The 55094-nt window shown below is 60.8% G+C and carries 58 protein-coding genes, 1 tRNA gene, 2 pseudogenes and 1 riboswitch (2 of these 62 cut by a window edge); of the genes and pseudogenes, 38 read left to right on the top strand and 23 right to left on the bottom strand.

Features of this window, described 5'->3' with window-relative positions; all coding sequences use genetic code 11:
* A protein-coding gene (locus BT125_RS21135) for a putative urea ABC transporter substrate-binding protein (RefSeq protein ID WP_072409942.1) crosses the window boundary here: on the bottom strand, window positions 1-949 show its 5' portion. Its footprint begins 119 nt before the window's first position; 949 of the gene's 1068 nt are visible here — the first part of the coding sequence; the start codon lies at window positions 947-949; the stop codon falls past the left edge of the window.
* Between the two features lie 60 nt (window positions 950-1009).
* Window positions 1010-1111, bottom strand: a riboswitch (guanidine-I (ykkC/yxkD leader).
* 304 nt (window positions 1112-1415) lie between these two features.
* Here BT125_RS21135 and BT125_RS21130 point away from each other — a divergent pair.
* A complete protein-coding gene (locus tag BT125_RS21130) occupies window positions 1416-1805 on the top strand; it encodes a hypothetical protein (protein ID WP_072409940.1) in 390 nt (129 codons plus the stop codon).
* A 180-nt stretch (window positions 1806-1985) separates the two neighbouring features.
* Here BT125_RS21130 and BT125_RS21125 read toward each other — a convergent pair whose 3' ends face one another.
* Window positions 1986-3098 carry an enoyl-CoA hydratase/isomerase family protein gene (locus BT125_RS21125; RefSeq protein ID WP_072409938.1) on the bottom strand — a complete coding sequence of 371 codons (1113 nt, stop codon included), beginning with the start codon at window positions 3096-3098 and terminating at the stop codon, window positions 1986-1988.
* A gap of 131 nt (window positions 3099-3229) precedes the next feature.
* Between BT125_RS21125 and ung the strand changes: the two genes are divergently transcribed.
* A complete protein-coding gene (gene ung / locus BT125_RS21120; protein WP_072409936.1) occupies window positions 3230-3922 on the top strand; it encodes a uracil-DNA glycosylase in 693 nt (230 codons plus the stop codon).
* Window positions 3923-4031: 109 nt separating this feature from the next.
* On the opposite strand, the gene BT125_RS21115 is transcribed toward ung, so the two are convergent.
* Genes BT125_RS21115 through BT125_RS21100 form a run of 4 tightly spaced genes read right to left on the bottom strand, consistent with a single transcriptional unit; the run spans window position 4032 to window position 8093 of the window.
* On the bottom strand, window positions 4032-5069 hold the full coding sequence (locus BT125_RS21115) for an AbrB family transcriptional regulator (protein ID WP_072409927.1): 1038 nt from the start codon (window positions 5067-5069) through the stop codon (window positions 4032-4034).
* The gene (locus tag BT125_RS21110) at window positions 5062-6576 is read right to left on the bottom strand and encodes a tripartite tricarboxylate transporter permease (RefSeq protein ID WP_072409925.1); all 1515 of its coding nucleotides are present in this window, start codon (window positions 6574-6576) and stop codon (window positions 5062-5064) included. The genes BT125_RS21115 and BT125_RS21110 overlap by 8 nt, the downstream gene beginning before the upstream one ends.
* Window position 6577: 1 nt before the next feature.
* Window positions 6578-7039, bottom strand: a complete 462-nt coding sequence (locus BT125_RS21105; RefSeq protein ID WP_060738771.1) for a tripartite tricarboxylate transporter TctB family protein — start codon at window positions 7037-7039, stop codon at window positions 6578-6580.
* 55 nt (window positions 7040-7094) lie between these two features.
* Entirely contained in the window at window positions 7095-8093 is a 999-nt protein-coding gene (locus BT125_RS21100) for a Bug family tripartite tricarboxylate transporter substrate binding protein (RefSeq protein WP_170866860.1), read from the bottom strand.
* A 445-nt stretch (window positions 8094-8538) separates the two neighbouring features.
* Here BT125_RS21100 and BT125_RS21095 point away from each other — a divergent pair, with 445 nt between their 5' ends.
* Window positions 8539-9210: a response regulator gene (locus BT125_RS21095; protein WP_003198779.1), complete on the top strand. Its 672-nt coding sequence runs from the start codon at window positions 8539-8541 to the stop codon at window positions 9208-9210.
* Window positions 9203-10594, top strand: a complete 1392-nt coding sequence (locus BT125_RS21090) for a sensor histidine kinase (protein WP_072409921.1) — start codon at window positions 9203-9205, stop codon at window positions 10592-10594. Before BT125_RS21095 ends, BT125_RS21090 begins: the two co-directional genes overlap by 8 nt.
* A 26-nt stretch (window positions 10595-10620) precedes the next feature.
* Here the strand turns inward: BT125_RS21090 and BT125_RS21085 are convergent, their stop codons facing one another.
* Together BT125_RS21085 and BT125_RS21080 are read right to left on the bottom strand one after the other, a co-directional pair.
* Window positions 10621-11442, bottom strand: coding sequence for an HDOD domain-containing protein (locus BT125_RS21085; protein WP_072409919.1), 822 nt, complete (start codon window positions 11440-11442; stop codon window positions 10621-10623).
* Between the two features lie 35 nt (window positions 11443-11477).
* Window positions 11478-12419: a CAF17-like 4Fe-4S cluster assembly/insertion protein YgfZ gene (locus BT125_RS21080; RefSeq protein WP_072409917.1), complete on the bottom strand. Its 942-nt coding sequence runs from the start codon at window positions 12417-12419 to the stop codon at window positions 11478-11480.
* Window positions 12420-12568: 149 nt separating this feature from the next.
* On the opposite strand from BT125_RS21080, the gene BT125_RS21075 reads away from it, so the two are divergent.
* Together BT125_RS21075 and BT125_RS21070 are read left to right on the top strand one after the other, a co-directional pair.
* Window positions 12569-12823 carry an FAD assembly factor SdhE gene (locus BT125_RS21075; protein ID WP_003184348.1) on the top strand — a complete coding sequence of 85 codons (255 nt, stop codon included), beginning with the start codon at window positions 12569-12571 and terminating at the stop codon, window positions 12821-12823.
* Window positions 12807-13259: a protein YgfX gene (locus tag BT125_RS21070; protein ID WP_072409915.1), complete on the top strand. Its 453-nt coding sequence runs from the start codon at window positions 12807-12809 to the stop codon at window positions 13257-13259. Before BT125_RS21075 ends, BT125_RS21070 begins: the two co-directional genes overlap by 17 nt.
* Here the strand turns inward: BT125_RS21070 and nadB are convergent.
* Window positions 13228-14844, bottom strand: a complete 1617-nt coding sequence (gene nadB / locus BT125_RS21065; RefSeq protein WP_072409913.1) for an L-aspartate oxidase — start codon at window positions 14842-14844, stop codon at window positions 13228-13230. The two genes, BT125_RS21070 and nadB, sit on opposite strands and share 32 nt — an antisense overlap.
* 559 nt (window positions 14845-15403) lie before the next feature.
* Here nadB and rpoE point away from each other — a divergent pair.
* The 4 genes and pseudogenes from rpoE to BT125_RS21045 all read left to right on the top strand — a co-directional run bounded on the left by rpoE (window position 15404) and on the right by BT125_RS21045 (window position 19222).
* Window positions 15404-15978: pseudogene (rpoE, locus tag BT125_RS21060) on the top strand (RNA polymerase sigma factor RpoE).
* A 31-nt stretch (window positions 15979-16009) separates the two neighbouring features.
* Entirely contained in the window at window positions 16010-16597 is a 588-nt protein-coding gene (locus tag BT125_RS21055; RefSeq protein WP_014337028.1) for a sigma-E factor negative regulatory protein, read from the top strand.
* Window positions 16598-16609: 12 nt separating this feature from the next.
* Complete coding sequence (locus BT125_RS21050) at window positions 16610-17557, top strand: MucB/RseB C-terminal domain-containing protein (protein WP_072409911.1); 948 nt, start codon at window positions 16610-16612, stop codon at window positions 17555-17557.
* Between the two features lie 234 nt (window positions 17558-17791).
* Window positions 17792-19222 carry a DegQ family serine endoprotease gene (locus tag BT125_RS21045; RefSeq protein ID WP_072409909.1) on the top strand — a complete coding sequence of 477 codons (1431 nt, stop codon included), beginning with the start codon at window positions 17792-17794 and terminating at the stop codon, window positions 19220-19222.
* A 62-nt stretch (window positions 19223-19284) separates the two neighbouring features.
* On the opposite strand, the gene BT125_RS21040 is transcribed toward BT125_RS21045, so the two are convergent.
* Window positions 19285-20718, bottom strand: a complete 1434-nt coding sequence (locus BT125_RS21040; protein WP_072409907.1) for a M48 family metalloprotease — start codon at window positions 20716-20718, stop codon at window positions 19285-19287.
* A 98-nt stretch (window positions 20719-20816) separates the two neighbouring features.
* Here BT125_RS21040 and BT125_RS21035 point away from each other — a divergent pair, with 98 nt between their 5' ends.
* Together BT125_RS21035 and BT125_RS21030 are read left to right on the top strand one after the other, a co-directional pair.
* A complete protein-coding gene (locus BT125_RS21035) occupies window positions 20817-21056 on the top strand; it encodes a sulfurtransferase TusA family protein (protein WP_053120054.1) in 240 nt (79 codons plus the stop codon).
* Window positions 21057-21087: 31 nt separating this feature from the next.
* The gene (locus BT125_RS21030) at window positions 21088-22158 is read left to right on the top strand and encodes an AI-2E family transporter (RefSeq protein ID WP_060738761.1); all 1071 of its coding nucleotides are present in this window, start codon (window positions 21088-21090) and stop codon (window positions 22156-22158) included.
* A gap of 131 nt (window positions 22159-22289) precedes the next feature.
* Here BT125_RS21030 and BT125_RS21025 read toward each other — a convergent pair whose 3' ends face one another.
* Together BT125_RS21025 and BT125_RS21020 are read right to left on the bottom strand one after the other, a co-directional pair.
* On the bottom strand, window positions 22290-22763 hold the full coding sequence (locus BT125_RS21025; RefSeq protein WP_072409905.1) for a peroxiredoxin: 474 nt from the start codon (window positions 22761-22763) through the stop codon (window positions 22290-22292).
* 10 nt (window positions 22764-22773) lie between these two features.
* On the bottom strand, window positions 22774-23334 hold the full coding sequence (locus BT125_RS21020; protein ID WP_003184325.1) for a glycine cleavage system transcriptional repressor: 561 nt from the start codon (window positions 23332-23334) through the stop codon (window positions 22774-22776).
* 315 nt (window positions 23335-23649) lie between these two features.
* On the opposite strand from BT125_RS21020, the gene dapA reads away from it, so the two are divergent.
* From dapA to BT125_RS20965, 11 genes and pseudogenes are all read left to right on the top strand, one after another.
* The gene (gene dapA / locus BT125_RS21015) at window positions 23650-24528 is read left to right on the top strand and encodes a 4-hydroxy-tetrahydrodipicolinate synthase (RefSeq protein WP_072409903.1); all 879 of its coding nucleotides are present in this window, start codon (window positions 23650-23652) and stop codon (window positions 24526-24528) included.
* Window positions 24529-24545: 17 nt separating this feature from the next.
* On the top strand, window positions 24546-25661 hold the full coding sequence (gene bamC, locus BT125_RS21010) for an outer membrane protein assembly factor BamC (protein ID WP_072409901.1): 1116 nt from the start codon (window positions 24546-24548) through the stop codon (window positions 25659-25661).
* A gap of 4 nt (window positions 25662-25665) precedes the next feature.
* Entirely contained in the window at window positions 25666-26424 is a 759-nt protein-coding gene (locus BT125_RS21005) for an MBL fold metallo-hydrolase (RefSeq protein ID WP_072409899.1), read from the top strand.
* Between the two features lie 27 nt (window positions 26425-26451).
* Window positions 26452-27165, top strand: coding sequence for a phosphoribosylaminoimidazolesuccinocarboxamide synthase (gene purC / locus BT125_RS21000; protein ID WP_072409897.1), 714 nt, complete (start codon window positions 26452-26454; stop codon window positions 27163-27165).
* Window positions 27166-27248: 83 nt separating this feature from the next.
* A tRNA-Ser gene (locus BT125_RS20995) sits at window positions 27249-27338 on the top strand.
* A 315-nt stretch (window positions 27339-27653) separates the two neighbouring features.
* Complete coding sequence (locus BT125_RS20985) at window positions 27654-27947, top strand: type II toxin-antitoxin system RelE/ParE family toxin (RefSeq protein WP_072409894.1); 294 nt, start codon at window positions 27654-27656, stop codon at window positions 27945-27947.
* 2 nt (window positions 27948-27949) lie between these two features.
* Window positions 27950-28258, top strand: coding sequence for an addiction module antidote protein (locus BT125_RS20980; protein WP_072409893.1), 309 nt, complete (start codon window positions 27950-27952; stop codon window positions 28256-28258).
* A 713-nt stretch (window positions 28259-28971) separates the two neighbouring features.
* Entirely contained in the window at window positions 28972-30036 is a 1065-nt protein-coding gene (locus BT125_RS20975; RefSeq protein WP_072409891.1) for a hypothetical protein, read from the top strand.
* A gap of 194 nt (window positions 30037-30230) precedes the next feature.
* Window positions 30231-31007, top strand: a pseudogene (locus tag BT125_RS30065) (MCP four helix bundle domain-containing protein); the annotation flags it as partial.
* Window positions 31008-31076: 69 nt separating this feature from the next.
* Window positions 31077-31865 carry a methyl-accepting chemotaxis protein gene (locus tag BT125_RS30060; protein ID WP_371857820.1) on the top strand — a complete coding sequence of 263 codons (789 nt, stop codon included), beginning with the start codon at window positions 31077-31079 and terminating at the stop codon, window positions 31863-31865.
* 13 nt (window positions 31866-31878) lie between these two features.
* On the top strand, window positions 31879-32625 hold the full coding sequence (locus BT125_RS20965; protein WP_072409887.1) for a phytanoyl-CoA dioxygenase family protein: 747 nt from the start codon (window positions 31879-31881) through the stop codon (window positions 32623-32625).
* Between the two features lie 11 nt (window positions 32626-32636).
* Here BT125_RS20965 and BT125_RS20960 read toward each other — a convergent pair whose 3' ends face one another.
* The 3 genes from BT125_RS20960 to BT125_RS20950 all read right to left on the bottom strand — a co-directional run bounded on the left by BT125_RS20960 (window position 32637) and on the right by BT125_RS20950 (window position 34301).
* Window positions 32637-33005, bottom strand: a complete 369-nt coding sequence (locus tag BT125_RS20960) for a cupin domain-containing protein (protein ID WP_072409885.1) — start codon at window positions 33003-33005, stop codon at window positions 32637-32639.
* Between the two features lie 100 nt (window positions 33006-33105).
* Window positions 33106-33912 (bottom strand): AraC family transcriptional regulator, encoded by an 807-nt coding sequence (locus BT125_RS20955; RefSeq protein ID WP_072409883.1) that lies wholly within the window; start codon window positions 33910-33912, stop codon window positions 33106-33108.
* A 197-nt stretch (window positions 33913-34109) separates the two neighbouring features.
* The gene (locus tag BT125_RS20950; RefSeq protein WP_072409881.1) at window positions 34110-34301 is read right to left on the bottom strand and encodes a YegP family protein; all 192 of its coding nucleotides are present in this window, start codon (window positions 34299-34301) and stop codon (window positions 34110-34112) included.
* A gap of 302 nt (window positions 34302-34603) precedes the next feature.
* Between BT125_RS20950 and BT125_RS20945 the strand changes: the two genes are divergently transcribed.
* The 6 genes from BT125_RS20945 (at window position 34604) to BT125_RS20920 (ending at window position 40396) form a co-directional block, all read left to right on the top strand.
* Window positions 34604-35572, top strand: a complete 969-nt coding sequence (locus tag BT125_RS20945) for a glycosyltransferase family 2 protein (RefSeq protein ID WP_072409879.1) — start codon at window positions 34604-34606, stop codon at window positions 35570-35572.
* Between the two features lie 2 nt (window positions 35573-35574).
* Window positions 35575-36285 carry a class I SAM-dependent methyltransferase gene (locus BT125_RS20940; protein ID WP_072409877.1) on the top strand — a complete coding sequence of 237 codons (711 nt, stop codon included), beginning with the start codon at window positions 35575-35577 and terminating at the stop codon, window positions 36283-36285.
* Window positions 36286-36329: 44 nt separating this feature from the next.
* The gene (locus BT125_RS20935; protein WP_072409984.1) at window positions 36330-36665 is read left to right on the top strand and encodes a GtrA family protein; all 336 of its coding nucleotides are present in this window, start codon (window positions 36330-36332) and stop codon (window positions 36663-36665) included.
* A complete protein-coding gene (locus tag BT125_RS20930) occupies window positions 36662-38746 on the top strand; it encodes a DUF6311 domain-containing protein (RefSeq protein ID WP_072409875.1) in 2085 nt (694 codons plus the stop codon). The genes BT125_RS20935 and BT125_RS20930 overlap by 4 nt, the downstream gene beginning before the upstream one ends.
* Window positions 38747-39003: 257 nt before the next feature.
* Window positions 39004-39927: a LysR family transcriptional regulator gene (locus tag BT125_RS20925; protein ID WP_072409873.1), complete on the top strand. Its 924-nt coding sequence runs from the start codon at window positions 39004-39006 to the stop codon at window positions 39925-39927.
* A gap of 103 nt (window positions 39928-40030) precedes the next feature.
* Complete coding sequence (locus tag BT125_RS20920) at window positions 40031-40396, top strand: 5-carboxymethyl-2-hydroxymuconate Delta-isomerase (RefSeq protein ID WP_072409871.1); 366 nt, start codon at window positions 40031-40033, stop codon at window positions 40394-40396.
* Here BT125_RS20920 and BT125_RS20915 read toward each other — a convergent pair.
* Complete coding sequence (locus BT125_RS20915) at window positions 40390-41331, bottom strand: LysR family transcriptional regulator (RefSeq protein ID WP_072409869.1); 942 nt, start codon at window positions 41329-41331, stop codon at window positions 40390-40392. The genes BT125_RS20920 and BT125_RS20915 overlap by 7 nt on opposite strands.
* A 534-nt stretch (window positions 41332-41865) precedes the next feature.
* On the opposite strand from BT125_RS20915, the gene BT125_RS20910 reads away from it, so the two are divergent.
* The 6 genes from BT125_RS20910 to BT125_RS20885 all read left to right on the top strand — a co-directional run bounded on the left by BT125_RS20910 (window position 41866) and on the right by BT125_RS20885 (window position 48362).
* Complete coding sequence (locus tag BT125_RS20910) at window positions 41866-43233, top strand: glutamine synthetase family protein (protein ID WP_170866859.1); 1368 nt, start codon at window positions 41866-41868, stop codon at window positions 43231-43233.
* Window positions 43234-43399: 166 nt separating this feature from the next.
* The gene (locus BT125_RS20905; protein ID WP_072409865.1) at window positions 43400-45049 is read left to right on the top strand and encodes a phosphoethanolamine transferase; all 1650 of its coding nucleotides are present in this window, start codon (window positions 43400-43402) and stop codon (window positions 45047-45049) included.
* A 69-nt stretch (window positions 45050-45118) separates the two neighbouring features.
* Entirely contained in the window at window positions 45119-45760 is a 642-nt protein-coding gene (locus BT125_RS20900) for a class I SAM-dependent methyltransferase (RefSeq protein WP_072409864.1), read from the top strand.
* A gap of 121 nt (window positions 45761-45881) precedes the next feature.
* Window positions 45882-47015 (top strand): ribonuclease D, encoded by a 1134-nt coding sequence (gene rnd / locus BT125_RS20895; protein WP_060738742.1) that lies wholly within the window; start codon window positions 45882-45884, stop codon window positions 47013-47015.
* On the top strand, window positions 47012-47305 hold the full coding sequence (locus tag BT125_RS20890; RefSeq protein WP_053120094.1) for a YcgL domain-containing protein: 294 nt from the start codon (window positions 47012-47014) through the stop codon (window positions 47303-47305). Before rnd ends, BT125_RS20890 begins: the two co-directional genes overlap by 4 nt.
* Before the next feature lie 124 nt (window positions 47306-47429).
* Window positions 47430-48362: a D-2-hydroxyacid dehydrogenase gene (locus BT125_RS20885; RefSeq protein ID WP_072409861.1), complete on the top strand. Its 933-nt coding sequence runs from the start codon at window positions 47430-47432 to the stop codon at window positions 48360-48362.
* A 159-nt stretch (window positions 48363-48521) separates the two neighbouring features.
* Here BT125_RS20885 and BT125_RS20880 read toward each other — a convergent pair whose 3' ends face one another.
* A complete protein-coding gene (locus BT125_RS20880) occupies window positions 48522-49115 on the bottom strand; it encodes a nitroreductase family protein (protein ID WP_072409859.1) in 594 nt (197 codons plus the stop codon).
* Between the two features lie 159 nt (window positions 49116-49274).
* Between BT125_RS20880 and BT125_RS20875 the strand changes: the two genes are divergently transcribed.
* Both BT125_RS20875 and BT125_RS20870 read left to right on the top strand, forming a co-directional pair.
* Entirely contained in the window at window positions 49275-49724 is a 450-nt protein-coding gene (locus tag BT125_RS20875) for a YcgN family cysteine cluster protein (RefSeq protein ID WP_072409857.1), read from the top strand.
* A 32-nt stretch (window positions 49725-49756) separates the two neighbouring features.
* Window positions 49757-50986, top strand: coding sequence for a M61 family metallopeptidase (locus BT125_RS20870; protein WP_072409855.1), 1230 nt, complete (start codon window positions 49757-49759; stop codon window positions 50984-50986).
* Between the two features lie 104 nt (window positions 50987-51090).
* On the opposite strand, the gene BT125_RS20865 is transcribed toward BT125_RS20870, so the two are convergent.
* The 4 genes from BT125_RS20865 to BT125_RS20850 form a co-directional block, all read right to left on the bottom strand.
* Entirely contained in the window at window positions 51091-51468 is a 378-nt protein-coding gene (locus tag BT125_RS20865; protein WP_072409854.1) for a YgaP family membrane protein, read from the bottom strand.
* Between the two features lie 76 nt (window positions 51469-51544).
* Entirely contained in the window at window positions 51545-52015 is a 471-nt protein-coding gene (locus BT125_RS20860; RefSeq protein WP_003198862.1) for an RNA methyltransferase, read from the bottom strand.
* A gap of 183 nt (window positions 52016-52198) precedes the next feature.
* Window positions 52199-52573, bottom strand: coding sequence for a YajD family HNH nuclease (locus BT125_RS20855; RefSeq protein WP_003184246.1), 375 nt, complete (start codon window positions 52571-52573; stop codon window positions 52199-52201).
* 48 nt (window positions 52574-52621) lie between these two features.
* Entirely contained in the window at window positions 52622-53308 is a 687-nt protein-coding gene (locus tag BT125_RS20850; protein ID WP_072409852.1) for a spermidine synthase, read from the bottom strand.
* Window positions 53309-53380: 72 nt separating this feature from the next.
* Here BT125_RS20850 and BT125_RS20845 point away from each other — a divergent pair, with 72 nt between their 5' ends.
* Window positions 53381-53668, top strand: a complete 288-nt coding sequence (locus BT125_RS20845) for a hypothetical protein (RefSeq protein WP_046062927.1) — start codon at window positions 53381-53383, stop codon at window positions 53666-53668.
* Between the two features lie 131 nt (window positions 53669-53799).
* On the opposite strand, the gene BT125_RS20840 is transcribed toward BT125_RS20845, so the two are convergent.
* Both BT125_RS20840 and BT125_RS20835 read right to left on the bottom strand, forming a co-directional pair.
* Window positions 53800-54273, bottom strand: coding sequence for a cyclic nucleotide-binding domain-containing protein (locus BT125_RS20840; RefSeq protein WP_072409850.1), 474 nt, complete (start codon window positions 54271-54273; stop codon window positions 53800-53802).
* A 205-nt stretch (window positions 54274-54478) separates the two neighbouring features.
* Window positions 54479-55094, bottom strand: partial view of a S9 family peptidase gene (locus BT125_RS20835; protein WP_072409848.1) — the 3' end only. Its footprint extends 1439 nt past the window's final position; only the last 616 of its 2055 coding nucleotides appear in the window; the start codon falls outside the window, past its right edge; the stop codon is at window positions 54479-54481.

Here is a 55094-nt window from a genome sequence, read left to right as displayed (position 1 = left end):
TGGCGCCTTCGCCCAGCAAGCCGTGCCGGAACGAGAACTCGGCGACTTTGCCCATGGTGCTGGGCAGTTGCTCGCTGGTGGCGAAACCCAGGGCTTCCTTGGGCGTGGCGAACAGCTTGGTGGTGTCCAGTTGCGACTGGAACCCGGCCAGGTCGGTGCCTGAGGCCTTGGCCATGTGTTCCAGCGCGGTCTTGCTCGCGGTGTTTTTCGCATTCATCAACGCCACCACTTCAAACCAAGCGCCGGTCAACGCTTTGCCCAGGGCCGGGTTGTCCTGCAGGGTCTGGGTGTTGACCACCATCATGTCCATGATCTCGCCGGGAACCTGGCTGGAGTTGAACACTTCGCTCACGCCGGGTTGGGCTTTGATGTCCGAGAGCATCGGGTTCCAGGTGGTGACGGCCTTGACCTGATCGGTGTTGAAAGCGGCGGAGATGTCGGCGTCGGAGGTGTTGACGACCTTCAGGTCCTTTTCGGCGAGGCCCACGGAATCCAGGGCGCGGGCCAGCAGGTAATGGGACACCGACAGTTCCACCAGATTGACGTCCATGCCCTTGAGGTCGGCCACTTTCTTGCCTTCGCCCTTGAGGACGATGCCGTCGTTGCCGTTGGAGAAATCGCTGACGATCAGCGCGGTGCTGTCCACGCCGCCAGCGGCGGGAATGGTCAGGGCGTCCATGTTGGTCATGGTGCAGCCGTCGAACTGACCGGCGGTGTACTGATTGATGGATTCAACGTAATCGTTGAGCTGCACGACATCGATCTTGATGCCGTATTTTTTCGCCCATTTATCGACGATGCCTTGGCTGCCGGCGTATTCCCAGGGCATCCAGCCGGCGTAAATGGTCCAGCAGACGCTGAAGTGGTCTTTTTGTGCGGCGGCGGATGAAAAGCTCACGAGGGCCGAGAGGGCGGCGAGGAGCAGGGCGGACAGACGAAGCTTGAGCATGGTGGTTCTCCAGTTGATCAAGGGCGGACAGGAGCAACGCGGCACCGCGAACGGTGGCTTGTCTCCCGGGCTTTTGTCCCGCCGTGTAACCTCAACTGGAGGTCGCCAACTCTCGGACCAGCCACTCGCCAGAAGCGAGCCGGAACCCTAGTCAGCCATTGCAAATTGTGGTGCCGCGAACCTGTGATGACTCCTGCACGGGGTTTGGTAAAGCGAGAGCCGTGCCAATTCCGGCAAAGGCCCGGGCCAGAGAGGGCAGGTGTCGGGGAAGGAGGATTTAGGGCGGATTTGTGCTTGCTTGTGGTGCTATCGCGCACCGGAAGAGGGCGACGAGCGACATGTTTCTAGTTGTTGCCAGGTCGCACCAGATTCCGATTTTGCTGTCTGAATATGCGTCAGTCACACAAAGTTGGCTGCCGCCCATCAGCGTCGCTGATGTGGCTCATTCGCGGTCCAGGAGGCCGCCATGTATCGACGACTGCTCCTCATTGCGTTTCTCGGTTTGACTCTTTCGGCCTGCGTGCCTTACTACGACGGAGACTCGAGCTACTACCGTTCCGAGGTCTACACCTCACCGGCACCGGTCTATTACGGTGGCGGGAGCTACTATTCGGCACCGCGTGGCTACTACGCACCGCGGTATTACCAACCGGCGCCACGCTACTACTCGCCGCCGCGCTACTACCAACAAGGCCCACGCTATTATTCGCCACCGCGCGCGGCGTATCGGTCTTATCCACATCGGGGCGGCTGGGACGGCCGTGACCGGGGCGGTTGGAATGACGACCGACGGGGTCGAGGTGGGCGTGATCATCGAGGACGCGGTGGTCATGACGGACGGGGCGGTCACCGCTGATTCCAGGCAACAGAAAGCGGCGCATAAAGCGCCGCTTTTTTGTGCCTGCCATAAACCCGATGGGATAACCCTTGTGGGAGCGAGCTTGCTCGCGATGACGTCGAGTCAGCCGATATTGAGGTATCTGATATACCGCTATCGCGAGCAAGCTCGCTCCCACAGGGAACTCTTTCTGGCTCGTTACTCGTTGGACAAGTCCGCCAATGGATGTCGACCTTCCCACGCTTTGTGGAAATGCGCTTCGACTGCCGCTTCGGGAACGTGATTGATATCCGGCCAATGCCAGCGCGGTTTATGGTCCTTGTCGATCAATCGCGCCCGCACGCCTTCGCTGAATTCCGGATGACGGCAGCAGTTGAGGCTCAGGGTGTACTCCATCCGGAACACACCGGCCAAGGACAAATGCCGCGCCCGGGCGATCTGCTCCCAGACCAGATGAGCGGTCAGCGGCGAGCCTTCGGTCATAGTCTTGGCCGCGCGGGCGATCAGCGGATCAGGATGGTCCACCAACAGGCTGAGGGCTTTCCAGGCGCAGCGCACATCGCTGACATCCAACCACTCGTCGATTTTCGGCCGTCGCGGCAGCCATTGGGCCTCGGGCAGTTGGGCGATGGCTTCCTGTTGCAAGGCCTTGAGCAGGCTGTTGAGCTGCATCTCCGTCTGCTCCTGCCAGTTGAGTTGCAGCAGGCCTTCAATCAGATCGTCTTGTTGTTCATCCAGCAAGAAGCGGTCGGCCAGGCCCAGGTCGATGGCGTCCCGGGCATTCATGTGAGCGCCGGTCAGGCCGAGAAACAGCCCGAGCTTGCCGGGCAAGCGTGACAAGAACCAACTGGCGCCGACATCCGGGTACAGGCCGATGCTGATTTCCGGCATGGCCAGGCGGCTGCTTGGTGTGACGATGCGGGTACTGGCGCCTTGCAGCAGCCCCATGCCGCCACCCAGTACATAACCGTGGCCCCAGCACAGCAAGGGTTTTGGGTAGGTGTGCAGGTTGAAGTCCAAGCGGTATTCCGCCGCGAAGAATTGTGCCGCCAACGGCGGTACTTCGCCGGGATGAGCGCGGCAGGCCTCCACCAGGCTGCGCACTTCACCGCCGGCGCAGAAGGCCTTGGCGCCATTGCCGCGCAACAGCACACAAACGACCTGCGGTTCCCGAGCCCAGGCATCGAGGCGATCACGCAAGGCGTTGATCATGGGCAGGGACAGGGCGTTCAGGGATTTTTCGGCATCCAGGGTGGCGATACCGATACGGGCACCGTCGATGCCGGTGAGTTCTTCGAAGTGCAGATTCATCGTGACCTCGATCAGAAATTTGAATGTTCAGTATGACCGCTGTGTAGGAAAGTGCCGGTTCTGCGTCAGATCAATTGACAAGCCCCGTAGGCTTTCCTAGGGTGCGCCCATTGTTTTTACCGGATGCCACCATGACTGCTGACGACCGTATCAAACTCGAACCGAGCTGGAAGCAGGCGCTGCGTGCCGAGTTCGACCAGCCCTACATGGCGGAGTTGCGTGAGTTTCTACGCAGTGAATACGCCGCTGGCAAGGAGATCTATCCGCCGGCTCCACTGATTTTCAACGCTCTCAATTCCACGCCGCTGGATAAGGTCAAGGTGGTGATTCTCGGTCAGGATCCTTACCACGGTCCAGGCCAGGCACATGGCTTGTGCTTCTCGGTACAGCCGGGCGTGCCGACACCGCCGTCCCTGGTGAACATCTACAAGGAATTGAAGCGCGATCTGAACATCGACATCCCCAATCACGGCTACCTGCAAAGCTGGGCCGACCAGGGCGTGTTGCTGCTCAACACGACCCTGACCGTGGAGCGCGCCAATGCCAACGCCCACGCCAAAAAAGGCTGGCAGCACTTTACCGACAGGATCATTGAAGTCGTCAGCGAACACCAGCCGCACTTGGTGTTCCTGTTGTGGGGGGCCCATGCCCAGAGCAAGCAGAAGCTGATCGATGCGACCAAGCATTTGGTGCTGACTTCGGTCCACCCGTCACCGCTGTCGGCCCACCGAGGTTTCATCGGCTGCGGGCATTTCAGCCGGACCAACAAGTTTCTCCAGCAGCAGGGCGAGACGCCGATCGATTGGCGGTTGCCGCCAGTTTGAACGGTCGGCAATGAGGGCTCCATCGCGAGCAAGCTCGCTCCCACAGGGTTAAGGGCAACACAAATCCCTGTGGGAGCGAGCTTGCTCGCGATGAAGGCGCCGCGGACGATCAGGCCGAATTCGGCTGGCGCGTCCAATACCTGAACAACGGCTCCGCCAGAAACAGCACGAACAGCAACCGCATCACCTGCAACGCCGTCACCAATGGCACCGACAGTTGCAGCGTCTCCGCCGTCAGGCTCATTTCCGCGATGCCGCCGGGCATCATGCCCAGCGTCAACGAGCGCAGATCCAGATGGGTCAAGGTGCTCAAGCCTAGGGCCGCAAGCGTGGCGATCAGCATCGTCAACACCGTGCCAACCAACGTGCGGCCCATGAACGACGGTGCCCGACGAAAGAACTGCCGGTTGAAATGACAACCCAGCCCACTGCCGATCAGCCATTGGCCGACCTGGCTGGCGCCGTTGGGCAGGCCGATGTGCAGGTCCCAGCCGACGCTCACCGCCGCGCTCACCAGCAACGGCCCGAACAACCAGGGATTGGGTTGGCGCAAGCGCTCCCAGACCCACGCGAGCAGGGCACCCGCCGGAAACAGGAGCGCCAGCCAAAGCCAGTCCACCGTGGTGGCGTGTTGCACCGGCGCACCGTCGCCCAACAGGTATTTGAAGGCCGCCGGCACGCACAGCACCACCACCAGCACCCGCAGGCTCTGGCCCGCCGCGACACGGCTGAGGTCCGCGCCGTTGCGGGCACCGAGGTTGACCATTTCGCCGGAGCCGCCGGGCATGCTCGAGAAAAACGCGGTAGCACGGTCCTCGCCGGTGCGGCGCATCAGCCAGACACTTACCACGCTGGACACGCTGGTGATCAGCGCGCCGAAAAAGATCAAGCCGAAGTGGCTCAGGACTTGTTCCATGACCACGGGGGTGAAGTGCAGGCCGATACCGATGCCCACCACCCATTGGCCGCATTTACGGCCACCGGGGATTTCCATCAGTTGCCACGGCGTCAGGCAGCGCACCAGGATGATCGCCAGCAACGAGCCGACCATCCAGGGCAAAGGCCAGCCGATCAGGCTGGCCAGGTAACCGCCGGCCAGACCGACCAGCGGTGTTCCCCACCATTGTTTGAAAGTCGCTTCAGACATTGGCCAGGGCGCGACGTTGTGCGACGCGGCGACGCCAGATCCGTAGCAATGGCATGAACAGCATGATCGCCGTCAGGATCCAGCAACCGAAGGTGATCGGGCTCGACCAGAGGATTTCCAGCGCACCGTTGGAGATCGACAGCGCACGACGCAGGTTCTGTTCCATCAGGCCGCCGAGGATGAAACCCAGCAGGACCGGCGACAGTGGGAAATCCAGCTTGCGCAGGATGTAGCCGAAGATGCCAATGCCGATCATCAGGAACAGGTCGAACGTGGTGGCATGCACGGCGTAGACGCCGATCCCGGTGATGATCGCGATGACCGGCACCAATGCCCAGTTCGGCACCGCCAGGATGCGGGTGAAGACGCGGATCATCGGGATGTTGAGGATCACCAGCATGACGTTGGCGATGAACAACGACGCGATCAGGCCCCAGACGATGTCCGGCTGTTGCTGGAACAGCAGGGGGCCGGGGGTGATGTTGTACAGCGACAGCGCGCCGATCATCACCGCCGTGGTGCCCGAGCCGGGTACGCCGAGGGTCAGCATCGGCACCAGCGCACCGCAGGCTGCGCCGCCGATGGCGGTTTCCGGAGCGGCGAGGCCACGCTTGTCGCCCTGACCGAACTTGCCACTGGCTCCGGCCATGCGTTTTTCAGTCATATAGGCCACGGCACTGGCCAGGGTCGCGCCCGCGCCAGGCAATACGCCCATGATGAAACCGAGCACGCCGCAGCGGATGTTCACCCAGAACACCGAGGCCGCTTCCTTGAGGTTGAACATCATCCGCCCGGTGGCTTCCACCGCTTCCTGGCCGCGATGGGTTTTCTCCAGCAGCAACAGGATTTCACTGATGGAGAACAAACCCAGCACCAGCACGACGAACTGAATGCCATCGGTCAGGTGGATGTTGTCACCGGTGAAGCGGTAGACACCGCTGTTGGCATCGATCCCGACACTGGACAGGAACAGCCCGATCAGCGCCGCGATGAACGTCTTGAGTGGTCGGTCGCCGGCCATGCCACCGAGGCAGACAATGGCGAATACCATCAGGACGAAATATTCCGCCGGCCCGAACGCAATCGCCCATTTGGCCAACAACGGTGCGAACAACACCATGCCGCAGGTGGCGATGAACGCGCCGATGAACGAACTCCACGCCGACAGCGACAGCGCCACCCCGGCCAGGCCCTGGCGAGCCATCGGATAGCCGTCGAGGGTGGTCATCACGGTTGAGGCTTCCCCCGGAATGTTGAGCAGGATCGAGCTGATGCGCCCGCCGTACTCACAACCCAGGTACACCGCCGCCAGCAGGATCAGCGCCGATTCCGGCGGCAGGCCCAGGGCGAAGGCAATGGGGATCAGCAGCGCCACGCCGTTGATCGGGCCCAGGCCCGGCAGCAGGCCGACCACGGTACCGATCAAGGTGCCGCTCAGCGCGGTGACGAGGTTGTACGGGGTCAGTGCAACGCCAAAACCCTGGCCGAGATAATTCAGGGTATCCATATCAATTCTCCAAGACGTCGAGCAGGCCCAGGGGCAGCGGCACGTCCATCAGCTTGTCGAACAACAGATAAAGACCAATGGCCATCAGGCTGATGATTACCACGCTTGGTACCCAGCGACCGCCATACAGGCGCGCCATCGGCACACCGATCAAGATGCTGGCGACGATGAAGCCCAGGGGTTCGAAGGTTCCGGCGAAGACCAGTAGCAGTGCCACGCAGATGCCGATCTTCTGCAGGGTTTCCCGGTCCAGTTGCGGGTCTTCATCGCTGTGCACGATGGGTGTAGGACGAAACAGCATGTACAGCAGCGCTAGCCCCATCAGCCCGAGCATCAGTAGGGGGAAGGCCCGCGGGCCAACCGGTTCGTAGGAAAAGGCTGCCTGATACGGCCAAGCCATCAGCGCCAGGCCGATACAAACCAGCAGCAGCACTGCGGCAAAAATACGTTGGATGGTGAGCATGACTAACTCCTGGGCGACGCCGGTGATACCAGCGCCGCCGTGAGAACAGAGACGGTTACTGGATCAGGCCGAACTCTTTGGCCAGCATCTTGTAATCAGCCACTTGCTTCTTCACGTAGGTGTCCAGCTCCGGGCCGGTCATGGCAAACGGGAACAGCTCGCGCTGGTCACGCAGCTTGGCGAACTCTTCGGAAGCCAGCAGCTTGTCGAACGCATCTTTCCACCAGGCGTAGTCTTCATCGCTGACCTTCGGCCCGAGGTAGAAGCCGCGAACCACCGGCCAGACGATGTCGTAGCCTTGTTCTTTGGCGGTTGGAATGTTTTTCATTTCCGGCTCGTCGATGCGCTTCTCGGCAAATACCGCCAGCAGGCGCATGTCGCCGCTCTGGATGTGGGGCATGGAGTCGGAAATGTCGGTACTGCCGACCTGGATGTGGCCGCCGAGCAGCGCCGTGGCGATCTCGCCGCCGCCTTCGAGGGCTACGTAACGCAGGTCGCGGGGGTTGATGCCGGCGGCCTTGGCGATGAGGGCGGTCTGCATCCAGTCCTGGCTGCCGACGGTGCCGCCGGAACCGATCACCACGGAGCCTGGATCTTTCTTCAGGGCCTGTACCAGGTCGTCGAGGTTCTTGTAGGGCGAGTCGCTCTTCACCGCAATGGCGCCATAGCTGGTGCCGACAGCGGCCAGCCAGCGCACGGCGCTTTCATCAAAACGACCGAACTTGCCCTGGGCCAGGTTCAATAGCGAACCGCTGGACCAGGCCACCAGCGTGCCGGCGTCGGCCGGGCGCTGGGCGACCACTGCGTTGTAGGCTACCGCGCCGACGCCCCCGGGCATGTAGGTGACGCGCATCGGCTTGGTCAGCAGTTTCTGGTTGACCAGCGCGCTTTGCACCAGCTTGCACGTCAGGTCGAAGCCGCCGCCAGGGGAAGCCGGGGCGATGCATTCGGGGCGCTTGGGTTCTTTGGACGGATCAGCGGCGAGCAATTGCCCGGCGAACATCAGGCATCCGGCGGCCAAGGCTACTTTACGCAGTGATAGGTTCATCGTTATCTCCACAGGAGTTGTTGTTGTGTGTGGTGTAGATTCGGTGTTGCTGGCCCTCGGCCCTCGCGTCGATGGTGGGCGCAGGTTGTTGCCGAACGTATCGGGATTGAGGGCGTGGGAGGACACCTGGCCGAGGGGTGATGGCGCTGGCCAGGGTGGTCTGATTGAAACGGGAAAGGCGGGCAGGCATTGGGGCCTGGAGCTGTAGGGACAGCATGTGAGTACTCCGCTTTTATTGTTTTTATTCGGCGAAAACGCTTCGAGGCGTTTTTCGTTCGCGATGTGCGTCGCGGCGGGCAGTCGAAACCGTCCGTGGGAGGACTCTAACGGTCCAACCTTTCGCTAACCTTTCAAAAGCTTTCAACGTGTTTTTGGCTTCACAGTGGCGGATGCGGCTGTAAACTCCGCGCCAAAGAATGGCGTCGACCATCCCTGAATCGAGGAATAACCCATGCGTGTTCTGCTCGTCGAAGACCATCTGCAGCTCGCCGAAAGCGTTGCCCAGGCGCTCAAGAGCACCGGCTTGACCGTGGACGTGCTGCATGACGGCGTCGCGGCTGACCTGGCCTTGAGCAGCGAGGAATACGCCGTGGCGGTCCTCGATGTCGGGCTGCCGCGCATGGACGGTTTCGAGGTGCTGGCGCGCCTGCGGGCTCGCGGCAAGACTTTGCCAGTGCTGATGTTGACCGCCCGCAGCGACGTCAAGGACCGCGTCCATGGCCTCAACCTCGGTGCCGACGACTACCTGGCCAAGCCATTCGAGCTCACGGAGCTGGAGGCCCGGGTCAAGGCCCTGTTGCGCCGCAGCGTACTGGGCGGCGAACGTCAGCAACGTTGCGGCGGGCTGGTCTATGACCTGGATACCCGGCGTTTTACCCTCGACGATGAATTGCTGACCCTGACCTCCCGCGAGCAAGCCGTGCTGGAAGCGTTGATTGCCCGGCCGGGGCGGGTGATGAGCAAGGAGCAACTGGCGGCCCAGGTGTTCGGCCTGGACGAAGAGGCCAGCCCAGACGCCATCGAAATCTACGTCCATCGCCTGCGCAAGAAGCTCGACGGCCATGCGGTCGCGATCGTGACATTCCGCGGCTTGGGCTACCTGCTGGAAAACCGCAATGCATAAGCCCGACAGCCTGCGCTGGCGGCTGCTCAGGAACCTGGCATTGCTGTTGGTGGTGCTGATGCTCGCCAGCGGCCTGAGCGCCTACTGGAATGGTCGCGAAGCGGCGGACACCGCCTATGACCGGACCCTGCTGGCCTCGGCCCGGACCATCGCCGCGGGCCTGTCCCAGCGCGACGGCAGCCTCAGCGCGGATGTGCCCTACGTGGCCCTGGACACCTTTGCCTACGACAGTGCCGGACGCATTTATTACCAAGTCAATGACATCGACAAGAAGTTGATTTCCGGCTACGAAAACCTTCCCGGCCCGCCGCCCGGGACGCCCCGCACGGACGATTACCCGGCCCTGGCGCGCTTCTATAACGCCCAATACCAGGGGCAGAGCGTGCGGGTGGTGAGCCTGCTCAAGGCGGTGAGCGAGCCGAACATGAATGGCATGGCGGAAATTCGCGTGGCTGAGACCGAAGAGGCGCGGGTCAGCATGGCCCGTGGCCTGATGGCCGACACGCTGTTGCGCCTGGGCATGCTGGCCGTGGGCGCGCTGCTGTTGGTGTGGTTTGCGGTCAGTGCGGCGTTGCGCCCGTTGGAGCGCTTGCGCACGGCGGTGGAGGAGCGCCAGCCGGACGATCTGCGGCCGTTGCCGCTGGTGGAGGTGCAGCACGAATTATGGCCGCTGGTGCGGGCCCTCAACCATTTCACCGAACGCCTGCGCGGGCAGTTCGAGCGGCAGGCTCAGTTCATCGCTGATGCCGCCCATGAACTGCGTACGCCGCTGGCCGCGCTCAAGGCGCGTCTGGAGCTGGGTTTGCGCGCCAGCGAGCCGGCGACCTGGCGTGAAACCCTGGAAACCGCGGCTCAGGGGACCGATCGATTGACCCACCTGGCCAACCAGTTGCTGTCCCTGGCGCGGGTGGAAAATGGCGCCCGGGCCATTGCCGAAGGCGGTGCTCAGTTGCTCGATCTCAGCCAGTTGGCCCGTGAGCTGGGCATGGCCATGGCCCCGCTGGCCCATGCCCGAGGCGTGGCACTGGCCCTGGAAGCCGACGAGCCGGTATGGCTGCGGGGCGAGCCGACCTTGTTGAACGAGCTGTTGAGTAATCTGGTGGACAACGCCCTGGCCCACACACCGTCGGGCGGCAACGTGATCCTGCGGGTCACCCCACCGGCGGTCCTGGAAGTCGAGGACGACGGGCCAGGCATTCCGCTGCATGAGCGGGACCGGGTGTTCGAACGCTTCTATCGACGCAATCAGCAAGTAGCCGGTTCCGGGTTGGGGTTGGCGATCGTCGGCGAAATCTGCCGCGCGCATCTGGCGCAGATCACCTTGCATGACGGGCAGGAGCGCGGGCTGAAGGTGCGGGTGAGCTTTATTCCAGGTTCAGATTAGGTCAGCGTCTGATCCAGGTTTTGGGCTCAATAAAACATCGACCGCGCTTCTTCGATATCCGCGCACCGGGCCTTGTTCTCCGGGTCGATGCCCAGTTTCTTGAAGGCTGGGACGCCGAAGACATCAATCTTGCTCAGGGGATGGTCGGTATCCTTGTAGCAATACAGCGCAGCGACCTGCACCAGGTCGATATAATCGAGTTGCTTGGAGTCGCGGTTGAAATCCAGATACAGCCCCGGCAGCTTCACCAACCGCTCCGGAAATTCCCAGACGCTGAGCAATTTGTCCCCCAGTACCGGGTGAATCGTCTCGATGACATGGTTGAGGCTGACCGGGTCCGACAGCAACTCATTATTGTCCTGTGCGTACGTGAGGATCGGTAGCACGCCGATCTGATGCACCAGCCCACCCAGCGCGGCCTGGTCGGGCTTGAGTTGGGTGTAGCCGCGACACAATGCATAGCTGACGCCGGCGATCTCCAGGCTTTTGCGCCAGACTTCGCGCATCTTCAGTTCCACTACCTCGGAGCGGGCATGGAAAATCTGCTCCATCACCAGGCCAATGGCCAAGTTGCTGCTGTAGTTGACGCCCAGTCGAGTGATGGCCGTGTGCAGGTCAGTGACTTCCTGGGTGGCGCGCAGCAGCGGGCTGTTGACCACTTTTATCAGGCGTGCCGAAAGGGCCGTATCGCGGCCGATCACTTTGCTCAGGTTGCTGACGCTGATTTCCGGGTCTTCGGCGGCCCGGCGAATCTGCATGGCCACTTCCGGTAATGTTGGCAGAACCAGGTCATCGTTATCGATGGCCTGCACCAAATCCCGTTGGACCTTATCCGCCAAATCGCTCATTTCGATTCTCTAGGGTGTTGCGACAAATGCTGCGATCAGCGCTGGATTTCGCGGTCGCGGTCCAGTTCGTAAGGCAGGTCCAACAATTGAAGGCGAGGGCCTTCCAAGGCACCGAGGTGCAGATTGTCATCTTCTGCTGCTTCGGCCTGCAATACCGCCAGCAGTTCAATGTTTCCTTCGCCGCGGGCGGCAATCACCACTTCGCCGATGGAACTGCCGTGAGTGGGGGAGAACAGCGCCGTGCCGGGTTCCGGCAGTTCGCTGGCGTCCAGTTGCAGGCGATACAGGCGCCGCTTGAGCTTGCCCAGGTATTGCATGCGGGCGACGATTTCCTGGCCGGTGTAGCAGCCTTTCTTGAAGCTGACGCCGCCGACGGCTTGCAGGTTGAGCATCTGTGGAATGAACAGTTCGCGGGTGGTCGGCATGACCTGGCCGATCCCGGCACGGACCTGGCCCAGCAGCCAGGGATTCAGGTCCGCCTCGGCCAGTTCTGCCCCCAGGCGGCTTCGCAGTGCCTGTGCCTGTTCGGCGGGGGCCCACAGCTCGGCGCGGCCGGGAGAAACGCGGATGGCGATCAAGGCTTCATGGCGCGCCACGCTGTCGGTGTCGCTCGGCAGTTCGAGGCCCAGGCCAGCCAGGGCATCGTCGGCATTTTCCAGGCCGAAGCGAACCCAGGCGGCGCTTTCGTCGGTGAGCTTGGATTTGGAGAACACGGCGTATTTTTTCAGGTCCGCCAATTGCGGTTCGAGCAGTTCGGTGGCCATGGCCATCAACACGCCGTCGCCTTCGAGCAGGATGCGGAAGCTCGATTGCATCCGGCCCTTCTGCGTGCAGCGGGCGCCGAGGCTGGCCCGGTTGTCGCTCAGATAGTCGAGGTTGCAGGTCAATTGGCCTTGCAGGAATTTGCTGGCATCCACGCCGCGGACCGCGAGGACGCCTTCGTGGGACAGGGTGCAAAAAAAAGCGAAATCAGCCATGGGTCATCGCAGGGTAAAAAGTCTGGTGGACATCATAAGGGGACGCCCTTGAAATGGGTAGTTCACAAAGGATCGGTGGTGTCTGACCAAAGCCGTCTGTTGCGCTGTCGCGAGGCCTGTATACTTGCGCTCTATTTGAGGAGCGCTCCATGGTCGAAGATGTTGAACTGAACCGCCTCTACTGGCACAGCCGCCGCGGCATGCTTGAGCTGGACGTGTTGCTGGTGCCGTTCGTGAAAGAGGTTTACCCCCATCTCAATGAAGTGGACCGTGCGTGCTACGTCCGCCTGCTCGAATGCGAGGATCAGGACATGTTCGGCTGGTTCATGGAGCGCAGCGAATCCGAAGACCCTGAGTTGCAGCGCATGGTCCGGATGATCCTGGACCGTGTCCAGCCCAAGTAATCGCTTCGAATGCCGCTGGCAGGCCTCTGTGCAACTGCTGGCGGCCTATCTGCTGGCCCAGGTGTTCGCCCTGGGTTCGTTGTTGCTGTTGTCCATCGCGTCCTGGTGCGCCGCGCTTGGCGTTATCGTGTGCCTGGCCCATGGCGCCTGGGTGATCCCCCGTCATGTCGTGCTGACCCATCGCCGGGCCTTTTGCGGGTTGCGTTGCAATACCGCGGGCTGGCAGCTCTGGAGCCGGGCCGATGGCTGGCGGGCTGTGCAGCTGCGCCCCGATAGCCTGGCGCTGCCGCTGATCATCGTGCTGCGTTTCCGATTGCAGGGTGAGCGGCGGGTCCGATCGCTGTGCGTGCCCCGCGACGCGCTGGCGCCGGATGTCCATCGGCGCCTGCGGGTGCGGCTCAGGTTCAGTCGGCGTAGGTGGGCGGCACCAGGATAGTGTCCAGTGCCTCGGGCAGCAGGTTCGGATAGTCGAGGGTGTAATGCAGCCCCCGGCTTTCCTTGCGTTCCATGGCCGAGCGAATCATCAGTTCCGCCACCTGGGCCAGGTTGCGCAGTTCGATCAGGTCGCGGCTGACTTTGTAGTTGCTGTAGAACTCGTCGATCTCGTCCAACAGCAAGCGCACCCGGTGCTGTGCCCGTTGCAGACGCTTGTTGGTGCGCACGATGCCCACGTAGTCCCACATGAAACGCCGCAGTTCGTCCCAGTTGTGGGCAATGATCACGTCTTCGTCCGAGTCGGTGACCTGGCTGGCGTCCCACGAGGGCAGGGTGGCCGCAATGGCGATCTGCGGCAATTGCTCGAGGATGTCTGCCGCCGCCGAGCGGGCGTAGACGAAACATTCCAGCAGCGAATTGCTGGCCATGCGATTGGCGCCGTGCAGGCCGGTGAAGCTGGTTTCGCCAATGGCATACAGGCCAGGCACGTCGGTGCGGCCATGTTGGTCGACCATCACGCCACCGCAGGTGTAGTGCGCCGCCGGCACCACCGGGATCGGTTGTTTGGTGATGTCGATGGAAAATTCCAGGCAGCGCTCGTACACCGTCGGGAAGTGGCTCTTGATGAAGGCTTCAGGCTTGTGGCTGATGTCCAGGTAGACGCAATCGATACCCAGGCGCTTCATTTCATGGTCGATGGCTCGGGCGACGATGTCACGGGGCGCCAGTTCGGCGCGCGGATCGAAGCGTTGCATGAAGCGTTCGCCGTTGGGGAGCTTCAAATGGGCCCCTTCGCCACGCAGGGCCTCGGTCACCAGGAAGCTCTTGGCCAGCGGGTGATAGAGGCAGGTGGGGTGGAACTGGTTGAACTCCAGGTTCGCCACCCGGCAACCCGAACGCCAGGCCATGGCGATGCCATCGCCGCAGGCGCCATCGGGGTTGCTGGTATACAGGTAGACTTTCGCCGCGCCACCGGACGCCAGGACGACGAAGCGCGCGCCGTAGGTGTCGACTTCGCCGGTGCCGCGATTGAGCACGTAGGCGCCGAGGCAGCGGTCACCGTCCAGGCCCAGGCGTTTTTCGGTGATCAGGTCGATCGCGACGCGCTGTTCCAGCAATTCGATGTTGGGCCGTAATCGCGCCTGGGCGAGCAGGGTCTTGAAGATCGCCGCGCCCGTGGCGTCGGCCGCGTGGATGATGCGCCGATGGCTGTGGCCGCCTTCGCGGGTCAGATGGAACTCGAAACCGCCGTCTTCGGTGCCCGATTGTTCGTCACGGGTAAACGGCACGCCTTGGTCGATCAGCCACTGGATGGCTTCTCGGCTGTGCTCGACGGTGAAACGCACCGCTTGCGGATCGCAAAGGCCACCGCCGGCGTTGAGGGTGTCGTCGACATGGGATTCAATGGTGTCGGTGTCGTCCAGCACGGCGGCGACACCGCCCTGGGCCCAGAAGGTCGAACCGTTGGCCAGGTCGCCCTTGCTCAGCACTGCGATGCGCAAATGCGCAGGCAAGGTCAGCGCCAGGCTCAATCCGGCGGCTCCGCTGCCGATTACCAGAACATCGTGTTGAAACTGTTGGCTCATTCGAATGGTTTCCGCTCAAGGCGACCCGGGTCGGGGTTGGCGCCAGACACCGCTTCAACGGGTCGGACATCCACGCAGCCCACTAGTATATAGAGGGGGGGATCGGCACAATAGCCGGGCATACATGGCAATGTGAAACCAGCGTGACAGAAAAGCGACACGCTTCGTCGGATCATCCGCTTGGCTTTGAGTCGACAAAGGCGGCCGTTTCGAGGACAGAACGCTGTTTATCACGTCATGGTTGCCTGATATTCAGTTCATAGCGATGTAAATAGCGGGAACTTTTGCCAAGCGCCTACGTTCAATAGACGGTTGTCTGCAAAAGGGAGCAGCGTCGGGTTGGTGCAAGATTTCGATTGAAATCGCTGCCGACAGACCCGATGACAGATTATTCGCGCAGCCGGGGAATCTCCTGCTGCGTTTTTCGTGCGTGCCGAGATCAGAGCGCGCCGGAAACTTGCTTGGAAGGGGGAGAACTTTTGCGAAAAGCCCGAGTCTATGTTTGCAAGCCCGGTCAATTAGTAATGCAAGCCTCCTTCGAGCTTATCGAGGAGTGTTCATGCTAACCCAGGAAGAGGATCAGCAGCTGGTCGAGCGGGTCCAACGCGGCGACAAGCGAGCTTTCGATCTGCTAGTGCTGAAATACCAGCACAAAATTCTCGGGTTGATCGTGCGTTTCGTGCACGACACCCATGAAGCGCAGGATGTCGCTCAGGAAGCCTTCATCAAGGCCTACCGCGCACTTGGTAATTTCCGCGGGGACAGCGCGTTTTATACGTGGCTTTACCGCATCGCCATTAACACGGCGAAAAACTATCTGGTTTCACGCGGCCGCCGGATAGCGATGTAAGTTCTGAAGATGCCGAGTTCTATGATGGCGATCATGGCCTCAAGGATCTCGAATCACCGGAACGTGCGTTGCTGCGGGATGAGATCGAAGGCACCGTCCATCGAACCATCCAGCAATTGCCTGAAGATTTGCGTACGGCTTTAACTTTACGTGAGTTCGACGGTCTGAGTTACGAAGACATTGCGAGCGTCATGCAATGTCCTGTGGGCACCGTGCGCTCCCGGATTTTCCGCGCTCGGGAGGCCATTGATAAAGCCCTGCAACCCTTGTTGCAGGAAAACTAGAGACAGCGGCGACAGCCAAGAGAGGAACGCCATGAGTCGTGAAGCCCTGCAGGAATCGCTGTCCGCAGTTATGGACAACGAAGCGGACGAACTTGAATTGCGTCGGGTATTGAATGCCTTCGACGATGTTGAAACACGTGAGACCTGGGCTCGTTACCAGATCGCCCGGGCTGTTATGCACAAGGATTTGCTGCTTCCACGCCTGGACATCGCCGCGGCCGTTTCTGCTGCATTGGCTGACGAAGCCGTACCGGCAAAAGCTTCACGCGGACCATGGCGCAGCCTGGGTCGTCTGGCGGTAGCCGCGTCGGTCACCGTTGCCGTATTGGCCGGTGTGCGCCTGTACAACCAGGATGAGATTGCCGGCGTGCAAATGGCGCAACAGTCCAACCAGCCTGGCTTGGCCGCTCCACAGGTCAAGGGTCCAGCGGTATTGGCCGGTTACAGCGAAGGTTCGGAAACCGCTGGCCCGATGGTCAACGGTGTTCTGCAAGGCCAGCCCGGCTGGCATGATCAGCGTCTGCCCAACTACCTGCGTCAGCATGCCCAGCAAGCTGCCTTGAAAGGTACCGAAAGCGCGCTGCCTTACGCCCGTGCCGCTAGCCTGGAAAACCGTTAATAAGGAAAACCATTGCGCGCCATACCTCTATTCACGCTTCTGCTTGGTGGCTGGTGTGCGATTCCAGCCCATGCCGATGAGGCTCAGGACTGGTTGAACCGCCTGAGTCAAGCCGAGCAACAGCAGAGCTTCCAGGGCACTTTCGTTTACGAGCGCAACGGTAGTTTTTCTACGCATAACATCTGGCATCGCGTCCAGGCTGGTAAGGTCCGCGAGCGGTTCCTCCAGCTCGACGGCTCGGCACAGGAAGTCGTGCGCATTGATGGGCATACTCAATGCGTCAGCGGCTCCTTGATCGCGGGGCTGGGCAACACGCCGGATGGCACTTCACGGGCGCTCGATCCGCAAAAACTCAAGAATTGGTATGACCTCGCTGTCATAGGCAAGTCGCGCGTGGCCGGGCGTCAAGCGGTCATCGTGGCGTTGACGCCCAAGGACCAGCATCGTTATGGCTTCGAGCTGCATCTGGACAAAGAAACCGGCCTGCCGCTCAAGTCGTTGTTGCTCAATGACAAGGGCCAGTTGCTCGAACGTTTCCAGTTCACCCGCTTGAACGTAGCCGCTCCCGCGGACGCTGACCTGCAAGCCAGCGCCGAATGCAAGGCTGTCGCGCAGGATCCCGGCAAGGCCGTTGCGGTGAAAGCTGCCTGGCGCTCGGACTGGTTGCCGCCTGGCTTTGAACTGACCAGCAGTGCCGTGCGCAAGGACCCGGACACCCAGGTCCAGGTCAGCAGCTTGATGTACGACGATGGCTTGGCGCGCTTCTCGGTGTTCTTGGAACCGTTGAACGGTGCCAATGCCACCGATACCCGTACTCAACTTGGTCCGACGGCTGCCGTCTCCCGCAGGCTCACGACGCCCCAGGGCGAAATGATGGTCACGGTGGTCGGTGAGATTCCTATCGGTACGGCGGAACGGATCGCGCTTTCCATGCGTTCCGATGTCACCGCGACTCAATAGCCGGCTGACGGCACGGGTGGTTCGATTGCGCGAGAGGCTGGTGACGCCAGGGCTTGATCGAAATGCCGAAACTTCCTGTCAGCATTTTCATTTGCAAAAAACCAGCTTTTTTTCTATAGGTCAGAGCCGCTCGGCTCTGGCCTTGTCTGTTCCCGGAACAAAAATACCGGCGTATCTTTCCCTGGTATTCCTTGCTCCATATCGCTTAACCATGCTCGTCGTAACGGGAGCCGTATGTCGATACCACGCTTGAAAACCTATCTCTCCATTTTTGCCACCGTGCTTGTGCTCGGCCAGGCCATTCCTGCCGTGGCGGTCGAATTGCCTGATTTCACGCAACTGGTCGAGCAGGCGTCACCCGCCGTGGTGAACATCAGCACGACCCAGAAGCTGCCGGATCGCCGTGTATCGGACCAGCAGATGCCGGACCTGGAAGGCTTGCCGCCGATGCTGCGGGAGTTCTTCGAGCGTGGCATGCCACAACAACCCCGTTCGCCCGGCGGTGGCCGTCAGCGCGAAGCCCAATCCCTGGGGTCGGGCTTCATCATTTCGCCTGATGGCTACATCCTGACCAACAACCATGTGATCGCCGATGCCGACGAAATCCTGGTTCGCCTGGCCGACCGCAGCGAGCTCAAGGCCAAGCTGATTGGCACCGATCCACGTTCCGACGTGGCGCTGTTGAAAATCGAGGGCAAGGACCTGCCGGTGCTCAAACTGGGCAAATCCCAGGACCTGAAAGCCGGCCAATGGGTCGTTGCCATCGGTTCGCCGTTCGGCTTCGACCATACCGTGACCCAGGGTATTGTCAGCGCTATCGGTCGCAGCCTGCCGAACGAAAACTACGTGCCGTTTATCCAGACCGACGTGCCGATCAACCCGGGTAACTCCGGTGGCCCGCTGTTCAACCTCAACGGTGAAGTGGTTGGCATCAATTCCCAGATCTACACCCGGTCGGGCGGCTTCATGGGCGTGTCCTTCGCGATTCCGATCGACGTTGCCATGGACGTGTCCAACCAACTGAAAAGCGAAGGCAAGGTCAGCCGTGGCTGGTTGGGCGTGGTGATCCAGGAAGTGAACAAGGACCTGGCCGAATCGTTCGGGCTGGATAAACCCGCCGGTGCGCTGGTGGCGCAGATCCAGGAAGGTGGCCCGGCTGCCAAGGGCGGTCTGCAAGTGGGTGACGTGATTCTGAGCATGAATGGTCAGCCGATCGTCATGTCCGCCGACCTGCCGCACCTGGTGGGGGCCCTCAAGGCTGGCGCCAAGGCCAATCTGGAAGTGATTCGCGAGGGCAAGCGCAAGAACGTCGAGTTGACCGTCGGGGCCATTCCTGAAGAGGGCAAGGAACTGGATTCGCTGCCCAAGTCCGGCGTCGAGCGCAGCAGCAACCGCCTGGGCGTGGCGGTGGCCGAGCTGACCGAAGAGCAGAAGCGCACCCTGGAGCTCCAGGGCGGCGTGGTGATCAAGGAAGTGCAGGACGGTCCTGCCGCGCTGATCGGTCTGCAGCCGGGCGACATCATCACGCACCTGAACAACCAGGCCATCGGTTCGGCCAAGGAGTTCACCGACATTGCCAAGGCATTGCCGAAGAATCGTTCGGTGTCGATGCGGGTCCTGCGTCAGGGGCGTGCGAGCTTCATCACCTTCAAGCTGGCCGAATGATCGGTTAGCCGCTGAAAAAAAACCGCCTCGAAAGAGGCGGTTTTTTTATGCCTGGCGAATGCTCAGCCCATCATGTCCTTGACCATGCGTTCCTGCTCCATGAGTTCACGCTGGCGGGCATCGATGCGCGATGACAGGGGGAAATTGGTACCGGCGCGCCGTTTGGCGAAGTCCAGTTGCTGAATGGCCTGACGGTAGTCGCCCACCAGGGCGAAGTACTCGGCACGGGCCTGATGCAGGCCAATGATGTTGCCTGACAGCCCACGGGTCTCGGCCACCATGTACCAGACGTCCGGATCGTCCGGGCGTGACTTGAGCAAGGTTTCCAGGGCTTTCTCGGCATCGGCGGGGCGGTTCTGCTTGAGCAGCAGGTCGACGCGGACCTGGTTCAGCGGATAGTTGTCCGGGTACTGGCTCAGCATCCGGTCGACGCGGGATTGAGCGTCGGCCAGTTTGTTGCTGGTGATGTCCAGGTCCACCTGGGCGAGGTTGTAGATGATCTCGTTGGGCGATTTGGCCAGCAACGGTTTGAGATTCTCCCGTGCGTCATTCAACTGGCCGCCCTTGATCTGCGCGATCGCCAGGCCATAGCGGGCCACGTCGTTCTTCGGATTCTCATCCAGCTGTGCCCGGAAGCGTTTGGCGCCCAGGCCCGGGGTTTCTTCGTAGATCAACTGGACTCGTGCGCGAATCAGTTGATAGCGAACACTGTCTTCGATGCCGCCGGGCTTGGCCTGTTCGGCGCGGTTGCGGGTGTCGGCGATCCGCGATTCGGTCACTGGGTGAGTCAGCAGGAATTCCGGAGGCCTGGCGTCGAACCGATACTGGCGCATCAGGCGCTCGAACATGGTCGGCATGGACCGCGGGTCGTAGCCGGCCTTCTCCAGGTTCTGGATGCCGATGCGGTCGGCTTCCTGTTCGTTCTGGCGAGAGAAGCGCCGTTGTTCCTGGATGGCGGCAGCCTGGGTTCCGGCGATGGCCGCGATCCCGGCGTCACCGCCACCGGCGGCGGCAATCACGATGCCAGCCAGCAGCGCCGCCATCATCGGTACCTGCATGCGTTGCTGGGCTTCGACGCCGCGGGCGAAGTGGCGTTGTGATAAGTGGGCCAGTTCGTGGGCCATGACGGAGGCGTATTCGCCTTCGGTCTGTGCGTTGAGGAACAGGCCGCCGTTGACCCCGACGATCCCGCCCGGTGCGGCGAAGGCGTTGAGCTGCGGGCTGTTGATCAAGATGAACTCCAGGCGCCGGTCGTTGACCTGGCTGGTTTCCACCAGCTTGTAGACGCTGGTTTCCACGTAGTCCTTGAGCTGTGGATCGTTGAGCTGTGAAACCTGGCTGCGCAGCAGGGCCAGCCAGGCGCGGCCCAGTTGGTGCTCCTGTTCTGGCGAGACGATGGCAGAACTGGCATCGCCAAGTGACGGCAAGTCGTCGGCGAAGCCCGGTGAGGCAAGCAGGCAAGCGAGCGTCAGCAGGGTGGGGCGCAGAAATGTCATGCACGAAGCCTTAGTTGACAAAGACCCTACTGTAGCCGGACACCGGGCCCGGGACCAGATATTCTAGGCCGCTCAACGACCTGCCGCGGAGCGAACCCATGACTGATGCTGTAGCCCACGATGCCGAACTGGACGCCAGCGGCCTGAACTGTCCGTTGCCGTTGCTCAAGGCCAAGCTGGAACTCAATCGCCTGGCCAGCGGCAGTGTGCTCAAGGTGATCGCCACGGATGCGGGCTCGCAACGTGACTTTCGCACCTTCGCCCGATTGGCCGGTCATACGCTGCTGCGTGAAGAAGACGAAAATGGCGTCTACCGTTACTGGCTGAAAAAGGCCTGAAAAAACCGATAGCGTCTCTTAAGGATTTTTAATGTTCAAAGTGTTACGCGATTGGATTCAGCGCTACTTCTCCGATGAAGAGGCAGTGGTTCTGGCAGTACTGCTGTTCCTGGCGTTTACCGCCGTGCTGACCCTGGGCGGCATGCTGGCGCCGGTGCTGGCGGGCATGGTGCTGGCGTATCTCATGCAGGGGCTGGTCACGACGCTGGAGCGTTTGCGGTTGCCCGGCACTGCGGCAGTCGGGCTGGTGTTTGCCCTGTTCATGGGCGTGCTGGTGGTGTTTATCGTGGTGATCGTGCCGTTGCTCTGGCACCAGTTGGTGACCTTGTTCAACGAGTTGCCGGGGATGCTCGCCAAGTGGCAGTCCCTGCTATTGCTGCTGCCTGAGCGTTATCCGCACTTGGTATCTGATGAGCAGGTGTTGCAGACCATCGAAGTGGTGCGTGGCGAGATCGGCAAGTTCGGCCAATGGGCGCTGACGTTCTCGCTGTCCAGCCTGCCGCTTCTGGTCAACATCATGATCTATCTGGTATTGGTACCGATCCTGGTGTTCTTCTTCCTCAAGGACCGGGAAATGATCGGGCGGTGGGTGCGTGGCTACCTGCCTCGTGAGCGGGCGCTGATCACCCGAGTGGCCCAGGAGATGAATCGGCAGATCGCCAATTACATTCGCGGAAAAGTCATTGAGATTTTCATCTGCGGCGGCGTGACCTATATCGGTTTCGTGACCATGGGGCTCAATTACGCCGCCCTGCTGGCGCTGCTGGTGGGCATTTCGGTGGTGGTGCCTTACGTCGGTACCGTGGTGGTGACCGTGCCGGTGGCCTTGATTGCGCTGTTCCAGTGGGGTTGGAGCGATCAGTTCATCTACCTGATGGCGGTCTACGGGATCATCCAGACCCTGGACGGCAATGTGCTTGTTCCGCTGCTGTTCTCCGAGGCGGTGAACCTGCATCCGGTGGCGATCATCTGTGCGGTGCTGCTGTTTGGCGGGCTGTGGGGATTCTGGGGGGTGTTCTTTGCGATTCCCCTGGCGACGCTGTTCAAGGCGGTGCTGGATGCGTGGCCGAGCAAGGAGCCGGTTGTAGCGCCGTTGTTGTAGCTTTGACTAAATAGGGGAGGCCGATGGCTCCATCGCGAGCAAGCTCGCTCCCACACTGGATTGAGCAACACCACCAATCCCGTGTGGGAGCGAGCTTGCTCGCGATAGCGCCAGTACAGGCAGCGAAAATTTCAGCCCTTGTTGAGGGCCTGGGCCGCCGCCAACACTGCATCCACATGCCCTGGCACCTTCACGCCACGCCATTCCTGGCGCAGCACGCCGTTCTTGTCGATCAGGAAGGTGCTGCGGTCAACGCCCAGGTATTCCTTGCCGTAGAGCTTTTTCAGCTTGATCACATCGAACAGCTGGCAGACCGCCTCGTCCTTGTCGCTGATCAGTTCGAAGGGGAACTCTTGCTTGCACTTGAAGTTCTCGTGGGACTTGAGGCTGTCCCGGGAGACGCCGAACACTTCGGTGTTGGCAGCCTGGAATTGCGCGTACTGATCGCGAAAGCCCTGGCCTTCGGTGGTGCAACCGGGAGTGCTGTCCTTGGGATAGAAATAGATCACCACCTGCTTGCCCTTGAGGGCGGCGAGGCTGATGGTCTGCCCGCTGGTGGCGGACGCCTGGAAATCGGTAACCGGCTGGTCGACGGCAACGGCCATGAACGCTTCCTTACATTGGGTTTTGTGGACGCCACGGTTCGATCAGCGCATCCAGGTTCATCGCATCGGCGAAGTCCAGGAACTGATCGCGCAGCCAACTGATCTGGGTGCCGGCGGGCAGGGTCACGGTGAACGTGGCGTTGAGCATGGTGCCGCCGGTCTGCGGGGCCTGGTAGGTGTCGCAGGTCAGGTTTTCCAGCTCGACGTGGTGGTCCATGAAGAACTGGCACAGCTCGTTGATGATGTCCGGACGGTAGGCCGAGCTCACGTAGGCCACATAGGGCAGGGCCTGGGGACGGTTCTCCAGGGCGGCGCTGCGCACGACGTTGACGGTAAAGGCATGCTTCTTGGCCAGCACCGGCAGGCTGCCTTCCAGGCGCGCCAGGGCGTCCCAGCTGCCGGAGATCTCGAGCACGAGTGCACTGCATTCGCCATGGCGGGTCAGGCGTGAGGTCACGACGGCGCAGCGATTTTCATGGCTGGCGCGGCACAGGACGTTAGTCAGCTCCATGGGGTTGGCGCCAAGGGCACTGATAACAAGGAATTGTTCGCGGACTGTGGGGGTGGACATGCAGCATTCCTAAAGCGATGAGCGGTCGGTACCTTTGCCGCTCGACACGGCGCCCGGCCCGGGAAAACGAACGGCTCAAGCCTTGTGCCCGGGGTTGCGCTGCATTCCGCGACAGCAGGAATGCACCAGGACAAACCCGGGATCGGGGCTCGTGGCGTCGAAAACGGAGGCTGGAAACCGGCGTATGAGCTTGTCGATACCGATCAAAGCCTGAAGGGTAGCGAAAACCATCGCCCAGGGGAATGGTAGTTCGCTTGTACAAGCATCTTGGCGCCAGTACCATTACCGCTCTCTTTTTCCGGCAGGAGCGGTTTCATGATTGCGGGCAGTATGGTGGCACTGGTCACACCCATGGATGCACAAGGGCATCTTGACTGGGCCAGCCTCAGCAAACTCGTGGACTTCCACCTTGAGAACGGCACCCATGCCATTGTCGCCGTCGGTACCACCGGCGAGTCGGCAACCCTCGACGTCAATGAGCACATCGAAGTCATCCGTGCCGTAGTCAAGCAGGTCAACGGTCGCATCCCCGTCATCGCCGGTACTGGCGCCAACTCGACTCGCGAAGCCGTCGAGCTGACCCGCAACGCCAAGGAAGCCGGTGCCGACGCCTGCCTGCTGGTCGTCCCGTACTACAACAAGCCGACCCAGGAAGGCTTGTACCAGCATTTCAAGCACATCGCCGAAGCCGTCGACATCCCGCAGATTCTCTATAACGTTCCCGGCCGCACCTCCTGTGACATGCAGGCCGAGACCGTGATCCGCCTGTCCACCGTGCCGAACATCATCGGCATCAAGGAAGCCACCGGCGACATGAAGCGCGCCAAGGCCATCCTCGATGGCGTGAGCAAGGACTTCATCGTGCTGTCCGGGGATGATCCGACCGCGGTCGAGCTGATCCTGCTGGGTGGCAAGGGCAACATTTCCGTCACCGCCAACGTTGCCCCGCGCGAAATGGCCGATCTGTGCGAGGCCGCGCTCAAGGGCGACGCTGAGACCGCTCGGGCCATCAACGAACAACTGATGCCGCTGCACAAGGACCTGTTCATCGAGGCCAACCCGATTCCGGTGAAGTGGGCCTTGGTCGAAATGGGCCTGATGCACGAAGGCATCCGCTTGCCACTGACCTGGTTGAGCACTCCCTGTCACGAACCGCTGCGGCAGGCCCTGCGCCAGTCCGGCGTCCTGGTTTAATTGAGGAAGTACAACGCATGAAGCGAATGGCCGGACTTTCCGCACTTGCCTTGATTATCTCCAGCACCAGTGGCTGCGGATGGATCTGGGGACCGGAAGGTTACTTCCGCGACCGTGGTAGCGATTACCTGCAAGCGCAACAGACTGCACCGATGCAACTGCCGCAAGACGTCAACGTCGCCAAGCGCCTGGATCCGCTGCTGCCGATTCCGCGCAACGTCGCGGACGACAGCGTCAAGGGCGAATACGTCGTCCCTCGTCCACAGCCGCTGTCGGCCGTGGCCGACGCCAGCGACTACACCCTGCAGAAGAGTGGCGATTCCAGCTGGGTCATGGGCCAGCATCCGCCGGCCGAAGTCTGGCCGGTGGCGATCCAGTTCTTCCAGGACAACGGTTTCCGCCTGGACGAACAGCGCCCGCAGACCGGCGAGTTCACCACCACCTGGCAGCGTTCCGACGAACTGTCCGCCGCCATGGCCAAGCGCTTGAGCGCCGCCGGTGTCGCGGCTGACAGCGAAACCCGCGTGCGGGTGCGCATCGAGCCGGGCGTGCAGCGCAACACCAGTGAAATCTACGTGGTCACCGCCGAGCGTCCTGCCGGCAGCACCGCCGACGTGGCCTTCACCAACCGTTCGGTCAACACCGGCCTCGACGCAGCGCTGGTGGACGACATGCTCGCCAGCATGAGCCGTACGGCAGAGCAGGGTGGTTCGGTCTCGATGCTGGCATCCAAGGAATTCGATGCGCCGAGCCGCGTCAGCCTGAGCGAAGACGGCAGCGGCAACCCGGTGCTCAACGTCGGCTCCGACCTGGACCGTGCCTGGTCGAGTGTTGGCCGTGCGCTGGAACAGGGTGAGTGGCGCGTTGAGGACATCAACCGCAGCCTGGGCCTGTACTACATCAACCTCGCCGAGAAGGCCGAGAAGAAAGACGACAAGCCTGGCTTCTTCAGCGGTCTGTTCGGCAGCAAGCCGGACAAGGAAGAAGTCGAAGCTCGCGCCGAGCGTTACCAGGTTCGCCTGAGCAAGGTCGGCGAAAGCGTCCAGGTCACTGTCGAGAAGAACATCAACACCGTGGCGCCGGCCGATGTGGCCCGCAAGGTATTGAGCGTGATTCAGGATAACCTGGGCTGATCCGATGCGTTTTGCCGTTCTCGGCAGCGGTAGCCAGGGCAACGGCACGCTGGTCGCCAGCGCTGGCACTTACGTGTTGGTCGATTGTGGTTTCTCCCTGCGGGAAACCGAGAAGCGCCTGTTGCGCCTGGGTGTGCACCCGGCGCAACTGAGCGCGATACTCGTGACCCACGAACATGCCGACCACGTGCATGGCGTGGGTTTGCTGTCTCGGCGCTACAATCTGCCGGTGTACCTGAGTCGTGGGACACTGGCTGGCCTGCGCAAACCCATCGAGCCAGCCGGTTTCGTGGTCGGTGGCGAGCCACTGCGTATCGGTAGCCTGGACATCAGCGTGGTCAGCGTGGCGCACGATGCCCGGGAACCGACGCAATATGTGTTCAGTGACGGCGAGCGGCGCTTCGGGCTGCTCACCGACCTGGGGTCGTATTGCGACAGGGTGATGGACAGTTACCGGGACCTCGATGCGTTGATGATCGAGTCCAACCACTGCCGTGACATGCTGGCCCGTGGTTACTACCCGTACTTCCTCAAGCAGCGGGTCGGCGGGGAACACGGACATTTGAACAACCACCAGGCCGCGTTCCTGGTGGCCGAGTTGGGCTGGCAAGGCCTGCAACACCTGGTCCTGGCCCATCTGAGCAGCAAGAACAACCTGCCGCAGCTGGCCCGGCAATGTTTTGTCGACACCCTCGGGTGCGACCCGGACTGGCTGCAACTGGCCGATCAAGATTCAGGGCTCGACTGGCGACATATCGCCTAGCCCACTACTTAGCAAGCGGAGCCCATCATGGAAAAACGTGAAGAACTCTACCGCGGCAAAGCCAAGTCGGTTTACAAGACCGACGACGCTGACCGCTTGATCCTGCTGTTTCGCAACGACACCTCGGCGTTCGACGGCAAGCGCATCGAACAGCTGGACCGCAAGGGCATGGTGAACAACAAGTTCAACGCCTTCATCATGCAAAAACTCGAAGCCGCCGGCGTGCCGACCCAGTTCGACAAGCTGCTGGGCGACAACGAATGCCTGGTCAAGAAGCTGGACATGATCCCGGTCGAATGCGTCGTGCGTAACTACGCCGCCGGCAGCCTGGTCAAGCGCCTGGGCGTGGAAGAGGGCATGAAGCTCAACCCCTACACCTTCGAGCTGTTCCTGAAGGACGACGCCAAGGGCGACCCGTTCATCAACGAATCCCACGTCGTGGCATTCGGTTGGGGCACCGCCGAGCAACTGGCCCGCATGAAGGAATTGTCCCTCAAGGTCAATGACGTGCTGACCAAGCTGTTCGACGACGCCGGCCTGTTGCTGGTGGACTTCAAGCTTGAGTTCGGTGTGTTCAGCGACGGCTCCATCGTCCTGGGCGACGAATTCAGTCCGGACGGCTGCCGCCTGTGGGACAAGGACACCAAGAAGAAGATGGACAAGGACCGCTTCCGCCAGGGCCTCGGTGACGTCATCGAAGCCTACGAAGAAGTCGCCCATCGCCTGGGTGTACCGCTGTAATCGACGCAAGCATCTGATAGCACGGAAAAAATTTCGCTCGGGGGTTCGCTTCCGGCGAATGTGCTGGTATGATGCGCGCCACTGGAGAGATGCCGGAGTGGCCGAACGGGACGGATTCGAAATCCGTTGTACTGGCGACAGTACCTAGGGTTCAAATCCCTATCTCTCCGCCATTATTGAATACGACTAAGCCCCTGAAATGGTTGAACATTTCAGGGGCTTTTTCGTTTTTGGCGTTTTGTCGCGTATGGCGAACGCGGCGACATGGATTGTGCGGCAGTACTACGAGCGTGAACGTCGGGGCGCGGATCGCCTGACCTATGATTTGCGCCGCGATTTAAAGACTGGGACAGGTCACAGTTTTGAGTTCACTCATCATCAGATCGTGATCTGTTCCCATTTCTTCCCCCGCCCTCGGATTGAGAATACGGAGGGATGACCGGCATCAGTATCTTGACTTCTAGTATCCAGCTGGATACGGTTTGCCCATGAATTATCTCATTCAGCAAACGCAGACGTTTACTGCTTGGCACTCATCGGTTCGTGATCTGCGAGCAAAAATCGCTATCGCCCGCCGCATTGATCGCGCCGCAGCAGGTAACCTGGGCGATGTGAAACCTGTCGGTGATGGTGTTTCAGAGTTGCGTGTGGATGTAGGCGCTGGCTACCGGGTCTATTTCACCATGCGCGGTGGAGTGGTCATCGTGCTACTGGCTGGGGGTGACAAGTCTTCACAGAGTGCTGATATCCGGCGAGCGAAGAAATTGGCAAAGGAGATTTGAGCATGAGCCAACACCTGACGACATTTGACATGGCCGCACTACTCGATAGCGACGAAGCGATCAGTGAATACCTTTCCCAGGTGTTGGCTGATGGTGATAGCGAGGAGTTTCTCCGAGCGATCGGCTATGTAGCCAAGGCCCGAGGCATGGCGCAGATCGCTAAAGACTCCGGCATGGGACGAGAAAGCTTGTACAAGGCGTTCGCCCCCGGATCAAAACCGAGATTCGATACAGTACTCAAGGTCATTCATGCGCTAGGCATCGATCTTCATGCGCAGCCTGGGCATGCGGCTAATCATTCACCTGTCTGAAGAGTGGATTAGAGCGGAGACTGGGAACAGGCCACGATCGTGTGTTTATCTGTAATAAACCTGCCTCTAATCGTGGTCTGTCCCCGCTTTCTTCAGGGGCTTTTTTCGTTTCGTTTGATTTATGGGGCAAAGGACTCGCTATGACCCCGGCTCAGCCTTAGGAGATGGCCCATTAAATAGGATGCTGGAGAAAGACGGGGGGCAGACCACAATTGTGAATTCATATGTAATCAGCCTGCCTCTAGTCGTGTCCCCGTTCTCCACTGATCCGCTTGTAATCGATCCGGGCAAACCGGAGGGGCTTCAGCCTCATGAATGAGGCTCGCCCCTGACTAAATGGCCCCCTGTGGGAGTCTAATGCCAGTCAGTTAAGCTCCAAACCCGTGGGAACAAAGCTTGCTCGCGATTGGGGTGAGCCAGTCGACAACGCCATTGACTGGTCTGCCGCCATCGCGAGCAAGCTTTGCTCCCACAGGTTGTGTGTCGTTTTATCCTTGATCAGATGATGCGTAAGAAGATTCCCTGAATTATGTGGGCGGGAAATGTCGGAAAATTCCCTACTGCAATTTGCGTTCAAGCCAGTCATCTGCTTGGCTTGCCCATGGCCACCGGGGGCAAGGCGGGCAATCTCATCGACAACGCCCTCTCTTAACGGACAAGCGCCAGGCAAGGTGTTTTCGACGGTCTAAAAGGATTTTCCTGGAGGCTTGACGATGATTTATGGAGTATTGGCCTACGTACAACAGTTCTATAACTGGCTGACGACGGGCAATAACATGACCCCTCCAGAAAATGCCGGTGGCGCGGCGCCTGTACGCGCCCAAGTGGTCCAAGGTGGTGGCCATCCCAATATCCAGCAGCAAGCCCCGGGTGTTCAGCAAAATGCGGTCATACCTCCGCAGAATGCGGGGCTCAATGGTGTTCCGTTTCCGCCTCCGCCGCCCATGAACGGGCTTAACGTCATGAACATGAACGTTGTTCCTGCTGCTCTCAGCTTGCAGGAGGCCCTCGTCAGTCGAGAGGTCAGGGCGTTGCGCGTGCGTGCCAACGTGCGGGCCCGGCAGGGCGAGAGCGGTCATGTCCTGGCCCGGCATCATCCGTCCCTGACGGACCAGCAACTGATGGACAGGTTGTTGACCGGCCTCGATCCGGAAGGTGAGCCGGCTCCGACCAGTGGTGTCAGTTCGCGTTTTGCCTCCGAGGATGTGTTTTTCGAGTCGTTGCGGATGGTCCATATCACAATGACCAACGCGCTCGCCAAGACGCGTCGCTTGCTCAAGCCTAACCTCGATGCCTGTGCCCAGGCCGAAGCGCTGTTCCTTAATGCCGTGGGCGTTCAACGGGGGCTTGCGCAAACGCAGCGGACAGAGGCCTACAGCGATTTGCGCTTGGCGATTCAGTCACTGACAACCTTGCCTGATCATCTTCCGGTGGAGTGGGATAACGTTCGACGCTGTGTCGTCCTGTATCCCAAATATGTCATCAATCTGCATCAGCGGGTGCAGGCTGGAACGGGGTTCTATGGCACCGGCCCGTTACCCAATACGGTCGTCAATGGTCGACTGCCCAAGGGGCTTGGAAAGCAAAGAACGATGCAAATCTATGCGCGTGTTCAGCCGTTCAATGGCCCTGCCGACAACACCCTCACCGTCTTCGTCACGCCCGATTCGCCGATGAATGCGTTTGGCCGCAAACACAACGTCGAAAGCTGGGGATTGATTACTCATTACCCCCAATATCATGAGGAGGGTAACGTTCGCATCACGGGTAGCAATTGAATTTAAATGTGGTGCCGCCGAAGTCAGAAAAATCCCCCTATGCGCTTGCCTCCAGTCCCCCTTTTGTCCCGTCCAACCCCCCCGCAACCTGCATGATCACAGCCCAAGGCTTTGTAACAATTGGACTAATGGTCTATAGCTCAAGGCATGGCTGCCGATAGGTAAGTTAATCCCCATGAAAGGAGTGACACCCCATGCTGCGGTTTTTTGCCGATCTGGGCTTTCGTTGGAAAATCACTCTGCCCATTGCGTTTCTCGCGCTGTTGTTGGTGCTGATGGGGTGGACGGGCATGCGTGGCATCGGTCAGGTGACTGAATCGAGCACGCAATTGACCAAACGTAATCTGCCGGCCATCAGCCTGTTGCTCAATGCCGATCGCGATCTTTATCAAGCTTTCGTCGCCGAGCGCAGCCTGCTGGACGGTCATGCGAATGAGCATATTCAAGCGCTGAGCACCAGTCACAGCGAGAATGCGAAGCAGGCGTATGACCGCGTGCAGCAATATGCCGCGATGCAGCCCGGTGCCGAGGCGCAGGCGTTGGTCAGTCAGTTCAATGACAGCTTCGGGAAATGGATGCAGGTTTCGCGCCGGGTCCTCGAGCAGTCTGTAAGCGATCCGCAGGGCGCCAGCGCCCTGAGCTTCGGTGACAGTGAACGCCTGTTCGAAACCATGCGGGACTCCATCGACAAGCTGGGTGACCTTGAAGATGCGGCGTCACATCGCGAAGGCGACGCAGCGATTGAAAACGGCAAGGCGGTCGGTGTGCAACAGGGTTTGATTCTGTTGGTAGGCCTGCTCTGTTGCGTCCTTGTGCTTATTGTCTTGCCGTTGGTGGTGCTGAGCCCTATGCGTCGATTGCTGCACCGCGTCGAGCAGATTGCCGAGGGCGGCGGCGATTTGAAAGGGCGTCTCGAGGTACGCTCCGCTGATGAGTTAGGCCAGCTCGGCGGTGCCTTCAATCGTTTTCTCGACAAATTGCAGCCGTTGATTGCCGAGGTTGGACGGGTAACCGGGGAAGTGGACTCCGCGGCGCGCGCTATGGCCGATATGGCCGCGACGAATGACCGCTTGATCAGCAGCGAACATGCGGCGCTCGATCAGGTCAGTACCGCCGCCACCCAGATGAGCGCGGCGGTGCATGAAGTTGCGCATAACGCGGTGAGCGCCTCGGATGCCGCGCAACAGGCGAGCAGTCAGTCTCGGGACGGTGCTGAGGTGGTCAGCAGCACCATCGAGTCGATCCGCCAGTTGGCCCAGGAAGTGGAGAGCGCTTCGGGCACGATCGAGGCACTGGCCCAGGAAACCTCCAGCATCGGCGCCGTGCTCGAAGTGATCCGGGGCATTGCCGAACAGACCAACCTGCTCGCGCTGAACGCAGCCATCGAGGCGGCACGGGCGGGTGAGCAAGGCCGTGGTTTCGCTGTCGTGGCCGACGAAGTCAGGGCCCTGGCGGCACGCACCCAGGACTCGACCAAAGACATTCAGGTGCGCATCGAGCGCTTGCAAAGCGGTGTCGCCAAGGCCGTGCAAGCCATGCAGGTCGGCAGCAGCAAGGCCCGGGACAGCGTCGAGCGCGCCGCGGGCGTCGATCAGGTGCTCAGCGGTACCAGCGGCTCTATCCAGCGGATCAATGACATGGCTGCACAGATCGCCAACGCGTGTGAAGAGCAGAGCAGCGTCACCGAAGAGATTGCCCGCAATATCTCTGACATTCGCGACTTGTCCAACGAAGCGGCATCCAATTCCGCCCAGAGCATGCAGGCCAGTCAGCAACTTTCGAGCCTGTCGAGAAACCTGGCGGAACTGACCGGCCGCTTCCGTACCTGAAGCCGGTGGTGTCGTGTCTACTGACGACCTTCTGGAAGCCCTGCATCAGCAGGGCTTTGTCCTGATGCCCGGTGTGTTGAACGCCGGGCAGATTGCCGACCTGCACCCTGCCATCGACCAGTTGAAGCCCCGGCATTGGGACTACAGCGGCGTCATCGATCATTACAAATGTGTGTTCAATCGCGACCCGTTCTGGCTGCCGTTCCTGGATGTGGCCGGTGTGATCGAGCTGGCCGAGGCAGCCCTGGGCGATGATTGTCATGTCATTGGCCAGACGGCCTGGCGTTGTCATCCCGGTTTCACAGGGGCGCCGTTGCACCTGGATTACCTGGTGATGGCGTTGCCGCCAGACCTGTTGGCCGATCCGGCCTTTGATCTGCCGATGCAGGTGTTCACCGCGCAGTTTTACCTGGATGACATCGACGCCGACTTGAGCCCGACCCAGGTGATCCCTGGCAGCCACAAGGCCGGTCGGGCGCCTGTAGCGGGTGAAACGCAATGGCAAGGGCGCTCCGCGCAGCCAGTACTGTGCAGGGCGGGCGATGTGCTGATTCTGCGCAGCGAACTATGGCACGCCGGCAGTGACAACCGGACCACCGACCGCACGCGGTACATGCTCCAGGTGCACTATGGCCGACGCATGGTTGCGCAGAAGTTCTCGCCCTATCTGCACTGGCGGTTCAATCCTGAGGTCCTGGCGGCCGCAACACCTCGCCAACGGCGGTTGCTGGGCGACCACCAGGAAGCCGAATACGATTGAGCCTGGCTCAGTCAGATCCAGACATCGTTGACCGCCGTTCGCTCATTGGTTTCTTCGCCGGTATTGATCACGCCGCGAGGCTCGATCAACAGCAGTTTCACTTCCTGGGCGGCGCTGGGCTTATGCTCCACACCTTTTTTGACCACGTACATCTCGCCCGGGCCAATCGTCACCGCGCCGTCGCGAAAGTCGATACGCAGCTCGCCCTCCAGCACGATGAAGGTTTCATCCGTATCGGCGTGGGCGTGCCAGATGAAGTCGCCTTCGAGCCGGGCGATCTTGAATTGGTAGTCGTTCATTTCGGCCACGACTTTCGGCGTCCACTGTTCCTGGAACAGGGTGTATTTCTGGGCGAAGTTGATGGGGGCGTAATGGGTCATCGAGGCATCTCCTTGGTGGGGTGGTGCGTCCTACTTTATTGTTCGAGCCAGCGAGCGTATTGGATGATCGTGCAGCTTCTTGCGCTGCGCAGTCGCTGTCTTAGCGCAGCATGTTCAACCAGCGTGCCGGTGAAATACCGAAGGCCTGGGTATGCAACCGGATCATGTGGCTCTGATCGAAAAAACCACAGGCCAGGGCCACTTCGCTCAATGGCGTGCCTTGGAAGGCCAGGCGCCGGGCTTCATTCAAGCGACGCTGGGTGATGTAACGATAGGGGCTGGTGCCGTACAGCGCCCGGAAATCCCGGGACAGGCTCCATCGGTCCCTGCCGCTTGCCTGCACCAGATCGTCCAGGGTGATCACCTGGTCGAGGGCATCGTGGATGAACAGACGGGCACGTTCTGCCGCCGGGTAGTCGATCAGCCGCCGTCCGCGCCTGTTGCCCGCCGCAATGTCGAGGGCCTGGGCCACATCGTAGATGGCGTCCTCTTCCTCCAGCGGGTCGAGGGGATGATCCAGGCTGTTCAACAATCGACGGGTCGCGATGTTGAGGCGGGGATCGTTGGACAATCCACCTTCGATAAAAGGCAGCGGCTTGCCCCCCAGCACCTGCTGGATCACCGACGGTTCTATGTAGAACATCCGGTAGCGAAAGCCATCGCGGGTCCCGGCTTCGCCATCGTGCACCTCGTCCGGGTGCAGGACGATGGTGCCGCCGGGCTGGCTGTGACGCTTGCTTTGGCGATAGTTGAAGCTCTGGACGCCGGAAAGCGTGATGCCGATGGCGTAGGTGTCATGGCGATGGGTGCTGTAGCCGTGCCCACTGAAATAAGCCTCGATGCGTTCCATGTTCCTCGAATCGGGTGCCCGCACCAGCCAGTCGCGATTGTGGATGGATCGAGTCATTGCACCGGCCTCCTGCTTTTGTCCGTATACCCTACCTGCCTGGAAACCATCGTCACAGCAAAAAAAGCAGAACCGATGTAGGCGCTGTCGAGTGCAACGAGGCTGCGATCTTTCCCCAGACACTTGAATCTCAAGCGAAGGATCAAGATCAACAGATCGCAGGCTTCGCCAGCTCCTACGGTTCCGCTTGGCGGTGTTCAGATTTCTTTTACGGGCGTCTCGTCATGAACGTTCTTGATCAACCTGACGGCGTGAAGGCAGTCATTCTTGTTCACATAGGATTCGCCACTGGCGATTGTTTCGTGGTTGCCGGCTCTCAAGCGCCAGCGCCATTGGCCTTTGCCGGTGCTCGGGGTGCCTCGGGTCTGTCGATAGATTTCAAAATACATCGGTTCGCTCCCTGCGATTCATTCACTCAAGACATGCGTTGAACATGTGGCTGCAAGCCTAGCCAAGTGGTCGGTTTTGGCTATGGGAAATTCGTTTCCATTGGTTATCAAATATTGCTGGGCATGGGCTCTGATCGGCAGTTCGACCGTTTACAGAAGGAAAGTCATGTTGCGAATATATAGTCGGCTGAAGTTCTGACTTGATCCTTGCGTTGCCCTGCCTGGTCCTGCTTAATACGGTTCGACGCCTAGGGCCGGAAGCCCGATGGGACTGAAAACACTATAAGAAAAAGAGCCATCAAGTGACTGAATATCCAGGAGCGGATCTGCAAGGTCGTCTAGCGCTTTCGCTTGTCATTCCGGTCTATAACGAAGCCCAGTCCATCGATCTGTTCATGGCCAGGATCGACCAGGTCTTTGCCCATGAACCGCTGGTGAGCCTGGAGCTGGTGTTCGTCAATGACGGCAGCGTGGACGATACGTTGGCGCTACTGCTGGACAGGCAGGAGGCCGACCCGCGTATCCGCATCGTCGACCTGAGTCGCAACTTCGGCAAGGAGGCAGCGTTGAGCGCCGGCCTGCAAGCCGCCCGTGGCCAGGCGGTGGTGCCGATCGACGTCGATTTGCAAGACCCTCCCGAAGTGATCCTGGACATGATCGCCCATTGGCGCAACGGCGCCGAAGTGGTGCTGGGGCATCGGGTCAATCGCGATTCCGACTCCTGGGCCAAACAGGTTTCCGCCAACGGGTTCTACCGGCTGCACAACAAAATCGCCGACCACAAGCTGCCGGAGAATGTCGGCGATTTCCGCTTGATGGATCGCTGTGTGGTAGATGCCCTTCTAACCCTGCCCGAATCGCGCCGCTTCATGAAAGGGCTGTTTGCCTGGGTGGGGTTCCGCACCACCCACGTGGACTACGTCAGGCCTGAACGGTCCGCCGGTGAAAGCAAGTTCAACGGCTGGCGCCTGTGGAATTTTGCCCTGGAAGGCATCACCAGCTTCAGCACCGAACCGCTGCGTATCTGGACGTACCTGGGGCTTTGCGTCTCGCTGGTGTCCTTTGCGTTCGCCATGTTCATCGTGTTGCGGACCCTGATTTCCGGGGTCGACCTGCCGGGCTATGCCTCGCTGATGGTCGCGGTCACCTTCTTGGGGGGACTGCAACTGATCGGCATCGGCGTGCTGGGGGAATACCTGGGCCGCACCTATATCGAATCCAAGCGTCGGCCGGTTTTCCTGGTGCGGCGCGTCTATGACTCCAAGGACTGACCATGGACCTCAAGGAAACCGACATCCTCGGTCCCGATATCGAGCAGCATTGGTACTACCGATCGAAAGCGCGGGCCATGCTCCATATGCTCAAGGGCATATCGGCCAGCACGTTGCTGGACGTGGGCGCCGGGTCGGGCTTTTTTTCCCATCACTTGCTGACCCATACCGCAACGGCCCAGGCCTGGTGCGTGGACATCAGCTATCCGGCCGACTCCGACGCCAGCACCGCCGGTAAACCGGTCCGCTACCGACGCGCCATCGACACCTTGGACGCCGACCTGGTGTTGCTGATGGATGTGTTGGAGCACGTGGATGATGACGTGGGCCTGCTCAAGGCCTACGTCGACAAAGTGCCGTCCGGCAGCCGCTTCCTGATCACCGTGCCGGCGTTCCAGTTTCTCTGGAGCGGGCATGACGATTTTCTCGAGCACAAGCGCCGCTATACCCTCAAACAGCTGGAAAGCGTCGTGGCGCAGGCCGGTTTGCAGGTCCAGCAAGGGGCGTATTACTTCGGCCTGGTATTTCCCATTGCCGCCGGCCTGCGCCTGTTGCAGCGCCAAGGCTCCGGGGCTCCGGCCAAGTCGCAGCTTGCGCGGCATCATCCGCTGGTCAATGGCGTGTTGAAGACATTGTGCAGTCTGGAGCGTCCATTCATGGGGGCCAATCGTATCGCCGGCCTGACGGTGTTCTGCCTGGCGCAGAAGCCGTGACCTGGACGCACTCGCCGCTGCTGCGACGTGCCTTGCGCTTTGCCATGACCGGCCTGTTCGTCACCGCTGTCCATGTGGTGGCTGCCGTGCTGTTTGTGCACCTGATCCTGGCCAACCCGCCACTGGCCAACGGTTTCGCCTTTGTCGTGGCGACGGTGGTGTCGTACCTGATCAACACCCTCTGGAGCTTTTCCAGCCGCTTGCATGGCCGCACCCTCGGCCGTTTCGTCGTGGTATCGATCGGCGGATTCTGGCTGGCGATGCTGGTGGCATGGGTAGCCCAACGTGTCGGCCTGGATTACCTGGCGGGCATCGCGGCCGTGGCGCTGATCATCCCGGTGTTCACCTTCATCCTGCATAATTTCTGGACGTATCGATGACCGTTCGCGGCAAGCATCACCTGGTTTCCTTGTTGCCCATACTGCTGGGTACGCTGGCGTTCCTGCTGGTGATCGGCCCGCGGGTGCTGGATCCGACGAACATCGCCTGGTTGGGGGAGGGCGATGCGGCGACCCATTACATGGGCTGGGCGTTTTTCCGCAGTTCGCCCTGGACCTTTCCGTTGGGCATGAACCCTTCCTATGGGTTGGAGTTGGGCAACGGCATCATTTTTTCCGACTCCAATCCGCTGCTGGCATTTGTGTTCAAACCCTTCAACGCCTGGCTTCCCGAGACGTTCCAGTATTTTGGCCTGTGGTTGCTGGCCTGTTTCATCCTGCAAGCCTGGTTCGGCTGGAAACTGGTCGGCCTGCTGACGTCATCGCTGTGGATCAGGCTGTTGGGTACCGGGTTGCTTGTGTTTTCGCCGCCGATGTTTCTGCGCATGGGCGGGCATCTATCGCTGTCCGGGCATTTCCTGATCCTCGCGGCCTTGTACCTGGCGCTGCGGCCCGGCGTGCAAAAACGCCGGCTGGCCTGGGGCGGGCTGTTGGCCGCCACAGCGCTGGTACACGCTTACCTGTTGGCCATGGTGGCGTTGATCTGGCTGGCCGACCTTGCCAGCCAGGCCAGCAAGGGCCGGGTGTCCCGGCGCCATGCCTGGATCGAGCTGGGTGGCTTGTTTTTGCTGGTTGCGTTCTGCTGCTGGCAGGCGGGTTATTTCAGCGTGGGTGGCGGGACCGTGGCGGGTGGTTATGGGCTGTATCGCCTGAACGTGATGTCTCTGGTCAACCCCAGTGGCTGGTCACACACCTTGCGCGACATGCCCCAGGGCCCCGGGGACTACGAAGGTTTCAATTACCTGGGGTTGGGCGTCATCATGCTGGCGATCTGCGCTGGCGTGGCATTGCTGCAAGGCAACACCGGTTTGGCGAATGCCGTGCGCCACAGGCGACTGTTGCTGTTGGCATTGATTGGGCTGACGCTGTTTTCGCTGACCAACCACCTCGGCATTGGCATGCTGAATATGCACTACTGGCTGCCCAAACCCCTTGAACTCTTGGCAAACGTCTTTCGCGCGGCCGGCCGAATGTTCTGGCCCGTGTTCTACGCCATCGTATTTGTCGTCATCTTCGCGGTGATCCGCGGCAACCAGCCACGGGCAGCGGCGTGTCTGCTGGCCATCGCCCTGGTGGTGCAAGTGCTGGATACCCGCGCGGGATGGGCCGGCCTGCGCCAGAGCCGGATGGTGCCGGCGGCCTCGAGTTGGCCCACGGCCATGACCGATCCGTTTTGGGCCAGCGCGGCCCGTCAGTATTCGAAAGTCCGGACGCTGTTGCCGCAGAACCAGCCGGACAACTGGCTGCTGACCAGCCAGTACGCCCTGAACCATGGCCTGGAAACCGATGGCGTGTACCTGGGACGCATGAGCGACCGGGCGATCGAGCGAGCCCAGGGACACGCCGATCAGATGCTTGCCAGCGGCCAGTACGCAGCCGATTCGCTGTACATCCTCGACCCTCGCGCCGCGCTCCAGGCGGCGAAAACCGTCAATCGCCAAACCGACCTGTTGACCCGTATCGACGGCCTCGTGGTGTTGGCGCCGGGCTGGAAAACTTGCGGCCAATGCCCGCCGTTTGCCGACGAGACGTTGGACATGCAGGTCAAGCTCGGTGAGCGCCAGGTGTTCAGCCGAATCAACGCCATGTTGGCTGAGGGCTGGGGGCGCGTCGAGGAGTGGGGTACCTGGTCGGAAGGGCCCGAGGCGGAGGTTGTTTTGCGCATACCGCCAGAAGCGCGCGCCATTTCGATCGAAGCGGCGGCGTTCGTGCAGCCCACGCACGCGCGCCAGCGGGTGGAGGTCTTGATTAACGGTGTTGAGGCGCTGTCGACGCAGTTCACGCGCCTGCAGGACAACACCCTTGAACTGCCGCTGACACCGGCCATTCGTGAAACGATTGGCGCGGATGGACGGTTGCGCGTGCATTTCCATTTGCCTGATGCCATCAGTCCCAAGGCGCTGGGGTTGGGGAGCGACGAGCGAGTCATGGCGCTGGGACTGAAATCATTGACTGTAAGGTAGGTCTTCTTCACTTGGCTCAGCGATTGCTTCACTGGACCGCGCCCGTAGGAGCTGTCGAGTGCAACGAGGCTGCGATCTTTCCCAAGACGCTTGCGTCTCAAGCAAAAGATCGCAGCCTTCGGCAGCTCCTACTGCCCCGCGTGGAATCAAGGACCAACTCTTTGGCGGTATTACACAGGTGCTTCGCCTTTTTGCGCATAGACGCGCAGCCCCCGGCGTTTCTACACTGCAGCCAGTGAAGGAAACGGGGGCAGGGGATGAACCGCAACGAATTGCGCAAGGCCGACATCAACCTGATGGTGGTTTTCGAAACGTTGATGCTTGAGCGCAACGTGACGCGGGTAGCGGAAAAATTGTTCCTGGGCCAGCCGACCATCAGCTCGGCCCTCAATCGCTTGCGCAAGATGTTCAACGACCCGCTGTTCATTCGCGTCGGCCACCGCATGGAGCCGACGGCCCGGGCCGAGGAAATCATCCAGCATCTCTCGCCGGCGCTCGATTCGCTGTCGGTGGCTTTGAGCCTGACCCACGATTTCGATCCCGCCAACAGCACCATGACGTTTCGCATCGGCCTGTCGGACGACGTCGAGTTCGGCCTGTTGCCGCCGCTGTTGAGCAGCCTGCGGCAAGAGGCGCCGCAAATCGTGTTCGTGGTCCAGCATGTCGATTACTGGCGCATCCCTGATTTGCTGGCCTCAGGCGACATCACCGTGGGCATCAGCCAGACGCGCGGCCTGCCGGCCAACGCCAAGCGCAAACTGTTGCGACACATTCAACCCCGCGTATTGCGTGCCGATGCATCGGATACGCCGCTGACCCTGGACGAATACTGCTCGCGACCTCATGTGCTGGTGTCCCATACCGCCAACGTCGCCGGGTTCGCTGATGAATGGCTGGCCGAGATCGGACGCACGCGCCAGGTCGTGCTGTCGGTGCCGCAATACAGCGCATTGCCGGCGTTGCTGGCCGGCACCGACTTGATCGCCAGCCTGCCGGACTATACCGCCGTCGCCATGGCCGCTTCGGGACACCTGTTCAACGAACCCTTTCCTTTCAAGACCCCGACCCTGGATTTGTCCATGGTCTGGCTGAGCCATGTCGACAGTGACCCGGCCGAGCGCTGGTTGCGGTCGCGGCTGGAGGCCTTCATGGGCGAACGCATGCCCCTGGCAGAGCCCTGACACCGGCCTGGGACGAAACAAAACCTGCCTGAACGAATAAAGTCGAGGTAAGGTTGTGACGGCTGAAACACCCTCGTCATATTTTCGAATCGGAGTCGAACACATGCCTCACCTGCACATGGAGTACACCGCCAACCTGCCCGAGCTGAAGGCCGAGGTCGCACTGCTGCGCCTGAACAATGCACTGGTGGCCTCCGGTCAATTTGCCGCCGAGCACGACATCAAGAGCCGGGCCGTGAAGCTCGAGACTTTTCGAGTGGGTACAGGGATAGGCGAGCGAGGTTTCGTGCACGTGAAGCTGGCCTTGCTCAGCGGACGCTCGCCGCAAATCAAGAAACAATTGGCCGATAGTCTGCTGGCGGTGATCCAGGACCTGGGGCCATGGCCGGCCGAGGTCAGCGTGCAGCTATGCGTGGAGATCCTCGACATCGATCGCGAGCCGTATGCCAAGGCCTTGATCGGTCAATGACGATCAGGCGTCGCTTGGGCGCAGGCCTTGATGATCTGTTCGCGTAGCCAGGCGTTGGCACTGTCCTGATCGAGGGCCAGGCTCCACTGCATGTTCAAGGTAAACCCTGGCAGCCCCCTGGGCGCTTCGTGGTGATTGAAAATCGCCTCGTTGGCCAGCAGTTTCTGGATGCGGCGGGGCAGGGTCAGGATGAAATCGGTGCCAGTGATCATCTTCAGTGCGGCACTGTAGCTGTTGGCGCGAGCGGCGATTTGCCGGTGTTGCGCCTGCTGCGACAGCCAGCCATCCACCATGTTGGTCGCTGACGCCCAGGGCGTCGGAAACACGTGGCGGCGCTGTAGGAACGATTGAAGGCTCAGTTGCGTCTCAAGCGGCGTCGCCCGTTTATCCACGACGCAGACCAGGTCCTCCTGCAACAGCTGCCGGGATCTGAAATCGGTATGGTTGCTGTGGAAGTTCGGGCCGAAGCAAATCACCAGGTCCAAGCTGCCATCGCGTAACTCTTCGGCGGGGATGTCGGCTTCGAGCTTGTGCACGTTCACCACCACCGGCAGATTGGCGTAATCGAAGCCTTGCAGCAGTTGCGGCAGGATCAGGTGTTCGAAATATTCCGGTGCGCAGATATTGAAGGTAATGGCTTGCCGGGTCGGATCAAAGGTTGGCCTGCCGGCATGGCACAGGTTGATGCTTTGCAGAATGCCGCGCACATGATCGTACATGCCCTCGGCCTTGTAGGTGGGGCGCATGCCGGTGCGGGTGTTGATAAACAGTTCGTCTTCGAAACAGGTTCGCAGTTTCTTGAGGCAATAACTGACGGTTGACTGGCTGACGCACAATGCCTCGGACACGCCGGTGACACTGCTTTGCTCATACACGGCGCTAAACACCATGAGGTCCTGCATGTCGAGCTTTCTGAGGGAGTTACTGTTCAGCATCCGTTCTGTCTCTCGCTGTGCTCCTTGCGCGATCTTGCGCAAACCAGGCTGACGATCCTAACGGAACGATGGTGCCAAGAGAATGCCAGGCAGGCGCTTTCATGGTCGGGAACGGGACAGATAATGTAGGGAACACGACGTGTCGATCAACGACCGATTTGTTTACCTATGTTTAGTTTGCAGCGATCCAAGCTCCATCAAATCCAGGTTTAACCGTCCAGGATGCCGTGGGACGCTTGCCCGATGTGTTTCCTGTGATGCGCTCATGGACGGTTCGCCCCTGGCATTCCAATACCCTTCATACGTCGCAGTCGATCCGGTCGGCCGGTTCACGCCTGCCATGGCCCCAGCCCTTTGTGCGTTGCCTTCCGAGCTGGCTTTTTGGGCGCTCTGGCATTGCCGTCATGCGCGCCCTCCAGATACCTGTATTTCCTGTTGATCACTCATCGTGCTCGCACAACGGCGAGCACGCATTGACGGCGTTTTGGCGCCCGTCCGACATGGAATACGAGCTTTATCATGAGCCTTGCGAAAATTTCTTTTGCACCCGTGCAAGACGCCCAGGCGTTTCTCGCGCAGAACCCCGATATCGAGCTGTTCGAGTTGTTCATTCTCGATAACAACGGCGTGCCTCGGGGCAAGTTGTTGCATCGGGACGAGTTGCTGGCGGTCTTCGAAAGTGGCCGGCCATTGCCCAGTACGATTCTCGGGCTGACCCTCAATGGCGACGATGTGGAAAACTCCGGGCTGGTGTGGGACGTCGGTGACATCGATTGCCGCGCCTATCCCATCAGTGGCAGCTTGCAACGCATGCCGTGGCGGTTGATTCCCACGGCCGCAGTGCAGGTCAGCATGCACCCCCAGGAAGGTGGACCGGCGACCATCGCCGATCCGCGTTATTTGCTCAGCCAGGTGATCGAGGCCCTGCAGGCCGATGGTTATTACCCGGTGATGGCGGCGGAACTGGAGTTTTATCTGCTGGATGCGCAACGCGACAACCAAGGCCGGCCGCAGCCAGCGCGGGACGCCGACGGTGGACGACCGCATGCCACCCAGGTCTATGGTTTGCGCGAACTGGAGCAGATCGAGCCGTTCCTGGCCGACCTGTACGCCGCCTGCAAACTGCAAGGCATCCCGGCCCGGACCGCCATTTCCGAATACGCACCAGGGCAAGTGGAGATCACCCTCGAACATCGCAGCGATGCCTTGCAAGCCATGGATGAAGCGGTGCGCTACAAACGACTGGTCAAGGGCGTGGCCCACAAGCACGGCATGCAGGCGTGTTTCATGGCCAAGCCGTTCGATCACTTGGCGGGCTCCGGCATGCACATGCATGTCAGTCTGGCGGACCGCGATGGCCACAACCTGTTTGCCAGTGAAGCCGGCGACGGCACGCCGCTGCTGCGCCATGCGGTGGGCGGGATGCTCGACACCCTGCTCGATTCGCTGTTGATGTTTTGCCCGAACGCCAACTCCTATCGGCGATTCCAAAGCAACAGCTACGCGCCACTGGCGGCGACCTGGGGCGTGGACAACCGCACCGTGAGCCTGAGGGTGCCGGGTGGCCCGGCATTCTCGCGGCACATCGAGCATCGTATCTGCGGCGCCGATGCCAACCCTTACCTGGCTGCGGCGGCGATATTGGGCGGTATCCATCACGGCATACGTGAACAGTGCGATCCCGGGAAACCTGTGGAAGGCAACGGCTATGCCCAGGTGATCGATCCGCTGCCCACCGACTGGCTCACCACCCTGCGTGCACTCGAGGCTTCGGCCTGGGCGCGGCAAGCGTTTGGCGAGGCGTTCCTGGGTGTTTATCTGGCGGTCAAGCGCGCCGAATACCGTCAGTTCATGGGAGAAGTCGGGGAGCAGGATTGGCGCTGGTATCTGCATCAGGCCTGAAACAGGTGCTTGGCGGGCTCCTTAAATAATTATTTAACAGCAACTTTTTCACGAAAAATTGATGGAGGGCTACCTAAAGTTTGTGTTGCCGTAGGAAACGATTTTTTCACATGTTTGCTGCGGCACTTCTTTTTCAAAGAGCAACTTCAGGAAACCGTCAACCATCATGCTGACTATTAAAGCCGTGCGCCCCGAGTGGGTGACGCTGGCCGCCAGTGCCTTTTTGTTAGTGGGCTTCAACATCGTGCTCTGGCAACACTTGCTGGCGATCACCACCGCTGACGCGCGGGGCCTGCTGATGTGCGCGGCGTTTGGCCTGATGATTTTCTGCGCGTTCAATTTGGTGTTGACGCTCATGGCCTTCCGTCCGCTGCTCAAGCCCGTGCTGATGTTGCTGTTCTTGATCAGCGCTGGCGTGGCGTATTTCATGGCCCAATACGGCGTACTGATCGACGCCGGCATGTTGCGCAACTTCGCCGAAACCAATGCCACGGAAGTCCGCGACCTGTTGTCACTGAAGTTGTTTGTCTATATCGGCTTATTAGGTGTCTTGCCATGCTGGTTGTTGTTCAAGACCCCGATCAACTACCGTAGTTGGCCTAAAGAATTATTAAGTAAGTTGCTGGTCGGCGTGGCCTCGGCCGCCGTGATCGGCCTGGTCGCCCTGGCCAACTACCAAGGCCTGTCTTCGTTGTTTCGTAACCACCACGAATTGCGCTTGATGGTCGTGCCGAGCAACTACATCGGTGCTTCACTCGGGTACTTGCGTGAGCAGGTCGCGTCGGCCAAGCAGCCGTTCATCACCGTGGGCGAAGACGCGAGCCGCAACCCGGCCTGGCAAACCCACGGCCGCAAATCCCTGACTGTCCTGGTGGTGGGCGAGAGTGCCCGGGCCGAGAACTTCGGCATCCTCGGCTATAACCGCGACACCACGCCGACACTGGACAAGGAGGCCGGCCTGATCGCTTTCACCGACGTGCATTCCTGCGGCACCGAAACCGCCGTGTCGGTGCCCTGCATGTTTTCCAACATGGGACGCAAAAACTACGACGCCAGCAAGGCGAGGAATGAAGAGGGCTTGCTGGATGTGCTCAAACGCGCCGGGCTGGAGGTGATCTGGCGGGACAACCAGTCCGGCTGCAAAGGCACCTGCGATCGGGTCACGCTGCAGGATGTCAGCAATCTCAAGGACCCGGCCCTGTGCGCCAACAGTGAGTGCCGCGACGAGATCCTGCTCCAAGGCCTGCAGCACTTCATCGACACGCTCGACAAGGACACGGTACTGGTGCTGCACCAGATGGGCAGTCACGGGCCGGAGTACTTCAAGCGCTATCCCAAGGAGTACGAGCATTTCACCCCGGTGTGCGAAAGCAACGCGCTGAACAATTGCAGCCGCGAGAGCATCGTCAATGGCTACGACAACACGCTGGTGTACACCGATCACGTGCTGTCGACCCTGATCGACCTGCTGCGGGCCAACCAGGACAAGGTCGACACGGCCATGCTGTACCTGTCGGACCATGGCGAGTCCCTGGGCGAATACAACCTGTTTCTCCATGGCACGCCCTACATGCTCGCCCCGGAGCAACAGAAACACGTGGCGATGCTGGCCTGGTTTTCCGACAGCTACCAGAAGTCCTTTTCGGTCGATACCCATTGCCTGCAACTGAGCCGGGACAAGCCCTTGAGCCAGGACAACCTGTTTCACTCGATGCTCGGGCTGCTGGAAGTCAACAGCCAGGTCTACAACCGGGACCTGGACCTGTTCGCCAACTGCCGTGGTGCGGTGATCGACGGTGTCCTGGCGCGGGAGTGAGCGCCTGGACCTTTTTTTCACGCAAGGTTGGTTAACCTGTCATCCAAATCTTTTCCAAGAGCCGTTTGTATGTCCGGGTTATCCCCATCCACCGTCGAGCTTGAGTTCGCCCGGCAGCATGACCAGGAACATGCGCAGATCTGCCGCCGGCCGACACCGCGCCGCTTGCGCCTGGCGTTCTGGCGCGACGAGCACATGGTGCGCAATGCCCTGAAAGTGGCGGGCGAGCCGGGGCTGGTGCTGGATGTGGCGTGCGGGGCGGGGCGGTTCTGGCCGGTACTGGCCGAGCATGCCAACCGGGTGATCCTGGCGGCGGACCCGTCGCCGGACATGCTCGAACATGCGCTCACCCACCATGGAGACGCGTTGCTCCAGCGGGTCAAGACCTTTCCGAGTTCGGCGTTCACCCTCGGGCTGTCGGCCAACGCGGTGGACTGTATTCTCTGCCTGCAACTGTTTCGCCACGTCAGTGCCAGCGAACATCGTCTGGCGCTGTTGCGCGAGTTTCATCGGGTCAGTCGCGACACGGTGATCGTTTCGGTGCAAATCGAAGGACGCCTCAAGATCGGCCAGGCCCCGCGACAGAGCCTGGCCGACAAGGCTGATGTGGAAGCCGAGTTCCGCCAGGCCGGTTTCAGCGTGCTTTGGTACCAGGATTTCCTGCCCGGTTTTGCCCTGACGCGTGTTTATGTGTTGCGTAAGACCGGTTAAGTCTTGATGTAGGACTATTCTTGCTTTTTCGCAGGCGATTTCTCTCAGGCGGCTGCTCTATGGATGCTCGCAATCGCCAGCGGCGATATATACTGCGCGCCATTCTTCAAGGGAGAGCCGTGTGGCCATCGATATTCACTGGATTCGCGACAACGATAGCCTCGGTCAGTTTTGCGCCGAGTGGCAGCAATTGCCATTCGTCGCCCTCGACACCGAATTCATGCGGGTCGACACCTTTTATCCCATTGCCGGTTTGCTGCAGATCGGCGACGGCAAGCGTGCCTACCTGATCGACCCCTTGACCATCGACAATTGGCAGCCCTTGGCCGCCCTGCTGGAAAACCCGGCGGTGCTCAAGGTGCTGCACGCCTGTAGCGAAGACCTTGAAGTGCTGCTGCGCCTCACTGGCAGCCTGCCCGCGCCGCTGTTCGATACTCAACTGGCCGCCGCCTACCTGAACCTGGGTTTCTCCATGGGCTATTCGCGGCTGGTGCAGGAAGTGCTGGGCATCGAGTTGCCCAAGGGCGAGACGCGTTCCGACTGGTTGCAACGGCCTCTGTCCGAGACGCAGATCAGCTACGCGGCAGAGGATGCCGTGCATCTGGCAGAGGTTTTCGTACAACTGCGCCCGAAGCTTTCCGACGAAAAATACCGCTGGGTCCTGGAGGATGGTGCCGAACTGGTGGCCAACCTGCGTCGCGAAGTCGACCCGTACGAGGTCTACCGCGAGGCCAAGCTGGCCTGGAAACTGTCCCGCGCTCAATTGGCCGTGCTGCGCGAGTTGTGCGCCTGGCGCGAACGCGAGGCGCGGGCCCGTGACCTGCCGCGTAACCGCATCATCCGCGAGCATTCGCTGTGGCCCCTGGCCCGTACCCAGCCGGATAACCTCGGCGCGCTGGCGAAGATCGAAGACATGCACCCGCGTACCGTGCGCCAGGACGGCCAGTTTCTGCTGGACTTGATCCAGCGCGCCGCCAGCATTCCTCCCGAGCAATGGCCGCCGGCCGTGGCCGAGCCGTTGCCCATCGAGGCTTCCGCCCTGGTCAAGCGTCTGCGAGCGTTGGGACAGGCTGAAGCCGAGCGCCTGGAGATTGCCCCGGAGCTGATGCTGCGCAAGAAAACCCTCGAAGCGCTGATCAAGAGCGGCTTTCCCGAGGGCCCTTATCAATTGCCCGATTCGCTGCGTGGCTGGCGCCGCGAATTGATGGGCCAGGCGTTGCTCGATAGCCTGGCCACTGCCGGAGAACAGCCTTGAAACGTATCTGCTCCATCTACCGCAGCTCGAAGAAAAACGAGATGTACCTGTATGTGCTCAAGAGCGATGCCTTGAAGCGTGTTCCCGAACCCTTGATGGCCGCCTTTGGCAAGGCGATCCATGCCTTCGACCTGGTGCTGAGCCCTGAGCGGGAGCTGTCTCGGGAAGACATCAACAAGGTGCTGGAAAACCTCGACACCCAGGGCTATCACTTGCAGATGCCGCCGGCCGAAGACGAGTACATCGAGCATTTGCCCGAAGAGTTGCTGCGCCGCAACGACCCGGTCTGACGGGAGTGGGGGCACCTGTCCTGGGTGCCTTTTGTAACACTGGAATGGTTTATTGACGACGATCGCAGGGATGGAGCGACACTCTGCCGGCGCTCGTCTGCACTGTTTTTGAAAGGTTTGATTCATGCGCGTTCTGATTGCCGAACACGATCACGCGGTGTATGCCCAGCTTCTGCGTCAGGCTGCACCCGATATTGAAGTCTTGACCAGCGGCGATTCCGCCGAACTGTCGCGACTGGCCACCGATTGCCCGGTCTGGCTCGGCCAGCCTGATCTGCTGGCCACCCTGTTGCGTCAAGGCCACCAGCCCCGCTGGCTGCAATCGACCTGGGCGGGCATCACGCCGTTGCTGGCCGATGGCTTGAGCCGCGATTACCGCCTGACCCGTGCGGTGGGCATTTTTGGCCAGGTGATGGCCGAGTACGTGCTCACCTATATGCTCGGCCATGAGCGCGAGGTGTTGGCCCGGTTGGTCAGTCAGGTTGAGCGCAAGTGGGACAACCGCCAGGGGCAAGGCTTGGCCGGACGCAAGGTGTTGATCGTCGGGACGGGGGATATCGGCCAGCGTGTGGCGCAGTTCCTGGTACCGTTCGGCGTGCAGCTATATGGCATCGCCAGCGAAGCCAGGACGTTGGCACCGTTTATCGAAGTCGGGGCGTTGAAGGATTTGCCTCGTCTGGTGGGCGAAATGGATTACGTGATCAATTTGCTGCCCAATACGCCGGATACCCATGACATCTACGACGCGGCCCTGTTCAAGCAATTCAAGCCGAGCGGGTTGTTCATCAACGTCGGTCGCGGCGTGGCGGTGGTGGATGCGGACCTGGTGCAAGCCCTGAAGGACGGGCACCTGGCCGGTGCGGTGATCGACGTCTGCCGCCAGGAGCCATTGCCACAGCGCCATCCGTTCTGGACTGCCTGGGGGCTACTGCTGACCGGCCACAGCTCGGCACCGACCTCGCCACCGATGATGGTGCAATTGTTCCTGGAAAACCTGCGGGCCTATCAGGCCGGCGAAGCGCTGCGCGGGGAAGTGGATTTCAGCCGGGGTTACTGAAGCCCATTTCAGTGCTCACAAAAAATGTGTTCGCCACAGATCAAAATGTGGGAGCGAGCTTGCTCGCGATAGCGGTGTATCAGTCAACATCAAAGTGGCTGACCTGACGCCATCGCGAGCGAGCTCCCACAGTGGTTTTTCAGTGGTCACAAAATACGGTTACAGGGTGAAGTCGCCTTCCGCCACCAGTTCGCTCAATGGCCGGCGCGGGCTTGGGACTTCGCGGGCCTGGAGGTATTCGGCCAGGGTCGATTTGTCCCCCAGCTTGCCTATCGCCACTGCGGCGTGCAGGGCGTAGCCGTCCGGGATCTTCAATTCCTTGCGGGTCAGTTCCTGGTCGAAACCGGCCATGCCATGGGTGTGCCAGCCGCTGAGGCTGGCTTGTAACGCCAGGTGGCCCCAGGCCGCGCCGGTGTCGAAGGTGTGGGTCTGTGCCGGGGTTTCCTCGGTGGCACCGGGCACCGCGAAGGTGGTTTTCGAGACGACGATCACCAGCGCCGAGGCGTGTTGGGCCCAGCCGCGGTTGAACTCGTTGAGCAAACCCAGGAAACGCTCCCAATTCGGCGTGTCGCGCCGTGCATACAAGAAACGCCATGGCTGTGAGTTGTAGGCTGAAGGGGCCCAGCGCGCGGCTTCGAAGAAGCTCAACAAGGTTTCTTCGGCGATGTTTTCGCCGGTAAACGCGCGGGGCGACCAGCGTTCGATGAACTGAGGGTGGATCTCGTAATCGGCAATGCGGGAATTGGCGCTCATGGGCTCACCTGACTCGAGTTTGGAAAGACAATGCAGCAACCTACGTCCCGCCGCCCAGCCTGACAAGCCCCTGCCTACCGACAGTCGCCAATGCTTGGCCTGGCGAGGTCCCGGCACTAGACTGTCGGCCTTTCACCACCTGATGTTGATGCTTGAGCCATGGCCGCCAAAGTCGAACCGTTCTGGATACGCAAAACCCTCGATCAGCTCGATCCACAGGAGTGGGAATCGCTGTGTGACGGCTGTGGCCTGTGCTGCCTGCAAAAGCTCGAAGACGAAGACGACAACAGCGTCTACTACACACGCATCGCCTGCAAACTGCTGGACCTGAACACCTGCCAGTGCACCGACTACCCTAATCGCCGTGAGTTCGTGCCCGATTGCATCCAGCTCACGCCGGGCAAGGCCGATGAGTTCAAATGGCTGCCGCCGACCTGCGGTTATCGGCTGGTCAGCGAAGGCAAGGACTTGCCGTTGTGGCATCACTTGGTCTGCGGTGATCGAGAGGCCGTGCACCACGAACGCATTTCCCAGTCCGGGCGCATGCTGGCCGAAGGCAGCGTGTCGGAAGACGATTGGGAAGATCATCTGATTTTCCGCGCCGGCTGAACCACCGGGCGGCGGACCAGCAGGGAGAACCCATGGCTGCAGGATTGAAACGGATGCTGGCGGCCGGGCTGCTGGCTGTGTGCGGGCCGCTGTGGGCGGCGCAGAAAGTCGACCTGGATTATCACGTGCACCTGTTGCCTCAGAGTGATCAGGCCGAAGTGCGCCTGACCCTGGCCCGGGGGGCGGCGGTGCGCAGCCTGGATTTCGACCTCGGCGACGGCAGCCGCTACAGCGATTTCAAGGCTGACGGCCAATGGCAGCTCACCCCTGGCAAGGAGGCGCGTGGCGTCTGGCGTCCGGCCACCGACAAGGCCAGCCTGAGCTACCGTGTGCGCATCAGCCATGCCCGCAAGAACGCCACCTTCGAAACCCGCATGACCCCGACGTGGGCGTTGCTAAGCGGCGACGATCTGGTGCCGGCGGCCAAGCTCGACCAGCAGGATGGCGTCGAACTGGTGGCCCGTCTTGAGGTGGAGTTGCCCGACGGCTGGAAAAGCATCGAGACCCCCTGGCCGCGCATCGGCAAACAACGCTTTCGCATCGACAATCCCTCACGTTTGTTCGACCGCCCCACCGGCTGGATGCTCGCCGGCAAACTGGGCAGCCGCCGCACACGCCTGGGCGAAACCGAAGTGACGGTGGCCTCGCCCCAAGGCCAGGGCATGCGCCGGATGGATGTGCTGACGCTGCTGACGTTCGTCTGGCCGCAGGTGCAAGCGTTGGTGCCGCGTCATCCGGCCAAGTTGCTGATCGTCGGCGCCGGCGATCCGCTGTGGCGGGGTGCCCAGGCCGGCCATGACTCGATTTACCTGCACAGCCGTCCGCCGCTCATCAGCGAGCGGGGCAGCAGCCCGTTGTTGCGGGAGTTGGTGCAGGCGCTGGCCCGGGTCAACGATCAGGATCGTAGCGATTGGATCAGTGAGGGGCTGACCGAGTACTACGCCATTGAACTGCTACGCCGCGCCGGCGGCATGAGCGACGAACGCTATCAGGTCCTGAATGACCGACTCGCCCGGGACAGCCGCAGTGTCACGACCCTGCGTGGCGAACAGGTCAATCCCGCGACGGTGGCCAAGGCGGTGTTGCTGCTGCAGGAGCTGGACCGCGAGATTCGCCTGAAAACCCGCAACAAGCGTTCGCTGGATGATGTGTTGCAGGGGGCGATGCGGTTGGAGACGGTCGATACCAAGGAGTTTGTGCAGCTCAGTGAGAGCGTTCTGGGTGGGGCCTCCACTGTGCTGGATAGCCGGTTACTTCAGTGACCCGCCATCGCGAGCAAGCTCGCTCCCACATTGGATCTTCGGCGTTCACAAAACCTGTGGGAGCGAGCTTGCTCGCGATGAGGCCATCAGCGGCGCTGCAAAAATCAGAGCCCAACCTTCGGCGAAACCAGCGAGTCATTCCCGGTCACCGTCGCCGTGCCAGTCGCTGCCTCGGCATTGGCCTTCAAGCGACTCAGTTCCTCACCGGCCTCCTCGATACGGGCGCGGGCGCTGTGCAGATTCTGGCGATTCTTCTCCAGCAGGCTCTTGGCCGAGCAATGCCCGGTGATCCCACGCGCCAGTGCCAGGCCGCCGACTGCCAGTTGAGCCAGACCGATCACTCCGCCACGTCGCAAGCCCTTGCCCATCATCAGCACACCTCCGGCCAGTGAGCCAATGCGTTCCCAGCCGTGCACGTTTTGTGGCGGATGGGATTGGAAAGGGGTGCTCTCGATCGGCTCGAACGGATTGTTATCGCTCATGATCTGTCTCCAGTATGGGGTTGGTATAAAACTGACTGCCCGAGCGATTGCCTTGTTCAATCGAGTTTTGCACCGATCAGCGGAATTGCGGCCCCGAACGGGTGTTGTTGCCTTTGGCCATGCGGTCGTACAGCACCACGTTGACGGTGGCAGCCAGGTTCATGCAACCGGTGGTAGGGATGTACACCACGTCCTCGCACCAGTCGCGGATGTCCTTGTCCAGTGAGCCGTCCTCGGGACCGAAAATGTACAGCGCCCGGTCCGGGTGGGTGTATTCGGGCAGAGGGCGAGCGCCTTCCACCAGTTCCACAGCCACTGGCACACAGCCCAGGGGCAGGATTTTCTTCAGGTCGTCGATACCGATCAGCGGGATGTCGTAGTGGACTTTCTTGGTATCGGTGACGAAGTCGGCGGCGCGCTCATAGCGCTTGCCGGTGTAGAACACCGACGCCACGCCGTAGCAACCGGCGGCACGCATGACCGAACCGACGTTTTCCGGTGACTTGGGGTTGAACAGACCGATGCAGCTGTAGCGTTTGTTGGCCACGGGCGGGGTGCCTTTGGGGAAAAGGCGCGATTATACGGGGAATGGAGGAGGGTGGTCAGGTTCGAGATGTGTGGTGTTTGTTTGATCGCCATCACGAGCAAGCTCGCTCCCACATTGGAGTTTCGGCGTTCACAAAACCTGTGGGAGCGAGCTTGCTCGCGATGGCGGCCTGACAGCTGTAAATTACTCGTCTTTCTTCATCAACCCGGCCAGCGCGGCGAAGGGGTTGTGGGTCGCCTTGGCGATTTTCGGGGTGCTCAGGGAGCCGTCGCCGAAGTATTGCTGGTCGGTGTAGCGCGAGTGCTCGTTATCGTGGCAGTACAGGCACAGCAGTTCCCAGTTGGAACCGTCCTGGGGGTTGTTGTCGTGGTTGTGGTCGCGGTGGTGAACGGTCAACTCGCTCAGGCGCTTGCCGGAAAACTCACGGGCGCAGCGCCCACAGACATGGGGGTACATTTTCAGGGCTTTGTCGCGGTAGCCCATCTCCCGGTCTCGCTGGGCATCGGCGAGGATGCGATCCAGCTTGGCGGTGTTGGACGGTGGCGTTGACGAACTCATGGGTTCACCTTTGTAAAAAAGACTGATGACGGTTGGGCACAGTTTAGCTTAGCCCTTGAGTTTCTCGGCAATCCAGATGGTGTGGCGAGTGCCTTTGTTGCCGTGGGCGAAGACTTGCACTTCTTCGGCCTTGAAGCCGGCTTTCTTCAGTTTGTCGGAAAACTGCCGGTCAGCGCTGGCCGACCACACCGCCAACACGCCCTTGGGCCGCAGGGCCTTGGCGCAGGCAGCCAGGCCACCGGCCGAATACAGCCAGCTGTTGGCTTTCTGGGTCAGGCCTTCCGGGCCGTTGTCGACATCGAGCATGATCGCGTCGAACCCCTGGGGCTCGGCTTGCAGCACCTTGGCCACGTCTTCCAGGCGGATCACCGTGCGCGGGTCTGCCAGCGGTCGTCCGGCCTTTTCACCCAAGGGGCCACGGTTCCACTCCACCACACCGGGCACCAGTTCGGCCACCACCACCTCGGCGGTCTTGCCCAGGTGCTTGAGGGCCGAGGCGAGGGTGAAGCCCATGCCAAGGCCTCCGATCAGCACGCGCGAGCCAGGACGACCGGCGACCTTGCGGCAAGGAATCTCTGCCAGGGCGTCTTCGGAACCGTGCATGCGCGTGTTCATCAACTGCCCGCCGTCGCCGCCCTGGATCTTGATCACGAAGTCTTCGCCGTACTCGAACAGGCACAGGGCACCGCCGTTATCAGGGATGGGTGTGGTGTCGAGCAGAACGAAACGTTTCATGGAAATCTCGTAGGAGGGCAAACCGCGCAGTAACGACTAGCCTTAAAGCAGACAATAGCCACGGAGCCATTGATGAAGTGCATCATTCTAACGGCCATTGCCCTGGCGGCGCTCTCAATAAGTTGCGCCCAGGCTCAACAACCGACGATTCCGGTCAACCCGCCCAGCATCCCTGGGTCGCCGGGCACAGCCACCCCCATGCCGTATCCGCCGGTCACGCCCAACGGTGTGCCCAAGGCGGGCACTGGAAGCGGTGGGCCGCCCTTGCTGCCGCCCATTGAAATGCCCAAACCGCCCAAGGACCAGCCGATACCGGGCATGGAGCCGAAGCCGGTGAAGGCCAAGTCGCCGGGGGGATAAGTCGACAGGACGATGCAATAACCTGTGGGAGCGAGCGTGCTCGCGATAGCGGTGCGTCAGTCGACTTCAATGCTGGCTGATCCGCCGCCATCGCGAGCAAGCTCGCTCCCACAGGTATTGGGGGCTGGCTGTCAGACCTGCTGCGACAACAACTGCCCATCGGCCATGCGCAGGCGCTTGGACAGGGAGACGGCGAGGGCGCGGATGATCTTGGCGGCGATCTTGGGGGCGTCGTTGAGCATTTTTTCCAGGGAGTCCTTGCCCAGGTTCAACAACTGGCAATCACTGGCGGCGATGCAACTGGCCGAGCGCCGTTCGCCGTCGAGCACGGCCATTTCACCGAAGGCCCGACCGCTGCGCAGCGTGGCGATGGTCACGGGTTGGCCGTCGGGACCGGTTTTCTGCACGGCCACCTGGCCGGTGTGGATGATGCACATGAAGCTGCCGGCATCGCCCTCGCGGAAAATCGCTTCGCCCTGGGCGATGGCGCTGATGCTGAAATAGCCCGACGCCGCGGCGAAGTCGACGGGCAGCAACTGGTCGAACAGACCGCAGTCCATCAGCCAATCGCGGATTTCTTTGTTCAGTAAGGTCGGTTCTGACATGTCGGCACGGTCTTTTTCTTGTGTCTGCTACGGGTTTGGATTGAAGAAGAACCCTTGTGGGAGCGAGCTTGCTCGCGATAGCGATGTGTCAGTCAACATCAATACTGACTGATCCGACGCCATCGCGAGCAAGCTCGCTCCCACAATTATCTGATCTGGGATACCCAGCGCATGGAGCTAAGACCCGGCCATCCCACAGAGTTCCTCAATCCAATTTCAAAACCTTCAAGACAAATGCATATTCGAGCGCTACGTCACGCAATCCCTGGTAGCGCCCGCTCATTCCGCCGTGGCCGGCGCCCAGTTCGGTCTTGAGCAGCAGGGGATTGTCGTCGGTCTTGATGGCGCGCAATTTCGCCACCCACTTGGCCGCTTCCCAGTACTGCACGCGACTGTCGTTGTAACCGGCGATCACCAGCAGCGCCGGGTACGCCTGGGCGCGGACGTTTTCGTACGGGGCGTAGGCCCGGATCCGGTCATAAACGTCCGGCTCCTCTGGATTGCCCCATTCGTCGTATTCGGTGACGGTCAGCGGCAGGTCCGGGTCGAGCATGGTGTTGAGCACATCGACGAATGGCACCTCGGCAATCGCAACCTTGAACAGCTCCGGGCGTTGGTTGAGCACTGCGCCGATCAGCAGGCCACCGGCGCTGCCGCCGCTGATCGCCAGTTGTTCGGCGGTGGTGAAGCCGTTGGCGATCAAATGCTCGGCACAGGCGATGAAATCGCCGAACGTGTTGTGCTTGTGTTCCTGTTTGCCGGCGCGATACCAGGCTTCCCCCAGCTCGCCGCCGCCTCGTACATGGGCGATGGCAAACGCC

Source organism: Pseudomonas sp. NFACC04-2 (assembly GCF_900119265.1).
Classification (GTDB): Bacteria; Pseudomonadota; Gammaproteobacteria; order Pseudomonadales; family Pseudomonadaceae; genus Aquipseudomonas; species Aquipseudomonas fluorescens_AA.
This window is presented reverse-complemented; position numbering and strand designations above follow the sequence as displayed.

Coding starts and splice junctions, on each gene's coding strand:
- BT125_RS20855 (WP_003184246.1), bottom strand. CDS start 52,573: ATGAGTTCGTCAACGCCACCGTCCAACACCGCCAAGCTGGATCGCATC.
- BT125_RS21085 (WP_072409919.1), bottom strand. CDS start 11,442: ATGAGCGATTTGGCGGATAAGGTCCAACGGGATTTGGTGCAGGCCATC.
- BT125_RS20925 (WP_072409873.1), top strand. CDS start 39,004: ATGAACCGCAACGAATTGCGCAAGGCCGACATCAACCTGATGGTGGTT.
- BT125_RS21040 (WP_072409907.1), bottom strand. CDS start 20,718: ATGACATTTCTGCGCCCCACCCTGCTGACGCTCGCTTGCCTGCTTGCC.
- BT125_RS20875 (WP_072409857.1), top strand. CDS start 49,275: ATGGCCGCCAAAGTCGAACCGTTCTGGATACGCAAAACCCTCGATCAG.
- BT125_RS20920 (WP_072409871.1), top strand. CDS start 40,031: ATGCCTCACCTGCACATGGAGTACACCGCCAACCTGCCCGAGCTGAAG.
- BT125_RS20880 (WP_072409859.1), bottom strand. CDS start 49,115: ATGAGCGCCAATTCCCGCATTGCCGATTACGAGATCCACCCTCAGTTC.
- BT125_RS20905 (WP_072409865.1), top strand. CDS start 43,400: ATGCTGACTATTAAAGCCGTGCGCCCCGAGTGGGTGACGCTGGCCGCC.
- purC (WP_072409897.1), top strand. CDS start 26,452: ATGGAAAAACGTGAAGAACTCTACCGCGGCAAAGCCAAGTCGGTTTAC.
- bamC (WP_072409901.1), top strand. CDS start 24,546: ATGAAGCGAATGGCCGGACTTTCCGCACTTGCCTTGATTATCTCCAGC.
- BT125_RS21115 (WP_072409927.1), bottom strand. CDS start 5,069: ATGTCTGAAGCGACTTTCAAACAATGGTGGGGAACACCGCTGGTCGGT.
- BT125_RS30060 (WP_371857820.1), top strand. CDS start 31,077: ATGGCCGATATGGCCGCGACGAATGACCGCTTGATCAGCAGCGAACAT.
- BT125_RS21075 (WP_003184348.1), top strand. CDS start 12,569: ATGGTCGAAGATGTTGAACTGAACCGCCTCTACTGGCACAGCCGCCGC.
- BT125_RS21130 (WP_072409940.1), top strand. CDS start 1,416: ATGTATCGACGACTGCTCCTCATTGCGTTTCTCGGTTTGACTCTTTCG.
- BT125_RS21080 (WP_072409917.1), bottom strand. CDS start 12,419: ATGGCTGATTTCGCTTTTTTTTGCACCCTGTCCCACGAAGGCGTCCTC.
- nadB (WP_072409913.1), bottom strand. CDS start 14,844: ATGAGCCAACAGTTTCAACACGATGTTCTGGTAATCGGCAGCGGAGCC.
- BT125_RS20975 (WP_072409891.1), top strand. CDS start 28,972: ATGATTTATGGAGTATTGGCCTACGTACAACAGTTCTATAACTGGCTG.
- BT125_RS20930 (WP_072409875.1), top strand. CDS start 36,662: ATGACCGTTCGCGGCAAGCATCACCTGGTTTCCTTGTTGCCCATACTG.
- BT125_RS21045 (WP_072409909.1), top strand. CDS start 17,792: ATGTCGATACCACGCTTGAAAACCTATCTCTCCATTTTTGCCACCGTG.
- BT125_RS20915 (WP_072409869.1), bottom strand. CDS start 41,331: ATGCTGAACAGTAACTCCCTCAGAAAGCTCGACATGCAGGACCTCATG.
- BT125_RS20900 (WP_072409864.1), top strand. CDS start 45,119: ATGTCCGGGTTATCCCCATCCACCGTCGAGCTTGAGTTCGCCCGGCAG.
- BT125_RS20935 (WP_072409984.1), top strand. CDS start 36,330: ATGACCGGCCTGTTCGTCACCGCTGTCCATGTGGTGGCTGCCGTGCTG.
- BT125_RS21055 (WP_014337028.1), top strand. CDS start 16,010: ATGAGTCGTGAAGCCCTGCAGGAATCGCTGTCCGCAGTTATGGACAAC.
- BT125_RS21025 (WP_072409905.1), bottom strand. CDS start 22,763: ATGGCCGTTGCCGTCGACCAGCCGGTTACCGATTTCCAGGCGTCCGCC.
- BT125_RS21125 (WP_072409938.1), bottom strand. CDS start 3,098: ATGAATCTGCACTTCGAAGAACTCACCGGCATCGACGGTGCCCGTATC.
- BT125_RS20865 (WP_072409854.1), bottom strand. CDS start 51,468: ATGAGCGATAACAATCCGTTCGAGCCGATCGAGAGCACCCCTTTCCAA.
- BT125_RS20950 (WP_072409881.1), bottom strand. CDS start 34,301: ATGTATTTTGAAATCTATCGACAGACCCGAGGCACCCCGAGCACCGGC.
- BT125_RS20885 (WP_072409861.1), top strand. CDS start 47,430: ATGCGCGTTCTGATTGCCGAACACGATCACGCGGTGTATGCCCAGCTT.
- BT125_RS20850 (WP_072409852.1), bottom strand. CDS start 53,308: ATGAAACGTTTCGTTCTGCTCGACACCACACCCATCCCTGATAACGGC.
- BT125_RS21030 (WP_060738761.1), top strand. CDS start 21,088: ATGTTCAAAGTGTTACGCGATTGGATTCAGCGCTACTTCTCCGATGAA.
- ung (WP_072409936.1), top strand. CDS start 3,230: ATGACTGCTGACGACCGTATCAAACTCGAACCGAGCTGGAAGCAGGCG.
- BT125_RS20955 (WP_072409883.1), bottom strand. CDS start 33,912: ATGACTCGATCCATCCACAATCGCGACTGGCTGGTGCGGGCACCCGAT.
- BT125_RS21105 (WP_060738771.1), bottom strand. CDS start 7,039: ATGCTCACCATCCAACGTATTTTTGCCGCAGTGCTGCTGCTGGTTTGT.
- BT125_RS21035 (WP_053120054.1), top strand. CDS start 20,817: ATGACTGATGCTGTAGCCCACGATGCCGAACTGGACGCCAGCGGCCTG.
- BT125_RS20940 (WP_072409877.1), top strand. CDS start 35,575: ATGGACCTCAAGGAAACCGACATCCTCGGTCCCGATATCGAGCAGCAT.
- BT125_RS21005 (WP_072409899.1), top strand. CDS start 25,666: ATGCGTTTTGCCGTTCTCGGCAGCGGTAGCCAGGGCAACGGCACGCTG.
- BT125_RS20960 (WP_072409885.1), bottom strand. CDS start 33,005: ATGACCCATTACGCCCCCATCAACTTCGCCCAGAAATACACCCTGTTC.
- BT125_RS21020 (WP_003184325.1), bottom strand. CDS start 23,334: ATGTCCACCCCCACAGTCCGCGAACAATTCCTTGTTATCAGTGCCCTT.
- BT125_RS21090 (WP_072409921.1), top strand. CDS start 9,203: ATGCATAAGCCCGACAGCCTGCGCTGGCGGCTGCTCAGGAACCTGGCA.
- BT125_RS21095 (WP_003198779.1), top strand. CDS start 8,539: ATGCGTGTTCTGCTCGTCGAAGACCATCTGCAGCTCGCCGAAAGCGTT.
- BT125_RS20870 (WP_072409855.1), top strand. CDS start 49,757: ATGGCTGCAGGATTGAAACGGATGCTGGCGGCCGGGCTGCTGGCTGTG.
- dapA (WP_072409903.1), top strand. CDS start 23,650: ATGATTGCGGGCAGTATGGTGGCACTGGTCACACCCATGGATGCACAA.
- BT125_RS20980 (WP_072409893.1), top strand. CDS start 27,950: ATGAGCCAACACCTGACGACATTTGACATGGCCGCACTACTCGATAGC.
- BT125_RS21110 (WP_072409925.1), bottom strand. CDS start 6,576: ATGGATACCCTGAATTATCTCGGCCAGGGTTTTGGCGTTGCACTGACC.
- BT125_RS20845 (WP_046062927.1), top strand. CDS start 53,381: ATGAAGTGCATCATTCTAACGGCCATTGCCCTGGCGGCGCTCTCAATA.
- BT125_RS20840 (WP_072409850.1), bottom strand. CDS start 54,273: ATGTCAGAACCGACCTTACTGAACAAAGAAATCCGCGATTGGCTGATG.
- BT125_RS20985 (WP_072409894.1), top strand. CDS start 27,654: ATGAATTATCTCATTCAGCAAACGCAGACGTTTACTGCTTGGCACTCA.